The organism is Mycoplasma sp. 327 (assembly GCF_053851655.1).
On the sequence record NZ_JBSQBA010000007.1, the window covers coordinates 1 to 44,385 of the forward strand.

The 44,385-nt window shown below is 28.4% G+C and carries 44 protein-coding genes and 2 tRNA genes; 26 read left to right on the forward strand and 20 right to left on the reverse strand.

Features of this window, described 5'->3' with window-relative positions:
- From ACWXVS_RS02285 to ACWXVS_RS02300, 4 genes are all read left to right on the forward strand, one after another.
- Window positions 1-1,039: hypothetical protein (locus tag ACWXVS_RS02285; RefSeq protein ID WP_455994835.1), on the forward strand; the 1,039-nt coding region annotated here is incomplete at its 5' end.
- 231 nt (window positions 1,040-1,270) lie between these two features.
- Complete coding sequence (locus ACWXVS_RS02290; protein ID WP_455994838.1) at window positions 1,271-2,422, forward strand: hypothetical protein; 1,152 nt, start codon at window positions 1,271-1,273, stop codon at window positions 2,420-2,422.
- A gap of 64 nt (window positions 2,423-2,486) precedes the next feature.
- Window positions 2,487-3,737: an IdeS/Mac family cysteine endopeptidase gene (locus ACWXVS_RS02295; RefSeq protein WP_455994841.1), complete on the forward strand. Its 1,251-nt coding sequence runs from the start codon at window positions 2,487-2,489 to the stop codon at window positions 3,735-3,737.
- Between the two features lie 191 nt (window positions 3,738-3,928).
- Entirely contained in the window at window positions 3,929-5,401 is a 1,473-nt protein-coding gene (locus tag ACWXVS_RS02300; protein ID WP_438340556.1) for an IdeS/Mac family cysteine endopeptidase, read from the forward strand.
- A 145-nt stretch (window positions 5,402-5,546) separates the two neighbouring features.
- On the opposite strand, the gene ACWXVS_RS02305 is transcribed toward ACWXVS_RS02300, so the two are convergent.
- The 5 genes from ACWXVS_RS02305 to ACWXVS_RS02325 all read right to left on the reverse strand — a co-directional run bounded on the left by ACWXVS_RS02305 (window position 5,547) and on the right by ACWXVS_RS02325 (window position 12,001).
- On the reverse strand, window positions 5,547-6,923 hold the full coding sequence (locus ACWXVS_RS02305; protein WP_444704956.1) for a M17 family metallopeptidase: 1,377 nt from the start codon (window positions 6,921-6,923) through the stop codon (window positions 5,547-5,549).
- A gap of 17 nt (window positions 6,924-6,940) precedes the next feature.
- Window positions 6,941-8,320 carry a M17 family metallopeptidase gene (locus tag ACWXVS_RS02310; RefSeq protein ID WP_455994844.1) on the reverse strand — a complete coding sequence of 460 codons (1,380 nt, stop codon included), beginning with the start codon at window positions 8,318-8,320 and terminating at the stop codon, window positions 6,941-6,943.
- 77 nt (window positions 8,321-8,397) lie between these two features.
- On the reverse strand, window positions 8,398-9,066 hold the full coding sequence (locus tag ACWXVS_RS02315; RefSeq protein WP_444704958.1) for a uracil-DNA glycosylase: 669 nt from the start codon (window positions 9,064-9,066) through the stop codon (window positions 8,398-8,400).
- A complete protein-coding gene (locus ACWXVS_RS02320) occupies window positions 9,032-9,886 on the reverse strand; it encodes a formyltransferase family protein (RefSeq protein WP_438340560.1) in 855 nt (284 codons plus the stop codon). The genes ACWXVS_RS02315 and ACWXVS_RS02320 overlap by 35 nt, the downstream gene beginning before the upstream one ends.
- Window positions 9,887-9,940: 54 nt before the next feature.
- The gene (locus ACWXVS_RS02325; protein WP_455994847.1) at window positions 9,941-12,001 is read right to left on the reverse strand and encodes an MYPU_1760 family metalloprotease; all 2,061 of its coding nucleotides are present in this window, start codon (window positions 11,999-12,001) and stop codon (window positions 9,941-9,943) included.
- 96 nt (window positions 12,002-12,097) lie between these two features.
- On the opposite strand from ACWXVS_RS02325, the gene rsmD reads away from it, so the two are divergent.
- From rsmD to ACWXVS_RS02355, 6 genes are all read left to right on the forward strand, one after another.
- Complete coding sequence (gene rsmD, locus ACWXVS_RS02330) at window positions 12,098-12,646, forward strand: 16S rRNA (guanine(966)-N(2))-methyltransferase RsmD (RefSeq protein ID WP_438340562.1); 549 nt, start codon at window positions 12,098-12,100, stop codon at window positions 12,644-12,646.
- Window positions 12,647-12,733: 87 nt separating this feature from the next.
- Window positions 12,734-13,357, forward strand: a complete 624-nt coding sequence (gmk, locus tag ACWXVS_RS02335) for a guanylate kinase (RefSeq protein WP_438340563.1) — start codon at window positions 12,734-12,736, stop codon at window positions 13,355-13,357.
- Between the two features lie 13 nt (window positions 13,358-13,370).
- Window positions 13,371-14,123, forward strand: coding sequence for a PP2C family protein-serine/threonine phosphatase (locus ACWXVS_RS02340; RefSeq protein WP_455994850.1), 753 nt, complete (start codon window positions 13,371-13,373; stop codon window positions 14,121-14,123).
- A 2-nt stretch (window positions 14,124-14,125) separates the two neighbouring features.
- Window positions 14,126-15,130 (forward strand): protein kinase domain-containing protein, encoded by a 1,005-nt coding sequence (locus ACWXVS_RS02345; RefSeq protein ID WP_438340565.1) that lies wholly within the window; start codon window positions 14,126-14,128, stop codon window positions 15,128-15,130.
- Between the two features lie 15 nt (window positions 15,131-15,145).
- Window positions 15,146-15,994 carry a ribosome small subunit-dependent GTPase A gene (rsgA, locus tag ACWXVS_RS02350; protein ID WP_455994853.1) on the forward strand — a complete coding sequence of 283 codons (849 nt, stop codon included), beginning with the start codon at window positions 15,146-15,148 and terminating at the stop codon, window positions 15,992-15,994.
- Between the two features lie 11 nt (window positions 15,995-16,005).
- Entirely contained in the window at window positions 16,006-16,662 is a 657-nt protein-coding gene (locus ACWXVS_RS02355; protein ID WP_455994855.1) for a ribulose-phosphate 3-epimerase, read from the forward strand.
- A gap of 329 nt (window positions 16,663-16,991) precedes the next feature.
- Here the strand turns inward: ACWXVS_RS02355 and ACWXVS_RS02360 are convergent, their stop codons facing one another.
- Together ACWXVS_RS02360 and ACWXVS_RS02365 are read right to left on the reverse strand one after the other, a co-directional pair.
- Window positions 16,992-18,935 carry a S41 family peptidase gene (locus ACWXVS_RS02360; RefSeq protein WP_455994858.1) on the reverse strand — a complete coding sequence of 648 codons (1,944 nt, stop codon included), beginning with the start codon at window positions 18,933-18,935 and terminating at the stop codon, window positions 16,992-16,994.
- Window positions 18,936-19,011: 76 nt separating this feature from the next.
- The gene (locus tag ACWXVS_RS02365; RefSeq protein ID WP_455994861.1) at window positions 19,012-20,961 is read right to left on the reverse strand and encodes a S41 family peptidase; all 1,950 of its coding nucleotides are present in this window, start codon (window positions 20,959-20,961) and stop codon (window positions 19,012-19,014) included.
- Window positions 20,962-21,504: 543 nt separating this feature from the next.
- Here ACWXVS_RS02365 and infC point away from each other — a divergent pair.
- From infC to ACWXVS_RS02385, 4 genes are all read left to right on the forward strand, one after another.
- Window positions 21,505-22,119, forward strand: a complete 615-nt coding sequence (gene infC / locus ACWXVS_RS02370; RefSeq protein WP_438340916.1) for a translation initiation factor IF-3 — start codon at window positions 21,505-21,507, stop codon at window positions 22,117-22,119.
- A gap of 10 nt (window positions 22,120-22,129) precedes the next feature.
- Window positions 22,130-22,309 carry a 50S ribosomal protein L35 gene (rpmI, locus tag ACWXVS_RS02375; protein WP_438340570.1) on the forward strand — a complete coding sequence of 60 codons (180 nt, stop codon included), beginning with the start codon at window positions 22,130-22,132 and terminating at the stop codon, window positions 22,307-22,309.
- Between the two features lie 33 nt (window positions 22,310-22,342).
- Window positions 22,343-22,702 carry a 50S ribosomal protein L20 gene (gene rplT / locus ACWXVS_RS02380; RefSeq protein WP_438340571.1) on the forward strand — a complete coding sequence of 120 codons (360 nt, stop codon included), beginning with the start codon at window positions 22,343-22,345 and terminating at the stop codon, window positions 22,700-22,702.
- Between the two features lie 103 nt (window positions 22,703-22,805).
- Window positions 22,806-24,206, forward strand: coding sequence for a hypothetical protein (locus ACWXVS_RS02385; RefSeq protein WP_455994138.1), 1,401 nt, complete (start codon window positions 22,806-22,808; stop codon window positions 24,204-24,206).
- Window positions 24,207-24,384: 178 nt separating this feature from the next.
- Here ACWXVS_RS02385 and ACWXVS_RS02390 read toward each other — a convergent pair whose 3' ends face one another.
- The 4 genes from ACWXVS_RS02390 to ACWXVS_RS02405 form a co-directional block, all read right to left on the reverse strand.
- Window positions 24,385-25,647, reverse strand: coding sequence for a hypothetical protein (locus tag ACWXVS_RS02390; protein WP_455994864.1), 1,263 nt, complete (start codon window positions 25,645-25,647; stop codon window positions 24,385-24,387).
- Window positions 25,640-26,938, reverse strand: coding sequence for a hypothetical protein (locus ACWXVS_RS02395; RefSeq protein WP_455994867.1), 1,299 nt, complete (start codon window positions 26,936-26,938; stop codon window positions 25,640-25,642). Before ACWXVS_RS02395 ends, ACWXVS_RS02390 begins: the two co-directional genes overlap by 8 nt.
- A gap of 177 nt (window positions 26,939-27,115) precedes the next feature.
- Window positions 27,116-27,577, reverse strand: a complete 462-nt coding sequence (locus ACWXVS_RS02400; protein WP_438340575.1) for an RpiB/LacA/LacB family sugar-phosphate isomerase — start codon at window positions 27,575-27,577, stop codon at window positions 27,116-27,118.
- Between the two features lie 5 nt (window positions 27,578-27,582).
- The gene (locus ACWXVS_RS02405; protein ID WP_438340576.1) at window positions 27,583-28,050 is read right to left on the reverse strand and encodes a Sua5/YciO/YrdC/YwlC family protein; all 468 of its coding nucleotides are present in this window, start codon (window positions 28,048-28,050) and stop codon (window positions 27,583-27,585) included.
- Window positions 28,051-28,097: 47 nt separating this feature from the next.
- On the opposite strand from ACWXVS_RS02405, the gene mutM reads away from it, so the two are divergent.
- The 4 genes from mutM (at window position 28,098) to ACWXVS_RS02425 (ending at window position 31,387) form a co-directional block, all read left to right on the forward strand.
- The gene (gene mutM / locus ACWXVS_RS02410; protein ID WP_455994870.1) at window positions 28,098-28,922 is read left to right on the forward strand and encodes a DNA-formamidopyrimidine glycosylase; all 825 of its coding nucleotides are present in this window, start codon (window positions 28,098-28,100) and stop codon (window positions 28,920-28,922) included.
- A 3-nt stretch (window positions 28,923-28,925) separates the two neighbouring features.
- On the forward strand, window positions 28,926-29,168 hold the full coding sequence (locus ACWXVS_RS02415) for a Smr/MutS family protein (RefSeq protein ID WP_438340578.1): 243 nt from the start codon (window positions 28,926-28,928) through the stop codon (window positions 29,166-29,168).
- Between the two features lie 259 nt (window positions 29,169-29,427).
- The gene (locus tag ACWXVS_RS02420; RefSeq protein ID WP_438340579.1) at window positions 29,428-30,405 is read left to right on the forward strand and encodes a DHH family phosphoesterase; all 978 of its coding nucleotides are present in this window, start codon (window positions 29,428-29,430) and stop codon (window positions 30,403-30,405) included.
- Entirely contained in the window at window positions 30,392-31,387 is a 996-nt protein-coding gene (locus ACWXVS_RS02425; RefSeq protein ID WP_438340580.1) for a DHH family phosphoesterase, read from the forward strand. The genes ACWXVS_RS02420 and ACWXVS_RS02425 overlap by 14 nt, the downstream gene beginning before the upstream one ends.
- Before the next feature lie 144 nt (window positions 31,388-31,531).
- On the opposite strand, the gene ACWXVS_RS02430 is transcribed toward ACWXVS_RS02425, so the two are convergent.
- Complete coding sequence (locus ACWXVS_RS02430) at window positions 31,532-32,167, reverse strand: hypothetical protein (RefSeq protein WP_438340581.1); 636 nt, start codon at window positions 32,165-32,167, stop codon at window positions 31,532-31,534.
- The gene (locus tag ACWXVS_RS02435; RefSeq protein WP_438340582.1) at window positions 32,167-33,171 is read right to left on the reverse strand and encodes a nicotinate phosphoribosyltransferase; all 1,005 of its coding nucleotides are present in this window, start codon (window positions 33,169-33,171) and stop codon (window positions 32,167-32,169) included. Before ACWXVS_RS02435 ends, ACWXVS_RS02430 begins: the two co-directional genes overlap by 1 nt.
- 113 nt (window positions 33,172-33,284) lie before the next feature.
- Between ACWXVS_RS02435 and ACWXVS_RS02440 the strand changes: the two genes are divergently transcribed.
- The gene (locus ACWXVS_RS02440; protein ID WP_455994873.1) at window positions 33,285-33,695 is read left to right on the forward strand and encodes a hypothetical protein; all 411 of its coding nucleotides are present in this window, start codon (window positions 33,285-33,287) and stop codon (window positions 33,693-33,695) included.
- 53 nt (window positions 33,696-33,748) lie between these two features.
- Here ACWXVS_RS02440 and yidC read toward each other — a convergent pair whose 3' ends face one another.
- The 3 genes from yidC to rpmH are packed head-to-tail and all read right to left on the reverse strand — an operon-like array spanning window position 33,749 to window position 36,294.
- Window positions 33,749-35,788, reverse strand: coding sequence for a membrane protein insertase YidC (yidC, locus tag ACWXVS_RS02445; protein WP_455994875.1), 2,040 nt, complete (start codon window positions 35,786-35,788; stop codon window positions 33,749-33,751).
- Window positions 35,772-36,104 (reverse strand): ribonuclease P protein component, encoded by a 333-nt coding sequence (gene rnpA, locus ACWXVS_RS02450; RefSeq protein WP_438340585.1) that lies wholly within the window; start codon window positions 36,102-36,104, stop codon window positions 35,772-35,774. The genes yidC and rnpA overlap by 17 nt, the downstream gene beginning before the upstream one ends.
- A gap of 43 nt (window positions 36,105-36,147) precedes the next feature.
- Window positions 36,148-36,294 carry a 50S ribosomal protein L34 gene (rpmH, locus tag ACWXVS_RS02455; protein ID WP_002881399.1) on the reverse strand — a complete coding sequence of 49 codons (147 nt, stop codon included), beginning with the start codon at window positions 36,292-36,294 and terminating at the stop codon, window positions 36,148-36,150.
- 327 nt (window positions 36,295-36,621) lie between these two features.
- On the opposite strand from rpmH, the gene dnaA reads away from it, so the two are divergent.
- Genes dnaA through ACWXVS_RS02470 form a run of 3 tightly spaced genes read left to right on the forward strand, consistent with a single transcriptional unit; the run spans window position 36,622 to window position 39,320 of the window.
- Window positions 36,622-37,983, forward strand: a complete 1,362-nt coding sequence (dnaA, locus tag ACWXVS_RS02460; protein ID WP_455994878.1) for a chromosomal replication initiator protein DnaA — start codon at window positions 36,622-36,624, stop codon at window positions 37,981-37,983.
- Between the two features lie 21 nt (window positions 37,984-38,004).
- Window positions 38,005-39,102 (forward strand): DNA polymerase III subunit beta, encoded by a 1,098-nt coding sequence (dnaN, locus tag ACWXVS_RS02465; protein WP_438340587.1) that lies wholly within the window; start codon window positions 38,005-38,007, stop codon window positions 39,100-39,102.
- A complete protein-coding gene (locus ACWXVS_RS02470) occupies window positions 39,102-39,320 on the forward strand; it encodes an RNA-binding S4 domain-containing protein (RefSeq protein WP_438340588.1) in 219 nt (72 codons plus the stop codon). Before dnaN ends, ACWXVS_RS02470 begins: the two co-directional genes overlap by 1 nt.
- A 68-nt stretch (window positions 39,321-39,388) precedes the next feature.
- On the opposite strand, the gene ACWXVS_RS02475 is transcribed toward ACWXVS_RS02470, so the two are convergent.
- Window positions 39,389-40,162 (reverse strand): MAGa3780 family membrane protein, encoded by a 774-nt coding sequence (locus tag ACWXVS_RS02475; RefSeq protein ID WP_455994881.1) that lies wholly within the window; start codon window positions 40,160-40,162, stop codon window positions 39,389-39,391.
- A gap of 253 nt (window positions 40,163-40,415) precedes the next feature.
- Between ACWXVS_RS02475 and rpmB the strand changes: the two genes are divergently transcribed.
- The 4 genes from rpmB to rsmA all read left to right on the forward strand — a co-directional run bounded on the left by rpmB (window position 40,416) and on the right by rsmA (window position 42,930).
- A complete protein-coding gene (gene rpmB, locus ACWXVS_RS02480; RefSeq protein ID WP_438340590.1) occupies window positions 40,416-40,613 on the forward strand; it encodes a 50S ribosomal protein L28 in 198 nt (65 codons plus the stop codon).
- Window positions 40,614-40,686: 73 nt separating this feature from the next.
- Window positions 40,687-41,385 carry a 5'-methylthioadenosine/S-adenosylhomocysteine nucleosidase family protein gene (locus ACWXVS_RS02485; RefSeq protein ID WP_455966504.1) on the forward strand — a complete coding sequence of 233 codons (699 nt, stop codon included), beginning with the start codon at window positions 40,687-40,689 and terminating at the stop codon, window positions 41,383-41,385.
- A 6-nt stretch (window positions 41,386-41,391) separates the two neighbouring features.
- Window positions 41,392-42,156, forward strand: coding sequence for a TatD family hydrolase (locus ACWXVS_RS02490; protein WP_455994884.1), 765 nt, complete (start codon window positions 41,392-41,394; stop codon window positions 42,154-42,156).
- Between the two features lie 3 nt (window positions 42,157-42,159).
- On the forward strand, window positions 42,160-42,930 hold the full coding sequence (rsmA, locus tag ACWXVS_RS02495; RefSeq protein WP_455994887.1) for a 16S rRNA (adenine(1518)-N(6)/adenine(1519)-N(6))-dimethyltransferase RsmA: 771 nt from the start codon (window positions 42,160-42,162) through the stop codon (window positions 42,928-42,930).
- Between the two features lie 249 nt (window positions 42,931-43,179).
- Here rsmA and ACWXVS_RS02500 read toward each other — a convergent pair whose 3' ends face one another.
- From ACWXVS_RS02500 to ACWXVS_RS02510, 3 genes are all read right to left on the reverse strand, one after another.
- Entirely contained in the window at window positions 43,180-43,977 is a 798-nt protein-coding gene (locus ACWXVS_RS02500; protein WP_455994123.1) for a dimethylarginine dimethylaminohydrolase family protein, read from the reverse strand.
- A 119-nt stretch (window positions 43,978-44,096) separates the two neighbouring features.
- Window positions 44,097-44,173, reverse strand: a tRNA-Arg gene (locus tag ACWXVS_RS02505).
- 6 nt (window positions 44,174-44,179) lie between these two features.
- Window positions 44,180-44,254: transfer RNA gene (locus ACWXVS_RS02510), tRNA-Cys, on the reverse strand.
- Window positions 44,255-44,385 lie beyond the last annotated feature (131 nt).

Sequence of the window (44,385 nt, forward strand, 5' to 3'; positions counted from 1 at the left end):
AGAAGAAGGCAAAGAACAAGAAAAGAAACCAGAAGATCCTAAAAAGAAAGAAGAACAAGAAAAGAAACCAGAAATTAAACATTTAGGAAAAACACTTCCTGATGGCAAAATAGAAGAAGAGGACACTAAAGACACTGTTGTATCACCATCTCTTCCAGAAGTTACGCCTGACCCTAAAGAAGATGAATTGCTAAGCAACTTGACAGATGAAGAAATAGAAGAAATGTTTAAATTAGAATCATTACAAAAAAGTTTACAAGAGATTGAAACACAAATCAAAGAAAAGGATTTGACTGAACTTTTTAATTCTCTTAAAGATAAGGGTTTAATCAAAACACCTGATACTAAAAAAGATGATATAACACCAAAAATTAGTTCAGAAGCACAAAAAATACAAAATGAAATTAAGGTTAACGAAGATGAAATCGATAAAAAAATCGTTGAACTTGAAACTATTTCTAAATCAGAATTGGATGATTTAAAAACAGCTATTGAAGATGCGGATGAACAAATTGAGAATCTAACTCAAAGTAAGGTTGACGATCCTGATAATGCTCAGGAATACGAAGAATTAAAAAAAGAATATGAAGATTTAAAAATAGAGAGCCAACAAAGAAAGCAAAAAGTTGAAGAATTATTAAACTACAAGGCAGATAAATCTGAGTTTCCTAAACAAATAGCAGAATTAGAGCAAGAAAGAACTGATGTGATTGCTCAAATTGAACAAATTAAAATGGATTTGCAAGAAGAAATAATTGATAAAAAAAATGCGGAAGAATTAATTAAAATTTTCGAAGAAAATAAGAGCGAAATAAATAAGAGAATAGATTTGTATAAGAAACTATCGGTGTCTAATTTGATAATTGAGGATATTGATAACCAAATAGCAGAATTGATGAAAAAATCTGATCCTTTAGCTAAAGAAAAACTAGAAAAATTGAATAAAAAGAAGGACCTTTTGTATAAATTAAGAAAGGAAATTAAAGAATTAATTGATAAAATTTCTCAAGAACAATTACAACTTGAAAAATACTTATAATGATTACTGAATTTAATAAGATGATTTAATAATCATCTTATTTTATTTTTTAATATTACTAAGATCTAATAAAAATAGAGTTTTACATTTTAGAAATAAATGAATAGAAAATTAAATTTTAATATTTTTAAATAAATAACAATTTTAATAAAGTAGATACACTTTGCAAAAAAATAAAAAAACTATGGTATATATTATATTGAAAAGCACATTAATTAAAAAGGGGAAAATATGAAAAGATCTAGTAGAATCTTGTTGTCACTAGCTAGTTTGTCTGTCCCATTTTTCACAACAATAGTTGTAATGTCATGTAGTAAAGGCATAACTAATAAGCTAGAAAAAATGACTGATAAAAAAGACAAGCAAATTAGCGATGCGAAAGGTTTAGAAAAAAATACCGATAGCCCAAAACCTGAAACTCCTGAGGAAACAATGCCGAATATCGGGGGTAATAATTCAAGTGAAAATAGTCCCGAAACAAGCCCTGAAATAAAAAAACCAGATATACATGAAGATGAATCTAAAACGGATGAAAATGATGGTGATGATCCTAGCGATAAGGATTTTGATCCTAATAATCCCGATGCCAGTGATAGCGAAGAATCAGATGATTCTGGATCTAATCAAGATAATTCACAAGGCAATGATAATGAAGGCAATAATGAATCCAATAATGCAAATAAGGATGATGTGAAAGACATGATTAAGCCTAATCCTGAAGCAGAAAAATTAGAAAAGGAAATTAATGAAAATGAAAAAATAATTGATCAAAAGAGCCAAGAACTAAAAAATGTTATTAATCAGGAATTAGATGAATTAAATAACGAAATTAGTGAAGCGAATGAACAAATTAAAAATCTTAATGAAGAAAAAGAATTCGATAAGGAAAATGAATCTGTTTTTCAAGAGTTGATAAAAGAATTTGAGGAAATAAAAAAGAATGATGAAAAAAGAAAATTAGAAGTTATTAAACTTTTAACTTATGATCCAAATTTTTCTGAATCTCGTCAGGAAATAATGGAACTTGAAGATGAAAAAGAAAATATAAATACACAAATCATGCAACTTATGGAATTAAAGAAAGAGGAACAAAATAATTCCTTTGATATTGATAATTTAATTAAGACATTTGAAGAATATAAGAAACAAATAGATAAAAGAATAGCGCTTTTTAAGGATTTATCGCTTGCTATTTCTGTTATAATGAATATTGATGACCAATTAGAACAAATAATGAAAAAAAACAGTCAAAATAGCGAAGATATGGAGCTAAGTTTAGAATTAAATAATAGAAAAACTAAACTTACTACTTTAAGAGAACAAATAAAAGATTTACTTGCCAATATTTTTCAACAAGAAGAACAATTATCTTTAATTCAGTAAATAGCACTAATGGTAAAAATATAGTTCATAAGAAAATCATCATTTTCAAGGAGGTTTTTCCAAATTGAAGCATAAAAAATCAACATTATTTACTTTTGAGATTATATCAGTAATTTCTATACCAGCAATTGTTTTGTCATGTCAAAAAATAGATGACATAAAACCAAAACCTCAACCTGAACCAGAACCAGTACCAAAACCTACTCCTGTCCCACCTGATCTAAAGCCAACCCCGCCTCATAAACCGCAAAAAACATTGGGTAATGATAGGACACAGCAAATCAAAGGAACAGAACTGGGCAAATTTTTACACAACGAGGAGGTTGTGGAATCTCTGTTTTTAAAGGATGTAAGTCCTAACTTTGCAAAATTTATTCACTATGTTAATCAAAAAGATGATGTTGATAGCTGATGGTATGCTCATAATGATAATGAAGAAGGATGATTTGATATCAATAAGGAATTTACTCGTGGCGATAACTTTTTATGTGGTGCTATTGTAGTGGTTAATGCTTTACATTATTGAATTAAACAAAATAGGCAATATTTAGATAAATATTTACTAGATCCTAGAAAGGGAGTAATTTCATTTAAAAACTCATTGCAGGATATTACAATTGATTTTCGCAACTTGAATACCTTTGTTAATCATATGGGAAATGATGGAATTCGAACTACAAGAGAAAATAGCGTACTTTTTGAATGAATTAAAAAAGATTATGGTGGTAATGTTGATAAAAGAACTGGGAAGGGCTTTGTTACACCATTTAAATTATTTGATGAATTAATAAATGGTTATCCGTACTTTCGCATCGGACCGAAATCACAACAGTTAAATAATCCAAATAACTGGAGTCTTAAAGCTAACTGAAAAGGATTTTTTAAAGATGTGTTTGAAAGTAATATTTTATCAAATAGATGGTCATTTAGAAATGCGCATAGTGCAAAGAATCTAAGCGAAAGATTAAGAAATGAAATAATATCAAATAAGGCACTTGCTATCTCTCATACCTATGGTTCAGTTGTTGTTAATCATATTGTTAATGTTTGGGGAGCTGATTTTGATAAAGACGGGATAGTTAAGGCTCTTTATGTAACTGACTCGGATGATCAGGAAGCCTTCTTTGAACAAGACGGAATCAAAAAACGTCTTGGTATTAAGAGATACAAGGTGAATTTTGATACTCAAAAGGGGAAAGTTTTTATCGGTGCTAAAAAAGAAAATATAGCTGAGGCATTAGATATTTACACTTTTAGTTTAGGAACCACATATTGAGAGCAATACTTTAAGAATTTATCTAAAAATAAGCAATAAAAATTTGGGTTATTAATAAAAACCCGAATTTTTTTCTATGCTTCAAAATGCTTTTTGAGTAAATTTTTTTCAAAAGATGCAAAAAAAAAAAAAAAACTATGGTATAAATTATATTGAATGGAGCAACAAACATCGGCTCGTTTATTATGTTTTTTGCTTTGTTAAACTAATTTTAAATGAGGTATTCAATATTGAGCAAAAGAAAGTTGTTTTTATTAACTTTAGGCATTATTCCGACTTTATCTATGTCGTCTGTTGTTTTATCATGTCAAAATAGAAATGTTATGGAGCCATCCCCTAAACCGGATTCTGAACAACCACACAATAATACACATATGCATAATCCTAATGAAAATAATGTTGAGGAAAGAATCAATGATTCAAAACCTTTAACTCCTCCGCATAAAAAGAAAAAAGAAGAAAAAAATCCGCAAATTATCCCGGATCCAACTATTAAAAATAAAGGCAACAATACTAATGTTATTCCGCAAATTAAATTAGGTCCCTCTATAAAAAAGAATAAAGAAAATAATATAATTCCACAAATACCACTTGGACCATCAATTAATAATAAAGCAGATGAACCAAAGAAAATTCCGCAGTTAGAATTAATTCCTGCCCCAAAGTCAGAAGTCCCAAATTTACCAAAAATTCCTTCACCAAACGATAAAACACAACAACTATTGAATACTCCGTTAGGTGATTTTCTAAAAAGTGAAGGTGTAGTTGAAACTTTATTTTTAAAGGGTGTAAATCCTAATTTTAGTAAATTTTTCCATCATATTAACGCAAGCGACGATATCGATAGCTGATGATATGCTCATAATGATAATGAAGAAGGATGATTTGATATCAATAAAGATTTTGACCGTGGTGATAATTTACTTTGTGCTGCAGTAGTTGCAGCAAATGCTATTCACTATTGAAGCACACAAAACAAGGACTATATTAATAAGTATTTAAGTGATCCGCAAAAAGGAATAATAGGAAAAAATAATGAAATAGATTTTCGCGAAATTAATAAGTTTCTTGAGGCTAATAATGATAATATAAAAACAAAAACAGAACATAGTCAATTATTTGAAATTTTTAAGAAACTTTATGTCGGGCGCACTGTTTGGCCAGATAAAATTTTTGATACTTATATAAATGGTTATGGTTATTCTAATAGGCAACAACGCAACCAAGAAATTAATTATGAAAAAGGTAAATCTGGATTTCTTGGGTTCTTTAAGGACGTTTTTGGTAAACACTTATTAACGGACCGTTGACATTTTGGTTATGGCGCCTACGCAAAACCACTCTCAGATAGACTTAGACGAGAAATTGAAGCTAATAAGGCTATTGGTATATCTCATACATATGGTAGCGTTTCAATTAATCACATTATAAATGTTTGGGGAGCTGATTTTGATAAAGATGGGATAATAAAGGCTCTTTATGTAACTGATTCAGACGATCCGAGATTTGCATTTGAACAGGAAGGCGTTAGAAAACGTCTTGGTATTAAAAGATATAGAGTTGATTTTAACGCTGCCGATGGAAAGGTATATATTGGAGCAAGAAAAGAAAATATAACGCAAGCACTAGATATATATAGTTTTGGGTTAGGCGTTAACTATTGGGAAGATTATTTTAATAATCAATCTAAAAATAAGTCATAAAAAAATTCAGATTAAAAGGATCTGAATTTTTTTATTATTTTGGTATCGTAGATAATTTTGTGTAATTACTATTCTCAAATCACTTACTAAAAAGTAAGCCAGAGATTAATTTATACAAAATTTTTTTATAATACCCTTATTTATGTTATTTTGATACTAGTTCCGATATTGTTTTAACCATTGCAAACATTGGTTTTTCATTAATATCACATGTCCCTGCTATATCAAAGTGTATATATTCTATATCGTTGGTAAATTCTTTTAAAAACATCGCCGCTGAAGAAGAACCAGCATTTCCGGTAAAATCTGTATTTTTTAGATCCGCAACAATTGAACCTTTAATATATTCAGCATATTCATCATCAAGTGGCATTCTTCACACTAATTCATGTTGAATTTTTGCGGCATTTTTTGTATCTTCTCAACCCTTTTTAGTTGTTGATCATACCCCAGTGTATGTGTCACCTAAAGCCATAATCATTGCTCCAGTTAAGGTCGCAACATCAATTAATCTTGTAGCTTTTAGTTTTGTTGCACCATAGTATAAACCATCAGCCATAACTAAACGACCTTCAGCATCAGTGTTATTTACCTCAACAGTCTTTCCGCTCATTGAAGTTCAAACTGAATCAGGAAGAGAGGCGTCACCATTAACTCTATTATCGGTAATGCACATGATAGCTGCTACATTAGTTTTTGGTTTAGTTTGAGCAATTATTTTCATAACGGCAGCTACAACAGCAGACCCACCCATATCATATTTCATTCCATTCATATGGCGACCGGTTTTAATATTGTAACCACCCGAGTCGAATGTAATACCTTTACCAACCAAAACGGTTTTTTCTTTTGATAATTCATTACCATTATATTCTATAATAACAACACGTGGCTCGTAAATTGAACCTCTATTAACTGATAGTAGCAGACCCATGTTGAGATTTTCAATTTGTTTTTTGTTTAAAACTGTTATCTTTAGATTTTGATATTGGCTTAGTTCCTCTTGCGCAATTATTGCTAGTTGTTCAGAGTTTAGTTCATTAGGGGGTGTAACACCTAAATTTCTTGCTCAATTTAGTGCTTCAGATAGAATCACCGCCTTGTTAAAGTGGGCTATTAAATCGCTTGTAGGATTTTGCAAATATAGTGAAAGATTGTTATGATTTTCTTTTTTATAGATGGTTTTTTTATTATAAAGTTTGGCTGCTGAAAAATTTATTCCTTTTGTAAATGCATCAACAGTGTCATAGATACATATTTTGTTATCAACAGGAAATGTAGCGACATCGATTTGATAATTTCTTGCAGCATTTGTAGCTAATGATTTAGCAAAATCAAAAATATTATTATAATTGATTTTTTCTCTTTCTCCCATGTAAACATAAGCAACATTTTCGCTAAGAAATTCTGTAATTGTAAAATCCTTTTCGACAAGATTTTTTGGTAATTTATCACCCTTAAAGACTGCTTTTAACAATAGAAAATCATTACGTTTTTCATCAATTTTTTTAATTAGTTCCATAGTTTTAAATTACCTTTCTATTTTTGCTTTTCAGCTAGTTCAACTAATGTTGAAACTAGGATCCCCAAGCCCATATTTTTTGCATCAGCAGTTCCAGCAACATCACAGTGAATAAAATCAACTTTGTTTGCAAATTCATTTAAAAACATCGCAGCAGAATTGGAATCAGCCTTTGATGAATTATTGTAATTATTTAAATCAGCAATTAGTGATGACTTATTGGTTTTATGAAATTCTTCATGCATTGGAAGTCTTCAAACTTTTTCATGAGCTATCTCTGCTGCTTCCTCAAATTCTTCTCATCTTTTGTCACATGAAGAATAAATACCTGAGTATGTTTTTCCTAGTGCTCTTAACATTGCGCCAGTTAGAGTTGCTACATCAACAATCAAAGAAGCGTTTAGCTTTGTGGCACCATAGTAAATTCCGTCAGCTAAAACTAAGCGTCCTTCAGCATCTGTATCAGTAATTTCGACAGTCTTTCCACTCATTGATTTAATAACAGATTCAGGTAGAGTTCCATGGGTATCGATAGCATTATCGGTTAGCATCATGATTGCAGCTACATTTGCCTTTATTTTTAGCTGTGCAATTGATTTTAGTGCGTAGGCTACGATGGCAGAACCTGACATATCAAATTTCATCCCATCCATATGGTAACCCTTGGTGTTATATCCACCTGTATCAAAGGTTATGCCTTTACCAACATAGACAAATTTTTCTTTGCTATTTGGATTTCCGTTGTATTCGGCAATAACAACTCTTGGCTCATATGAAGAACCAGCATTAACAGCTAACATTAGACCCATTTCTAGTTCTTCAATTTCAGCCTTATTTAATACTTTAATCGATAATCCTTCAATTCCTTCGAAATCCTTTTTAACTTCATCAGCGATTCACTCACTTGTCGCTATGTTAGGTGGTGTGATTTGCAGATTACGTGTTTTTGAAACATTTTTGGAAATTATCGTTAATTTTTCAATATATTCAGCATAACTATTTTCTTCAAGAAAAAGTGTTAGTTTAATTTCGCTTTTTTCTTCTTCATTCTTATTTTCACATTTTTGTTTAGCAGAATATAATTTTGCTCCGTGAAATTCCATTCTTGTTATAAACGCTCTTAAAACTTCCTTAACAGTCAAAAAAGGAAGATTTGCAAATGATAAAACATCAATCTGATAACTTCTACGTTTTACATTGATAATATGATCAACCACTTTTATAAAACCGTAGTAATCCTTAATGTCTTTTGAAACATAAATATAAGCAATATTTTTATCAAAGTTTTCGCTAATAAACAAATGAGTTTTTGCTACGCAAGAACAAAATTCTTGTCCCTCATAAGCAACTTTTAATAACATATTTTCATTACGTTTTGTTTCGCAATTCGATATCATAAAGTCTCCTTATTAATAAAAAAATACTATTTACATAATAGTATTCTTAAATTATAATCATTTTTAGTTTAAATATATTATTTTGTACTTCAATCAATTTCATTCTTTCCTAGCGATATAAGTTTTTCATTTATTCTTTTAAATATATTACTATTAAAGAAACCCCGCCAACAAGATAGGGGCGAAGGATGTGCCGTTTTAAATATATATTCTTCCTTAATATTTAGAGTTTTAATAAAGTTTTGAGCATCGATTCCCATGGCTAGAAATAAAATCCCATCATAATATGAAAGAATTTCTCTTATAAGATTTAAGTTAAATATTTCTCAACCTTGATTTTTGTGAGCTTGTGTTTTGTTTTTGAGTGTTGTTAATATTGTATTTAATAATAAGACGCCTTGATTTTTTCAATTTGTAAGATCATTGCTATTAAATTTAATTTGAGGATAGGAATTTTTGATTTCTTTAAAAATATTTTTTAAGGACGCAGGCGTTATTTTATTTTTTGAAGAAAAACAAAGCCCGTCGGCATTATCATTTGTAGGATAAGGGTCCTGTCCTAAAATAATGAGTTTTATATTACTAAAATCAAAATTTGTAAAAGCGTTAAAAACATTATTTTTTGATGGTACTAGATCTTCATTTTTTAATATAATTTCAATCTTTTTTCAATATTCTTGTTCTTTTTGCTTAGCAAGAAAATTTTCAAAATTAAAATTCATGTTTAACTTTTTTCTTGCCTTCATATTGGTATTCAATTAGATATAAATAACCATCTGAAAACTTTATTTTTATCGGTGTTTGAATTTTGTTTTTTGTCGCGCGATAAATTTTTAACCTTTTATTATTAATAATTATGAAAGCGCCTGGCTGATCATTGAATGCCCTTATTTTATTTAGTGCTTCTTGGCAGGTTAATGTTTCAAAAATTTCAGCTTCCTCATTTTGAATTTTAGGAGCAAATGTTACTAGATTTTCATCTTGAATTTTTCTTGTGAAATCATTATTGTAAATTTGTTGCAACCAATTACCAATTACTTTTGAAGTTTCTAAGCCTAGTCTATCAAATAGTTCAATAGCGCTGTCTTGTTCTGATATTTCAATTTCTAATGTTTTTAAGATATCACCTGCATCCATTTTATCAATCATTTCAATCAAAGAGATTCCGGCCTTATTATCATTGTTTAAAAGCGTATATTGTATCGGCGAAGCTCCACGGTATTTCTCCAATAAACTGCCATGAACATTTAAGGGTAGTTTATTTGGTAATTTTAAAATGCTGTTTGGAATAAATTGCCCGAATGATGCTGTGATAAAAAAGTCAAAGTCAATTGCTTTTAGTTCTTCATAGATATCTTTGATTTTTTCTGGTTGGTAGAGTTTAATATTGAATTCATTAGCAAGTTGCGCAATTGGGGTTTGTAATACATTTTTGTTTCTATCGAATTTTTTGTTTGGTTGGCTAATTAGACAAGAGACTTCAAAACGTTCATCTTTTATTAATGACTTAAATATTGTTTTTGAAAATTCAGCGGTTCCAGCTAAAACTAATCTAATTTTTTTCATAAAAAAAATTATACTTGATATCTTAAATAAAAATAAAAGCTAACAAAAGTTAGCTTAATAGTTTTTAATTGTATAGTAATATTTTTTTGTTTCATTATTTTGGTTGATGCTAAAAAGTTCATATTGTAAATTGTTTATAAAATTTGATCTGTTATTTCGATATGTTGTGGTGCGGCGCTTATTATTTTTAAATCTAGCATAGAATTTTTTGCCGCTATTATTTCATACATTATCATTTAATAATGAAATAATTTCCTTATTATCCTTTTTATTCAGGTCATATGTGCCGTTGTTATCAAGGTCAACTCATAATTTAACATCAAACTTCTTATTTTTAAATTTCTTATTAAGAATATTCCTATCTATATTTTTAGCAAAATATGAAACATATTGATATTTGTCTTTAAATAACTTTGGATATACTCATGATTCATCATAGTAATCTTTTTGTTTGTTATCTTTGATATCAAAATAGTATATAGAATTTCAGACCTTTTTCGTTGTAAGATTATAATTTTGCAATTTATAATCAATTTCCAGAGTATTATTGTTATCATTTAGGTCTACAAAAATTAGTTTAGATTTGATACGATTATTTTTCTTTTGTTCAATAATTTTTTGTGGTAATTCAAAATACCCGCCTAGATTAATATTCTTTGAATCGTTATTTTGAATATTATAATTTGCAAAACTTATAAGTTCTCCTCAGCCCATTAGGTCAACATAAGCTTTGAACAAACCTTTATGGTGCGAGTTACCAACATTTGCAAATGGACGTTCATATTCATTTGTTCTAATATTATAAATACTTGAACGGAAGTTTTCTAGTTGGTCTTTAAAAACTCAATTGGATGCAAATGTAGCTAATTCATTTGAATTTGAAAAATTGCCTTTTCTCAAGATAGCGATATTTTTTAGGATATCATCACCAGCAGCATTAAAAATTAATTCACCAGTTCGATTGTTTTTTCGAAAATAAAAATAGTTTTCAAATTGGCTTCGATTAGAGTTATAAAACCAAGCATTTGGCCCTAGCGAAAGCTTAATTATTTCTCTTGGTACAAGTTCAGTAAATGAGAAAAGATATCTTATTGATTGCAAATTAGTTGGTTCAATAAAAGAAACATTTTGATATTTATTATTATTGAAATAAAACCTTCTAGAATCAAGAGGTTCATATTTTTTAGCCTCAAGAGGTGTTATTTTAACGTTTGCTATCCTAAAAAGTTCATTGGCACTATAAAACTTGTAAACTGGTAATTGGTCTTGGTCATGCAGGAAATCTTGACTATTTCTTAATAAAAGTTTATTATCTCTTGTGTTATCATAGTTTAAATTTTTACGAAATTCATTCAAAAATTTAGCATTATTTGTTTCTATATGATAATAGTTGTGATCACCCTCATATTCAATAAGATCACTATTTGCAAGTTCATCACCCCTTTTTATTGATTTATTATACATATTATCAATATGATGAGTGTATTCATGCATTAGAGTACCAAAAATAATTTCAATTCTTTTTTCTACTGGTTGATTCAAAAGTTTTAGATTGTTTTCAACTATTTTATTTACAAAGATGTACATTTCGCGATTTGCAGGAAAATAAGCCCCGTTAGTTCGATCTTCTTGCAATTCATCATTTGGCACATTTATATTGATTCTTTTAATTGCGTTTATTTCTGGACCATAAAGTGCCCTTTGTTTAAACATTTTATTTAGTAAAAGCATTCCTTCTTTTCCTAGATAATAGACAGGTTCTCCGTTTGGTGTTCTAGCAATTGGTCTTTCGACAAAACTTAAATTTCCCACTTTAAAATTTGGATTAAGTTCTCTTGATGAATTACTTGTTTTTCTATTAAAAATAAGAGCATCATCGCTTGTTCTTATTTCGAAAGGGATATTATCTTCGTTTAATGATGTTTTGCTTAAATCATTTTCTGAATTTCGCAACGGAACAATCCCCTCATCAATAGCGCCACCATCTAATTTCTCAAAAACTGCTTTATAACCAAAATAACCAGCCGTGGCAATAAAACCTGCTGATATAGCAAAAATTGATAAACCTAGTAGAAATTTTTTTCCACTAGGTTTTTTCTTTTTTTCTTCTAACATAAGCCTCCAGTTTTTGAATATTATATTTTTTTAAGGCATTTAATAAATCAATATTAAATATTTTACTCTTATTTTAAAGTTATTATAATTATTAGTATGTTAAGAATTATAGCCGGAAAATACCGTTCAAGATTATTAAAACAACCTTCCTCTAAAACAACAAGGCCAACAACTGATAGAGCAAAAGAGGGCATTTTTTCTTCAATTCAATTTAATATTGAAGGTCGAGAGTTTCTAGATTTGTTTTCTGGATCTGGTTCATTTTGTCTTGAAGCCTTATCTCGTGGAGCAAAAAATGCCACATGTGTCGAAAAAGACTACGAAGCATATAAAATAATTATTGAGAATAAAAATAGTCTTAAAGAAAGCAATTTGTTAATTATTAATACTGATGCATTATCTTTTTTGTCCAAAAATAAGGATAAAAAATATGACTTTGTTTATTTGGACCCACCCTTTAGGGAAAAAGAATTGCTTGTTAAATGCATTGATATATTAACTTTAAATAATATGATAAATTCTAATGGAAAGATTATTATTGAAACTGATTGGAATAATTTCACATATAAAAATAATCATTATGAGGTAGTAAAACAAAAGAAGTATGGAAAAATTTTTATTTACTTTATTGAAAACATAAAGTAAATATTTTTTATATAATTAATTATTAATATAATTAATATTCTAATAGTACTTTAAATATTCTAAAATAAAAAAGATGAAGGAGAAAGCATGGAGAAAAAATTAATTATTTTTACCGGACCTTCTGGTGTTGGGAAGGGCACAATTGAAAAATATTTGTTTGATAATAAGGACTTAAAATTAAAATTATCGGTTTCAATTACTACCCGCGAGCCAAGAGAAGGCGAAGTTGATGGTATTCATTATTATTTTGTTCCAATTGATACATTTGAAACATTTATTAAGGAAGATAAGGTTTTAGAATATTCAAAGCATTTTGATAATTATTATGGAACACTAAATTCAGAAGTGGCAAATATTTGTGCCTCAGGAAAAATCCCATTTTTAGAAATCGAAACTAATGGTGCCTTGCAAATTATTAATAAGTATCGTAAAGAAGGTAGAGAAGGTGAAATATGTTCAATATTCTTAATGCCTCCATCATTAACAGAATTGGAAAGAAGAATTGAAAATAGAAATACCGAAACATATGACCTTATTTTAAAAAGATTAGATAAAGCAAGAGAAGAAATAATTCTTTCTTCGATTTTTCAGCATGTTGTTATTAATAATTCAATTGAAGAAACCGCTAATAAAGTTAAGGAAATTATCAAACAAAATTTTTCTCACATTATTGATGTAAAACAAAAAGCAGAACCTGGTAGAAAGGCTTAAAAAAAGTAGAAAAATGAAATATGTTATTAAAACTGATAAAGGAAAATATCGTAACGAGAACCAGGATTGTGCATCAATCAGTTTTTTAAATAATTGAACATTAGCTATATTATGCGATGGGATGGGGGGTCATTTTGGTGGTGCCTTGTGCTCACAAAAAACAGTGGAATTACTAGTTAGCTATTTTCAAGAAAGTTTTAACGATAATATTCAATTTAATGATAGAAAAAATATAAATAAATGATTTAATACCACACTAAGCTATATTAAAAAATCACTTAAAGATATAGTTAATAGTAAAAATATTGCAAATTATCAAGATATGGGCACAACTTTAACGGCTGCCCTAGTTTTTAATTTAAACAAACAAACTTATGTATTTAATATTGGCGATTCTCGTACATATGCATATAATGGCTTATTACATCAAATAACTATTGATCAAAACGTTTTACATGAACTTGCAGAAATCAAAAAAATAGATATGGATATTGTTAAATTATTACCTGATGCCAATAAGTTAGTTAGTTGTTTGGGACCTAATAAGAATATGAAATGTGATAGTTTTTTATTGAAGAGCAGTGAAGAAATTAAATATATTTTATTGACATCGGACGGAATACATGATTTTGTTGATAAACCAACAATTGAGCAAATCCTTTTAGATAAAAAACTTAACCTTGATAAAAAAGCTCAAAAATTAATTGATATTGCGAAGAAAAATCAATCAAGAGATAATTTAACAGCATTGATATTGGAGCTTTAATTATGTTGAAGAGATTGGATAGATACGAAAATGTAAATAAACACTTTGAGGACTTTGTCTTAATAGGAAAAGGGGGGTATGGTGAGGTTTATTCTGCTTGTTATAAGAAGACACAAAAGAGAATGGCAGTTAAAATACTCACTGTTCCAGATATAACAAAAAAACAAGTTAATCAAATCCGCTTTCAGAACGAGTGCAACGTTTTGAAAACAATTAAATCGCCGAATGTAATCAAGATGATTGGCTACTATGTAAGCGCAGACGAATCTTATTATGCAATGGAATTAATCAAAGGAACCAATCTCAAGGCATTAATTGCAAAACACAAAAAAATACCTGTTGATGAAGCAATAAGAATTGCGAGAGAGATATGCAGGGGATTGTATGATATCCATTCATCCAATGTTATCCACCGAGACTTAAAACCAAGCAATATAATTATTGAAAATGATACCAATAGAGTTAAATTAATTGATTTTGGGATATCAATTAACGAGGATAGTTTGCGAGTTACAGCTGATAATAAAACAGTTGGCTCAGTTCAATATTTAGCTCCTGAGATTCCCTTGAAAAGTCAACCAGCCTCAATTCAAAGCGATATTTATGCTTTTGGTATGATTTTGTATGAAATGCTTTCAGGACATCCTGTTTATCAAGGGATTGATGCCCAATCTATTTTACTGCTTCAAATAAACGGTACAATACCACCTTTAGAAGGTGTTGGGAAAACTATTCCGCAAGCTGTTGAAAATATTATAATAAAATGTACAGCTAAAAATCCTCAAAATCGCTATTTAAATTGCTTAGACATAATTAGTGATCTAGATCATTGTTTAACACCGCAAGCAAGCATGGAAAAGCGGCTTGATCTTGAAAATCATGAGCAAAAGAAAAAAAAGAAATCACACAAGGTACTAAACATTGTTTTGATAACACTGGGTTCCTCAATAATTTTTGGATTATTAATTTATTTAATTGTATATTTAGTTGAATATTATAAAAAGTAGAAGTGAAGGTGTTAAATGGAAAAAGGGAAAATTATTAAGTCGTTAGCAGGTTTTTATGATGTTAAGTCGTTCGGGGATAAACAAATTTATAGAGTGAGAGGTTCAGGAAAACTTAGATTGCTTGATATGAAACCTATCGTCGGCGATAATGTTGAATTTGAAAAAGAAGGATTGATTCATCATATTTTAGGAAGAAGAAATTTCTTTATTAGGCCTAAAATTGCTAATGTTGACCAAGCAATTGTCGTTATGTCATTAGTTGAACCAGAATTTAGTTCTCAATTAGTTGATAAGTTCCTTATTATTATTGAAAGCAAGAATGTAGAACCAATAATTGTTTTAACCAAGAAAGATCTAACATCTGCTTCAAGGATAGATTTTTACAAGGAACAAGGTTATAAGGTATTTGAAATAAATTATGAAAATGAAGCTAGTTTTGAAGGCTTGCGAGAAATTTTTAAACATAAGACTAGTTTTTTTGTGGGCCAAACCGGTGTCGGAAAAACGACGCTAATAAATTATTTAGCTAGCACAAATTTTGAAACACAAGCCATTTCAAAGGCGCTAAACCGTGGTAAACATACAACAAGAGAAGTAAGTTTAATTAACTTTAATGGCGGCGAGATTATTGATACTCCTGGGTTTTCATCTATTGAGTTTGATTTAACAATTGATGAAATGCCTGTTGCTTTTAATTCTTTTAGAGAAGCATCCCCCTTTTGCAAATTTAGAAGTTGTAGACACTACCATGAAAGAATTGAGGATTGTGAAGTTAAAAGACGTGTTCAGCGTGGAACTATTAAAGAAGAAAGATATGAAAATTATAAAAGCTTTATGAAGCGTATGTTAGAACCAATATATTAAGGTGGAAAAAAATGGATAATAGACAAATAAGCCCTTCGATATTAGATGTAAAAAGTGATCAACTAATTTCCTATGTTAATTCATTGATTAAATGAGGTGTTAGTAATGTTCATTACGATGTTATGGATGCCCAATTTGTACCCAATACGGCCTTAACATATGAAGAAATTAAAAAAATATTTGATAAGTGTCCAAAGCATCATATGGATATTCACTTAATGGTTAAAGATGTTTTTTCTTATTATCATAAATTTAAGGAATTTGGAGCTATTTTAACATTTCATTATGAAGCTTTTGAAAATGAAATAGAGCTCAAAAAACTTATTAAATTAGCAAAAAAGGAAGACATAAAACTCGGCTTAGCCTTTAATCCTGATACAGATGTAAGCAGAGTTATGCCATTTCTCAAGGATTTAGATTTAATATTAGCCATGAGTGTCTATCCTGGCAAGGGTGGGCAGAGTTTTATTGAATCTACTTATGCAAAGGTAAGACAACTTAGAAAATATATTGATCAAAAAAATTTGAAAATAATAATTGAAATTGATGGTGGTATTAAGGACTTTAATATTAAAAAATGTTTTGAGAGTGGCGTTGACTTAGCGGTTGTTGGCTCTTATTTAGTAAAAAATTTTTCAAAGGAAACAATTAAATTGTTATTGAGTTAATTGCTATTTTTAAATCACTTACTAAAAAAAAGGCAAGCCAGAGATTAATTTACACAAAATTATCTACAGTTTCTGTTTATAATCAATCCAATTGCAAATAATTTTCGAAGAAGAGTAATAATAATTTAAAATAACCAAATAACATTCAGAAGATTAAATTCTCTGATTTTGTTATGTTATTTGGTTATTTTTGTCTAATAAATTTAGATTTGTGTGATTACTATTCCCAAATCTCTTACTCAAAAAGTAAGCGGGAAATAAATTTACACAAAATTTACTACATTACCATCAGCATTAATTGCTGATGTTTTTTAACAATGAAAGGATGATTATTGTTTATTTTCGTCTTGTTTTTGATTTTGAGCGCTTAACATTTTATCGATTTTAACGTAGTTATAGAAATCCTTATAATCTAATTTAATGTCTGGTTGAACACCACTTTCAATTTCTTTGTTATCTTTACCAAATGTAGCATTATTTGGACCACTTATTGTAATAGTTGTTCCATCGCTTAGAGCTAGAGGCATAATGGCTGACATACCGCCACCAGTTTTTTGACCAATAATTTTAGCAATACCCATTTCTTTAACAATACTTGTCAATTGGTTAGCAGCACTAAATGTATTTATACCAACTAGGATGTTTCAATTGTATTGTGTATATGCATCCCCTTCGTATTTATCGTCACCATTAGTATCAACTAAGCCTTTACTTAAACTACCTACTCTATTTAAAATATCGAATTCACGATTTAGAATTGGTTTGTCAGTCATAAAACCTAGTGTTTTAACCATTGATCCAACGCTACCACCACCATTAATAGCAATGTTTAGAACAATGTTTTTTATATCTTTCTTTTCTTTAACTTGTTCCATTAAACTGCGCATTAAGTAATATGTATCATGTTTTCAAGCTTCTGGCGATTTGTTTTGTTCTTTAGTTCCATCTTCAAAATGCAATAGGGTAACAAAAGCAGTATTACCAACAAATTTTACATAGTCTTCTGGTTTGAAGTCTGCAATTTTCTTTTTGAAATATGCTTCAAAGCCTTTAACCAATTCTGCTCTTTGTTTATTGAAATCAATTCTATATTGACCATAGTCTTCAATTTGTAATTGTAGAGGTTTAAGATAATTAGTTGCTTCATAGTATGAGAATGAGTTCATTCTTGTATGTAATTCATTTAATTGCTTATGGAAAATACTGATGTATGCTTCATTTCATTTTTTAGGATCAGTCGATAGAAGTTTTTCTTTATCTTCTTTTTTGATATAGTCTGCAAAAGATTTAATTTGTTTATATTCTCTTAAGCCATAAAAGTAGTCCATTGTAAATGATAAATGGTTAAAGTTTGCTTCTCTTTCTTCCTTGGTTGGTTTGCTGCCATGGAGATTGTTATCTTTTCTAATTCTTTTTCTTGCTTCTTCTTCAGTTCTACCAAATGAGTCAAGTCCAGCAAAAACATTAGTGAATGTTCTTCCATTGTAGTAGATATTGTTAAATGTTCAGCTCATAAATAGAGTGTTAAATACTGAAAATGGCACTAGAACTTTATCATCTTTGTAAAGGATATCCATATGATATTTACCTAGATCGAAAGTAACGCCTTTATCACTTTCTGGAATTCTTTCATATTCATATTTAGCGAATTCTCCACCATCTGTTAATTCTTGTGGTCTTAATATTTCATAAAAGAAGTCCGTTGTAGTTACAAAAATTGTATTTTTATTTCAATCAATTACCAACTTGTTTGAAATAGTTCCATCAGGATTGCTTGTGTAATAAGTTTTTCTATTCTTTTGCTTATCAACATATGAACTAAATTGTTCTGGGCCAATCAAGCCAGTTAGAGCACTTAAAAATTGATCAATATCAACATAAGCTGTCTTTGATTTATCATCCTTAATTTCATAAACATTAACATTTGAATCGCTAACTGTATATTCAGGATTATAGTTTTTGAAACTGTGAGAGGTAGAACTAATGTTAACCTTGTCATCGTTTTGAGGCTTGATATTGTTTTCTCTTTCAATATCATTTATTATTTCGTTTTTCTCATTTAGTTGATCTTTGATTTTGTTTAATTCATCGTTAGTATTATTTTTTTCTTTTTGTAATTCTTGAATTTTTTGTTCTTTTTCTTGAATTTCTTTATTTAATTTATCGATTTGTCCAGATTGACAGCTTGCAGTTAGTATAGCAATTGGTGCTAGACCAATAGCTGATAATGGAAGTAAGCTTGCTAAAAGTTTAGCTTTTCCTGATTTTTTCATATTTTTTCCTTCTTTACAATAATTTCTTCATTTTAAGAAAACACCGGAATTTTTTGGCCGATGTTATTAATTATTATTAATTTTGTTTTGAGTTAGCGCTTGTTAAAGCCTTGTCAATTGCCTCATCATTATAGAAGTCTTTGTATTCGATTGCAATGTCGGTTGGAACACCACTTTCTATTTCTTTGTTTTCTATTCCAAAAACAGCATTGTTTGGTCCACTCATAGTAATAGTTGTACCATCTGGCATTACGTTTGACATAATAGCTGACATACCACCACCAGATTTTTGACCAATAATTTTAGCAATACCCATTTCCTTAACAATACTTGCTAGTTGGTTTGCGGCACTAAATGTAGTTACACCAACTAACAAGTTTCAATTGTATTTATCATAAGCATCATTTTCGTATTTACCATCACCATCGGTGTCAACTTCTGATTTGCTTAAACTATTTGTTCTATTTAGAATATCTTGTTCGCGGTTTAAAATAGGTTTATCGGTCATAAAGCCTAAAGTTCTAACCATAGCAGAAACGCTACCGCCACCATTTAAAGATAGATCTAATACAATATTTTTAATTTTTGGATTCTTTTTAACTTCTTCAATTAGATGTCTCATTAGGAAGTATGTATCATATTTTCATGCATTGTTCTCATCTTTTATTTCATCCTTTGTTCCATCTTTGAATTCAAGAAGGGTTACAATAGCTGTATTGCCGTGGTATCTAATTAAATCCTTAGTTTCAACTTCGCTAACCTTCTTACCAAATTTTTTCTTAAATAGCCCACTTAACTCGGTTGCTACTTTTTGCTCATTCAACAATTTTTGTCCAAAGTCCTTTTCTGTTAATGAGTCAAAAATATCGGCATTTCATTCTTTTTCACGATATGAAAAAGTATTTAGGTTTGTGTGTAAATCATTTAATTGTTTATGGAAGATATTTATATATGCTTTGTTATATATTTTTGGGTCAGTTGATAATAATTTTTCTTTGTCTTCTTTTGAAATATAGTCTGCAAAAGATTTAATTTGTTTATATTCTCTTAGGCCATAAAAGTAGTCCATTGTAAATGATAAATGGTTGAAGTTTGCTTCTCTTTCTTCTTTTGTAGCCTTATTACCATTTAGATCATCATTCTTTCTTATTCTTTCTCTTAGCTCATTGCTTGCAGTTTCAAATGCATCAAGTCCATCACTTACATTTGTAAATGTTTTACCATTAAAGTAAATATTGTTTGATGTTGTACTCATGAATAAGGTATTGAATATTGAAAATGGAAGTAATACTTTATCATTACTATATAAGATATCCATATTGTATTTGCCCAGGTCAAAGTTAATAAGTTTGCCTTCATCACCTTTGATGCGCGATAATTCATATTCGGTTTTTAGGAATTGCTCACCATCGGTTAATTGTTGTGGTTTAAAAATTTCATAAAAGAAATTAGTGCTTGTTAATTGAATGGTGTTTTTGGCTCAATCAATAATTAATTTATTTGATATTGTTCCATCTGGATTTTTTGTAAAATAGGTTTTTGTATTTTTATCTTTTTCAACATATGAACTTAATTGATTTTGGTCAAATAAACCATCTAAAATCGATATAAACTGATCTAAGTCAATATAAGGTGTCTTAGACTTGTCATCTTTAATAAAAAATGCTTCAGCTTCATTTGTTTCTTTTACTGTGTATTCAGCATTATAGTTTTTAAAGTTATATTTTTTAGTCTCGAAAACTTTTTTATCATCATTTTGCGGAGTTACTTTTTCTAATTCACCCTTTAATTTTTTTATTTCTAAATCTTTTTTTGGAAGTTGTTCTTTAGCTCAATTTAGTTGATTGGTAGCTTTATCTTTTTCAACTTGTTCCTTTGAAAGTTGCTGTTCTTTTTTTATAAGTTCTTGGGTTAGTTTATCTTGTTCCCCCGATTGACAGCTTACTGATAGTATAGCAATAGGTGCTATGCCAACTATAGATAATGGTAAACTTGCTAGAAGTTTATATTTTCCTTGTTTTTTCATATTTTCCTTTCAATGTTGTATCTTTTTATCTAGTTTTATACTATCTAAAAACAATTTTATTACTTTTGGCTAAAAGCACAAAATTTATACTAAAAAACATAGAAAAGTTTTGGGTTCAAATAATTAATAATATAGATAGTGCTTTATAGTTGCTGTTTTAAATGTTAAAAAATGATAAAATTTAGCAATTACCTTAAAGAAAAAAACTAGATTGTATTTTTGTTTTGAGTTTTAATTTGAAATTAACATTTTTTTGTGAAATTAGAAACTTTTATTAAATCTTACAAAGAGAATTACCATCCGTTTTTGCTTATTTGATTAATAAAAACATAGAAATAATTTATTTTGTAAGATATTTTGAAAATGTTATTAATCTTAAAATGATTTTATGTTAAAATTATTGTGCTTTTAATAGCAATAAGTAGATTCATTTCTCACCTAAGTGATTTTTTGCTGGGTCGCTACAGATAAAGATTATTTAATATTTTTGTAGTTAATGAGAAGTGGTCTAAACCCACTTTTTATTTATTTAAGGAGGAAGTTATATATCAAGATAACTCAAACTTTGCAAATAGTCAAAGTAAAAAACCGAAATCAGAACACGTTGTAAATAATGACATACCTTATAAAAAAGTTTTTGTTTTAGGCCCTGATAATGAAAAAATAGGAGTTTTAACTAAAGAGGATGCTTTAGAAAAAGCTTCTGAATATAAAATGGATTTGGTTCTTATCTCAATTGAAAATAACAAACCTATTACTAGAATTATGGACTATGGTAAGTTTAAATATGATAAGAAGAAAAAACAAAAAGCAATTAAGGAAAAACAGTCAGTAACTATTAACCGCGAAATAAGATTAACCCCTTTAATTGGACAACATGACCTTGAAACAAAGGCACGCAAAGTGCGTGAATTTATTTTGGAGGGAAATCGTGTAAAAGTGTCGGTTAAATTTAGGGGTCGTGAGCGTAGCAGAACTGATTTGGGGCACGAAATTTTAGATAAGTTTTATGCGCTTGTCGAGGACATTGCAAAAGTATCAAAAGAGCCAACTTTAGTAAATGAACGTTTTTTAGATATGTATATCGAAAAAGATAAAAAGAAAGTTGAAGCCTTTAACAAAAAAAATAACGAACCTTCACAACCACAAGGAGAATAACATGCCAAAAATGAAAACCAAGAGCGGTTTAAAGAAGAGAATTAAAATAACTGCAACAGGTAAAGTTAAACGTGGAAATGCATATCGTTCACACTTAGCACAAAATAAAACAACTAAGCAAAAACGTCAATCTCGTAAATCATCAACCTTATCAGCATCAGATTTTAAGAGATATAAAGAATTAATTTAATTTTTTAATAAATTATTTGGAAAGGAAAATATTATGCGTACAAGAGGCGGAGTAGTAACAAGAAGAAGACGTGTTAAATGATTAAAACTTGCTAAGGGATACTGAGGACACAAATCTATTGGTTATAAAGTTGCTAAGCAAGCTGTTGTTAAATCATGAACATATGCATTTAGAGATAGAAAACAAGTTAAACGTGAATTCAGAAAATTATGAATTGCTCGTATTAACGCAGCAGCAAGAACAAATGGTATTACATATTCAAGACTAATCGAAGGATTAAATAAAGCAAATATAAATATTAATAGAAAAATGCTTTCAGAATTAGCAATTAACTATCCTGAATCATTTACTTCGATAGTGGAAACAGCCAAAAAAGCTCTATCATCAAAATAATTTTTAACAGCTTTAGTTAGCTGTTTTATTTTTTATGTATATTAATACATAATCATTTTATTTTTTAAAAAAGTGTTATTATTTTCTATTATATTGAGGACATATGAAAAAGACGTGCAAAATTAATAACCTAAGTCCAGAACAAAAGAATATAGATTTAGCTAAACAAAAACAACTTAAATCAGAAGAATATATAGCATTATCCAATGAGGAAAAAAAGCGAAAAAGTAAAAAGAATCCTTCAAAATTACCTTATGAAATAAATCCTTATGGAGTTAATTTTTTTAATGTATGAAAAAAGTTTCCTAAGAAAATGTTCTTTGTTTTTTGTTCAGCTATCCTATACAATATAGCTATCGCAACATTTTTAGCTAAGGCAGCAACGGTTGCAACCGGGGTTTCGGCTATAGTTCAAGCAATTACATTTACAGTTTCATCAACTGCACCATATTTTGCTTTTATTTATTTCTTTATGAATTTACCCTTAATAATTGCTTTTTGAAAGAAAAATTCACGATTATTTATGATTTTAACGACATACTGATTATTATGGCAAGTTGCGTTTCAATCGATATTATTAATTGGGCCAATTGGACATTTCTTTAATAAAATTTCGATTTATTATATTAATTGAATTTCTCCAGTTGATTCCCGTTTTACAAATGAATTTAAATCATTAATTCCTTGGGAATCATATGGAACTTATCAAAATTCATATCGTCATTTGTTCCAATGAATTAATACAAATCCAACATCTCAAGATGGTCTATATTTATTAAGCATTAATAATTCTTTAGAGGCAGGCGTAATCAAAGAGTTAGGATATATACATCAAATTACCCAGTCTCAATTTAATCAATTAAATCATTTTAAAAACATTATTGAAAATGGCTACGCCAATCCAACATGGCCAATTATTGTTTATGCCGTTATTGGTGCTTGTATGGCTGGATCAGCAAGTGGTATTTCATGAAAAAATTCAGCTTCTACTGCTGGCGGAGATTTTATAATTTATTATATTTCTAGAGTTAAACAAAAATCAGTGGGTCATATTTCAACAATTGTTGCCTTGATTTTTGGAGCATTCTCAATTGTGACAATTAGCATTGTTGAGTTATTAGGAGTATCATCAGATAGACCATTTAATATTGCAGCACTAATTTTAAGAATTTTAAGTTTTTTTGCATATGTTTTTATTTACATTTCATTTATTGATCTCATTTTTCCTAAATATCGTAAGATTAGAATTGAAATATATACAAAAAACCCAGACAAGATTATTGACCGTCTTAAAATTATTAATTATTGACACGGTTATAATATAGATAAGCTTACTGCCGGTTATACAAATACTGAAACTGTTAGAATTGAGACTTTTGCACTTTATTTAGAGCAAAATATTATTAAAAATGAAATCTTGTTAGCAGACCCTGCAGCATGGATGACTGTATCCAGAGTCCATAATATTATTGGAAAATTTGACACTTCAAGAGTTGAATCTTAATAATATCAAGAAGGTGATATAATCCCAAGTTTGGATAAAAAACGATAAAACACATTCCGAAAGGAGTGTGTTTTATTTGGGTTTTTCAGTTTTAAGATTAAAAAATCATAAATCCATTTTAAATTAAGATATATTTATGATTTTTCTTTAATTTTTTAACTATATTTTTATATGTATTTTATTTGTTTGCTTGTTGCTTTTTAATTAACATTTCCTTCTTTTTGTGTTTAGATAAAAATATTTCCGAAACTGCAATTACAATACTTGTAACTAGTATTAATGCTGCAAACACGGTAAACGTAACAAAATAATTGATTTGATATGTTATTAGAGTTAATAATAAAATAATTAAAGACGATGAAATAACTTTAAAAATTAATGTTCATATTGTATTTTTTTTAAATTTGTCTTCTTTAAAAAGTAAATATGTATTTGTGTAAAAAATGGCAATAAATAGTGAGAAAAATAGTTGTTGCATACCTATTATTACTAAATAAATTATGTTTTTAATGTAATTACTAATTGATATAAATAAAATAGGAATAACTACTAGAATTACAATATTCATAGCTAATAAAATTCATCTTAGTTTGATATCTTTATTTCTTATCACTAAAGAAATTAAGCTTCCAATCAGGCCAAAAGATCCGAATATAATATTTAATATAAATGATCATTCTTCTGCATTAAATGAAATAGCTTTAAAAAATTGAGACATTCCTGCTGTTCGTGGAAAAAGAAATATTCCAACAATTAGACTACATGCAATAGTATAAACTCATTTTCATATGTTGTAATTTTTGTTGTGTTCAAGTTGTAAATTGTCTACATTATTTTTGATAGTTGGTGTTGTTTGCAATGGCTCCTTATTTAACTTTAATATGAAGTATAAAATCCCCGATGCTAAATAAGTTATCATATTCATAACAATTAATGACCAGAAAGGCAATTTAGTAAATAATACAAATGAAAACATTGATGCCAATAGAAAAGCTAGCGCAGTAACGATAGTCGTTAAAACGTTGTAAGTTTTTATATCTTTATTGTTATTTGATAAATAATATAAAACTGACTTAAGGGCTATGAATCTAAATGAGTGTATGATATTTAATATAATGTTAGTTATTAATAAAAATATTGAAAAAGCCTGGAGTGAATTATTTTTTATGAAGAAAAAAGAGCTAATTAATATGACCATTAGCACACCTACGCTAATAAAGTCAGTTGCTATAAGTATATTTTTTAGTTTTAATTTTGAAGCAATTTTTTTATTTAGTAGATATGAAATAAAGACCGGTATTTGAATTAGTAAATATAAAAGAGAAACAAGCCAAAAACTACTTGTGAACTTATAGATATAAATTGCTGTCCCAAGTTTAAAGGCCTCAGATCCAATCATTGAAATAATTAAAGAACTGGCATATTTTGTTTTATTAATCATTGTTTAGTTCCTTACATAAAACATAAATTATTTGAATCATATGAACAATGTTTATGATGTTAATTTTAACATTTATATCAGTTTCTAAATCCCCTGGAATGCTAATGATAAAATCAACGATTTCATTTTCTTGCTTGCAGGTTGCGGCTCATTCTTTACTTAAGGAAATTTTATAGGGAATGCTATATTTGCTAAGTATAGACAAAATCTTTTTAGTTTTAATGTTATTTTGGTTATCTGAATTTACTAAAATCCCTTGATTTTCTCACTTGCTATCATTAGAGATTTTTAAATTAAAAATATATTCATTATTTACCTTTTTATTATTTTTAATTTGGTAATTGTTAATAAACCAGTTTAGTATAAAAGAATTAATTTTACTATTTTGATTTTGTTCGACAAAATTAAAGTTATTTATTGAGTAAGAACTTCTATTGCTATCTTGGCAAGAGTAATCTGTCTTAAAAATTATATTTGTGCTTTTTAATTTGCTAAAATCCTTTGTTGCGTCAAATTCTTGGTATTCAGTAAAAAAATTTAAATAAAAGCTTTCTATTATTTTGCTATTGAAGTTTATATAGTCACTAATTTCTTTATCATTATTTATTTGTTTGAATATATGCTTTATCTTATTAAAAGTTTGCAACAAGTCGGGATCTTGAATTTCGAAGACTTCATATTCATTTTTCCATCATAAAAATTCCTTATATTTATAGTAGATAAAAATAAGAGTTGAATTATTGATAAGGTTCATGATTAGGGTTTTATAATTGTTTAATTTGAAGTTATCTAGAAATGAGGTTAGATTATCAAGGTGATTTAAATCGCTTATTGTTGCAATGATTTTTTCCATCTTATCATTGTGTGGATAATATGATGACATAACATATGTAAGCATTAAGATTTTTCCAATAATCATAAAATCAGAATTTACAAAGTAAAGGTTGTTATCAATTTTGTTTAATCAATCAACATGAAGATATTCAAAAAGAATAAATTCAACCTTTCCAAATTCAAAATTTTCAATTGTTATAAGGTTATCATCTTCTCTTAGCAGCTTGAAGTCTCCAATTTTTGTAATATATCTAATAAATGCTCTTTTTGTTTCTAAATTTTCATTGTTAAAAAAACAAATATCAATGTCATTGGGATTGCGTTTAATAAGTTCATTTAACTTTAAAACAGCAGACCCTTTGATAATAATTTTTATATCTGTACTATGCAATTCATTGAAATCATCAACATATTTAGAAATATAATTTATTTTTTCTTTAAGTTCTATTTTTTTCATTCTTAAACCCCATTTAAATTTTGATGAATTAAATCATTGTAATACTTTTTTTAGTATGCGTTTTATTTTTTTAAAAAAAATTAATATTTTTTGTTAGTTTATGTTGCCTGGTCGATAAAATAAGATTAAAAATCAGGGCTATTTTTAGTCCTGATTTGTGCATTTTATACATTTAAATTATTCATCCTGGCCAAGTTCGCCTAGTTTACTAATTCTAATAAGATGTCTTCCGCCTTCAAATTCTGCATTTTCTCATGCATGAAACATGTTTAGAATTTCGTTATCTTTTAATAATCTTCCTCCCATACACAAGATATTTGAATTATTATGGGCTTTTGATAATCTCGCTTCTTCCTCATTTGTAACTCTAGCACATCTAATATCTTTAAACCGATTTAAAGCCATAGATATTCCAATTCCTGAGCCGCAAAAAGCAATAAGTTTTGTATTCTCCTTATTAAGATCTCTTTTTGTTTCCTTTGCAAATTCTATTCCAACATCGGTATACGAGACTGGCAATAATGAACTTGTTGAACCAAAAAGTTCTACTTTGTATCCTTCTTTTTTTAACTCGCTAGCAAGCTTAATCTTTGCTTCATGTCCAGCGTGATCACTAGTTATCTTTACAATTTTGTCCATAAAATTTACTCCCTTAAAATTAAACCGTCTTCAACTCTAATTATTTGGCTAGGCTTTTGACTCATTTCTCCAAAGTTATAAACATTTGTTATTTCAGGAAAAAGAATTTTTGCATTTTCGATATTTTTGCATACTGGCCCATTTGATATATTGCAACTCGACATATATACTGGCCCATTTTTTTCAAGATATTCAAGTAGCAAGGGATGGTTTGGCATTCTAAAACCTTGGTCATTAACAATTAACGTTGTTGCGCCTGGTCAATATTTTTTAGCATATTGCTCAGCTTGCGGATTTCATTGTTTAAACATTCGTGCCTGGTGGATAGAGGATACTAAAATAATTAGTTTTTTATTTCTATCTCTGCCTTTTATTTCATAAATTAAATCTTTAGTTTCATCGTTAACAGCGCCGCCGATCCCTAAAACGGTATCAGTTGTTGATATAAATAATTTTTTATATTTGTTTGTCATACTTTTATTATATTACATTATGTTATCTAAAAGTATATAATAGTAATATGCCTGAATTACCAGAAGTAAAAGTGGTTGTTAAAAACCTAAATGAGGTCATTTTGTATAAAAAAATTAAGGACCTAGAAATTATTAAACCGCATCTTTTTAAGGAGTATTCGCCTTCAACATATAAGAATAATTTACGGGGGCATGAAATAACTCAAGTCAAAAATAAGGGTAAGCATATTATTTTTCAATTCGAAACCAACTTAATTTTGTTATCTCATTTAAGAATGGAAGGAAAATATCGTTATTATCAAAAACCACATGAGAACCATAAACATTTAGTTGCTAAATTTGTATTTGAAGATAATAGCGAGCTCCATTATCTTGATAGCCGAATGTTTGGTACATTTTATTTGCGCGATAGTGAAACTTATGAAAAAAAATTACCTTTATCAAAAGTGGCACTCGAACCTAAAGATACTAACATCGAGGAACTTTTTGAGAAATTGAAGGGTAGTGAAAGCTCTATTAAAACTAAGTTGCTGGATCAATCATATGTTGCAGGTTTTGGGAACATTTATATTGATGAGGCTTTGTTTGCGTGTGCTATACACCCGTTGAGTAAATCAAAAAATATCCCATTAGCTAAACTTAAAGAGATATTAGAAAAAGGCCAGGTTATTATGGATAATAGCTACAAATTAGGGGGGACAACTATTCATACCTATGAAAGTTTTAATAACGAAATAGGTTCTTATCAAGATTATTTAATGATTCACAGCGATAGAATAAAGTCATGTCTAAAATGCCAAAATAAAACTATAAAAATTAAGGTCAACGGGCGTGGAACTTACCTTTGTCCAAATTGTCAAAAGGAGTATTAAAATATGAATCTATATTCATTAGAGATTGATTTACACGGTTTGACTAGTGATGAAGCATCTATTAATGTTTTGAACGCTTTATTTACTTTAGACCAAAATGAATTTATGGAATATGTAGATATTATTGTTGGTAATGGCACCAAAACCCTTCAATTTGCTATTTCAAATCTATTAGAAGATGAAAAATATGACTATGAATTTTTGAATTCTAATCATTCAGTTATTAGGGCATATAAAAAGAATTAATTTTATAAAATAGTATGAATAAATGTTGACTAAAAAGATATTAGATTTAAATAGCAATATTAGAATTTAGATTTTTTTACGCTTTAAATTTATTTATTTTTTTATCAACATGGCAACCTAGTTGAATTAGGCTAAACCTTGATAATTGTTTAGTTATCATAAAATGGTTGATTATTTTTATTATGTTTTATAATTTAATAATAAATAAAATAATCAATTAAATTTTTAAATAATTAATTTTTAATTACTAGGAGAAAAAATGGCAAAGAATACTTGAGAAATTGCTAAACAAGCAATTGAATCTCATGATAATATTTTTATATTTCATCATATAAGACCTGACGGTGATTGTTTGGGTTCACAGTTTGGTTTGAGAGAATTGATAAAAACTAATTACCCAGAAAAAAAAGTGTTTGTTTTTGGTGATAATATTGGTGCATTTCCATTCTTTGAATGAGATTTTGATAAATTTGAGGATGTACCAAAAGAAAATTTCAAAAACTCATTAGGAATTGTTGTTGATGCTAACTCATCAAATAGGATTCAATTTGCGCAATACATTCTTGATAAAAACTTTACTCATTTATTAAGAATTGACCATCATCCTGTTAATCCAGATATTGAATATGACTATACGTGAGAAGATCCAACATTTGCAGCAGCAGCTGAGCAAGTTGCTTATATTGCGATGATGTCCAACTGAAAAGTTACTGATAAGGCAGCAAAATATACTTATTTAGGTATTAATACAGATTCTGGAAGATTTCAATATGAATATGTTCAAAAAAGAACATTTGATGTTATGTCTTATTTACATGAGGGCAATAATTTTAGAGTATGGGATGTTAATTTTGATCTTGCTAAAAGGGATGAAAGAAAAGTTAGATTTTCTGCATATGTTTTATTAAATTATAAGAGTGATGGAAAGGTTTTATATTTTCATGTAACTAAGAAGATTCAGGAAAAATTTAATTTAAATGATAATGAAGCTAATGATGTTGGCATTTTAGCAAACATCGGAGATTGCAAAATTTGAGTATTATTTATCGATCTTCCCGACGGCAATATTAGAGCTAGAGTTAGATCAAACGGTATATGAATTAATCACATTTGTGAAAAATATCAACCTGGCGGTGGCCATGAAGTTGCTGCTGGAGCAACATGTCATTCTAGACGCGAAATGAAATCTCTAATTGAGGACTTAAAGGCTGAGGTTTTAAAAAATGATCAAAATTAGTTCTGAAAGATTAGAAATATTTAAAAAAATTGAAGATAAAATTAAAAAATACCAAAATATTGTAATCTTTCATCATATAAGACCTGACGGTGATTGTTTAGGTTCCCAATTTGGTATGAAGCATTTAATTCAAGAAAATTTTCCTAATAAAAATGTTTATACTATCGGTGATTCCAAAGGAATTTATTCATACCTTGATTTTTCAATGGATAAATTGGAATTTAAGAAACTTGAAAATTCGTTAGCTATTATTGTTGATGCTAATTTTAAAGAAAGATTAGAGTGCCGTGAATATTTAGATAATAATCTGTTTGATGATGTTATTAGAATTGATCATCATCCTAATGATGACGACTTAAATGCTTCGTTGGTTTGAGTTGATAAGTACTCTCCTGCAGCGGCACAACAGGTGGCTGAAATTGCATATGGATTAAATTGAAAAGTTAATGCACAAGCAGCAACATATTTATATTTAGGAATTTATACAGATTCAGTTAGACTTACAACTAACTTAACTGATGATAAGACAATGTTTTTAGTTGCTTGATTATGATCTCATAACGCTAATAAAGATTTACTACATGAAAATATGGCCAAAAAAACATTGGAGGATATTAAAATAAACGCTTTTGTTCAACAAAATATGAATATAAAAAATGGCGTTGTATCATTCTACTTTACCTTAAAGGATCAGAAGAAACTTGGGATTTATGACCCATTAAAAGCAAATCGCCCTTTTTTGCTTTCCTCAATTGATGATAACAAGGCATGAGTATTTTTTACGCAAGAAAAGGAAAATCAAATTAGATGTGAATTTAGATCGAATGGTGCCTGCGTAAGAAACGTAGCTGTTAAGTGGGGTGGTGGTGGTCATCATCGCGCGTCGGGTGCTCAAATTAGCGACGCATCATTAATCCCCCAAATAGTAGCCGATTTGGAACATGAAATAACCATTTCTGAAAATTATGATAAAAATAATTAACCAATAATTTACTTTATTTTACAAAAAAAGCCAAGGCTCAAATCGTTATATATGATTCGGGTCTTTTTTGTTTTAACATAGCATTAATTATAAAAAAACTGACCAATTATAATGGTCAGTAATGTTGTTTATAAATTTTTAATTTTATTTAATAAAATATTTGTTATAAATGTAATCATCGGCAATGTGATATATTTTTCTTATATATTCAAAGTAGATTTTATACTTTTTATGGTCGCCTTTTCAAATAAATTTTTTATTAATTGTCTTTGAAAACTCAATTACAAGATATAGGTCAAAAAAACCATATTTTTTTATACCATCAATAATCATTTGTTCAATAAGCATTCTTACTTTTGGATGATTTATATCAATGTCTTTTTTATAATGTTTTTGTTCAATTAAAACAAAGGCACCAAAGTAGATGTTTAGACTTGATATTTCTTTATGATATTCTTCTAAGAATAAGTTGTGGGTGTTTTTTTCTTCTTCATCTAGCTCTACGCCTTCAAATATTTTATTGACATCAATTGCGTTTTTTGCGTATTTGTTTTCTGAAGCAATAATTAGAAATATTTTTATTATTATTAGGATAAATAAAATAAGCGAAATTGAGCCAAAGATATATGATGCTATAGTTCCTCCCCTGCCTATAGAACCAAAAACATGAGATGCAACTAAAAACAAAATAATTCCTATTGCTAAAAAAAGAAAAATAACTAAGTAGCCAATAAAATTAAAGATATTATCTTTTATTTTTTTCTTGTGATTTTCTTCCATTAAATAATTTCCCCTCTATAAGTTTTAAGTTTGTTATTTTTTAGATATCCTCTTCCCTCTTTTGCGATATATTTATCATTTAATTTAGTTGCGTCGGCACTAAAATTTATTCATACTTTCAATAATGATGCTCCAACGCCGTATGTATCTACCGGTGTATTTTCATCCTCAAATTCTTTAATTCTTTTAGCATTAAATCCTGATGAAACAGTTATTTTAACATGTTTTCCATTGTTATTATCTAGAGCTTCTCTTAATCTCTTTACTTGATTTTGGGTAACACCATATTCTGCTTCTCCCTCAATAAACATTTTGTCAATTAATGCTTTCGAGGTGTCAATTCTTACTGCCTTGAGTTTTTTGCCAAATTCTTTTAAGCAGGCAAGTGAGTCTGAAATAACATCATTATGAAAATCAACAAGAGCATAAAGGTCATCGTTTGGAAATGTTTTATGGTAAGCCTTAATTGCCTTAACAATATCTCCTTCAAACATTTGAATTAAGGCATGCGGCATACTGCCAAACGTATGCTTTAGGTCGTAATTAGATGATGCAAGAGTAGAATGGTTATATATTCCACCAACTTTAAGAGCATATGCATCATTTAGCTGGTTTATATAATGATCTGATCTATCAGCCATGCTTACAACATTTTTTCCATTAGCTGCCTTAATAACATTGTGTGCATTTGTGGCAATTGAAGTTTGCCGGGCAAGAATGCCATCTATAATGCCTTCTCAAATGCCAAAATCATAGTAATGTCCTTCTAGTTCAAGTACGACTTCTCTATTATGTATTATTGACCCTTCTTCAAGATATCTTATTGTGTATTTAGACGTATCAGTGTTTTTACACAACAATTTAATGACCTCATTTATCCCACATAATTTTACATTATTGTGACGTTGAAAAAACTGTAGTGTTACTGTCTCATTTTTGCGGTATTTCTGTGAAATTTTTTTGGTCTTAAGAAAATATATCGAGATATAGTCTTTTAGTTTCATTATACCTTCTTTATTTATAAAATGAATTACATTTTTTGATTAGCAAAATAAAAATTAATATTAAAATTATATATTATATTGTGATTAGGTAGAATAACTTTAGGAGTTATGTTATGGAACAAATTGATAAATCTGAGAATAATTATGTTGGCAAATTGTATAAGATGCAGTCATGAGCTAGCATTTGTTTTATTGTTTTTTTGTGTGCATTTATTAGCATTTTATTGGCTATATACCTGAATGGCAATGAAAATAATTATGGAAAATGAACGTCTAATCCGGTTTATATTGTAATAACAATTTTATTTATTTTTAGTATAGTTTTCGTTATTAGTTCATCTATTTTAGGATTGAAATATGCTAAAAAAAACAATAATGCAAGACTACGTATTTATTTCTTATTATCTGCAATATTTATTATCCCCTTTTTGTCGTTATATTGTATGATAGTTTCTGCTATTAAAATGTATGATTTGCATCAAAAAATAAAAAAAGAAAAGCATGGAAACAAATTAAAAAAATAGACTATAAAAATAACGAGCTTTCTTAAAAAAAGCTCGTTATTTTTATATTTAAATTATTTGAATAGGAAAGGTTGCAATTTATTTTTATATCATCTTGTTTTTTGAATGTAATGAACAGCAACGTGTTGAAGAATTGTAAATATACCACCTATTATTCAGTATATTTGCAAACCAGCACTAAAAAATATCCCTATAAAAGCAAATATAATCGGAATTAGAAATGCCTTTTTATTTGATTTTTTTATTGCAGCCCGTTGATAGGCGTCAGCTTGAAGTGATTTCTTCTTCTTTAGTTTAAGAATTTTAGGCATAAATTGAGCTATTAATTGAACTGCAATTGACAGAACAACAATTGGTAGATATTGGAGCTCACCAATTTTAAATATTCTATAAATTGAAGTAGCTGAAAGCTGTATTGTATATAATGTGGATTGTTTAATTTCTGGAGAAGTTGAAATTATTCTAAATACAACAATTAATATTGGGAGGGTTATAAATGATGAGACAAGTTGTGAGAGCGGTGAAATTTTTTCTTTTTTGTATAATTCACTAATTTCCATTTGCTTACGTTGGTTCATTTGTTTATCGCCCTTGTAAGCATCATATTTAGCTTCAATCTTTGCTTTCTTTTGGTTTAATTCTTCCATCTTACTTGCGCTAAATATTGTTTTAGTTGTAAGGAAGAAAGTGATAATTCTAACAAAAATAACTGTGATAACCAACGCCAGTACCACGCTTCATCCAGTAGTTCCTAACGGTCTAATTATGGAGTTCATAAACTGAGCAACTGGATATACAAAGAAGCCATAAAAAGGACCTTGTTCCCAGTGTTCTTTATAGGTAGTTATTGGCTTGTTGGGTACAAATGCATCTGAGGCCATTAATTTAAATTTTCAGGCATCAGGAGCATAATTTCCTGCATCATTGATTGAGGAAAAGTTAAATACGCTGATTTCCCTACCGATTTTTTTATCATTTACCTTAAATAATGATTCATTTAGAGAGGTTAATGAAGCATAGTTTTTCATAACAGATGAAACCGAAAGAAAGATTTTATTTAATTCTTTACCTTCTTCTTCGCTAATTCCCTTTGCGGGACCTATTGAATTTTTATAACTAAGAATGAAATCGTTCCATTCGCTAATTAAACTATATTTATCTAACGCTCTTAATTGAGAAATGCTTTTTCCTGATTTTTTAGAGATTGCCTTGGCGAAATCAGATCTATTATTATCTTGGTCTACTCAAATCTTAAATGTTTCTGCTAATAATGTTGTGTATATATCCGCTAGAAAAACGTTATAAACATTTGAACCATTTACACCAGTTAATTCAACTCTTGAGAGGTTTAAATCTTTAACGTGTGAATAGTCAGTGACAAATTCTGTTCTTGTTTCATTTGAACCGGGAACCTTAACTTTTTTCTCATATGTTTCAAAAACAATTGAGTTAGGTAGGTAAATATCGGTTAATTTACTTACAGGGGTATATGCTTTTGTTTTTCCTTCACCTTTACTATTACCAAAATTAAGATAAATGTTGTTTAAACCATTACCATAGATAACACCTCTATGCCCATCTTCGTTTTTTATTTCGATGTTAGAGATATTTTGTCAATCATCTGGCTTGTTTGATAAAGCGGCATTGTCATTTTTTGGCTTTTGTAATTGTAATGCAAATGATGTACCACCATATATACCATATTGTCCACCGGTTTGAGCATCTTGTTTTCTTAACTGATTAATCTGTTTGTGATCTTCTAGGCCAAGATAAGTATTTGCCACTATACCGGTTTCTGTATTGATGTTTGGAACATAGAATTCATTGCGATCTTTATTCCATCTTAGTGTTGCGATGTTTGGTGAAACATAGTCGTTCTTTGTATATATTTCTTGTCCTGAACCAACTTTAGTTCCCGATTTTGTTGCAATTGATTGCACGCAACCTACTAGGCCGATAGAAATAATGATGAATATTAGAACAACCCTAATTCATTTTCAAACTTTTTTTCAGACAGCCTTTGGTTGCTTATCAATAGGAGATTGGTTAATCCGAAAAGAATCATAGTGCTTAGAACTACTTCTTTTTGCCATCGGTTATCCTTTCATAGATTTTGTGAATAGCTTTGTTTTTTTCCTCTCAATTGAGATGGAGAAAATTTTTTCTTGCTATTATAACGGTGTCGTAATTAATTTGACTTATGTCCATTTTTCTTAGAATCGATCTGATCTGATTGCGGTAGTGATTTCTTTCAACAGCATTAGCAAACTGCTTTGGAATTGAAATTCCGCATCTGAAAAATTGCGACTTAGTAAAATAAACAATTAAATTTCGTGAAATGACTTGATTATGTCCATTAAGAATTTTTTGAAATTCTCAATTTTTTTTAACAGTATTTTTTTTATTCATAATGCAAAATTATTAATTTAAAGTTAAAACAAAAAGCATCAAATTATTTTTCATCTGATACAGTTAATTTATGTCTTCCCTTTGCACGTCTTGCTGCAAGAACTTTACGGCCATTTTTTGTTTGCATTCTAGCCATAAAACCATGCACCTTAATATGTTTACGTTTTTTAGGTTGGTATGTTCTTTTCATTTTTCTCTCCTTTTCAAAAATATTTATTATGTAAAAATACTTATATTATTTTACCAAAAAAGCAAAAATCCCCCTTGCATTTTATTAATTATTAATTAATAATTTACATTAGTGTTATTTTATGCCTTTTAGCTAACTTCTAATAAAAGTTTTTAACAAAATACTCATTTAAGTATCTTTATTTGTTGATAATTTATTTTATTATTTTTTTCAACTTAATTTAAGAAAGAAAAATAATAATAGAATTGTTAATAAAATGTATGTAAATATATTATGTTTAATTAAAAAAATAGTTTTGCATCAATTTAAAATATAATTTATATTTATATGAAATACCAAGAAGCTCAATTGAATCTAAATGTAGAGAATAAAATACTTCAAAATGAACTTAAAAATAACTCTAGCGATGAAATGGTTTATGAAACTTTTTTTTCTCGTCTTCAACTAATTAGTACCGATGAAAATAATGCTTATATTTTAGCACCGACATATATTATTGATTATGTTAAACAAACATATCTTCAAACTATTCAACGAGTAGTAATTAATACACTAGAAAAAAAATTAGTAGTTGTTTTGATTTCATCTATAAATGAAATAAAAAAGATCATTGATAATGAGGAAGCTCATAAGTTCATTAATTCTGAAAAGATAACTAATGTTAAAAATGATTTAACGTTTAGCAATTATTTTATTGGCAACTTTAACAAGATAACTTTTAAGGCGGTTAAACAAATTTGTAATGAATATAACGATAGTTTTAATCCCTTATTTATTTATTCGAGTAGTGGGTTAGGCAAGACACATTTATTACATGCTATTGGCAATGAATTTAAGAAGAAAAATAAAACATGTTTATACATCAATCCGGACAATCTAACCCGAAAGTTAGTGGAACAACTTAAATCAAGAAATCAAGAGCAAATTAATAAAATTGTTGACGAACTGACTTCTTATGATTGTTTGATGTTTGATGATGTCCAACAATACGGTAATAAAGAAAGCACCTTAAATGTTTTATTTAATATTATTAACACAATGAAGACACAAAAAAATCAAATTATTTTCTGTGCTGATAAGCAACCGAACCAACTTGGCGGCTTTGAGCAAAGATTCCTGACAAGATTTGAGGGTGGGCTAATAACTGAAATTAATGATTTAAGTGTTGAGGATGTTATTAGCATTTTAAAATTTAAACTTAAAGAGAATGATGTAAACCCTGATTTATGAGAAGAGGAATCATTTAGATATATAGCAAGAAACTTTTCTTCATCAATTAGAGCACTTGAAGGAGCAATAAGTCGCATAAAATTATTTGCTGATGGTGATGATTTCTTTACATATGATTTAAGGACAATTCAAAATATATTTAAAAATGTCACAAAAGCCGCTGAAACAATAACCCCTGAAAAAATTATTGAAACAGTAAGCAAATACTATGGCATTGATAAAAAGAAAATATCTAGCCCAACAAGAGTTAAAGAAGTTGTGATGCCTCGAAAAATAGTTATTTATTTATTGAAACATAATTTTGATTTTACTTTGAAGGAAATAGGTAAGATTGTCGGGGATCAAGCACACTCTACTGTTATTGCTTCTTTGAACTGAGTTGATGCTAATTTACAAAGTAATTCTGCTATAAAAACTGCTATTGAAAAAATTCAAAATACATTAAAAAAAGTAATATAACAATTTAAGGAGTAAGATTTCATGGAATTAAAGATTAATAAACTTTTATTAGATGCTGCTATCGAAAGGGTGGCAAAAGCAATAGATGCCAACCCTTTTATGCCAGAATTAAAAGGCATATTACTTAGTGCTGAAGGAAATAAAATTACATTAATTGGATCAAACGGATCAATCAGCATTAAACACGACATAAATGTATCGCTTGATGCTGAAATTATTCTTCCTGGCAAAATTCTTGTTGATCTTTCATTATTTAGAAACATAGTCAAAAAATTAGATAACGATATTATTTTGAAATCAAAGGAAAATACTCTTGAATTAATCACTGAAAACGAACGTTTTTCAATCAATTTATATAATCTTTTTGAATATCCAGTTATTGATTTTTCTGTTTATGGTGACCAAGTTAAAATTAGTTGACAAAAACTTAAAAATATGGTAAAAAATGTTTCTGTTTCAGCTTCGACACTTGAAACAAATATTATTTTATGTTGTATCAATATATCTGCTCAAAATAACCAGTTTAAATTAGTTGCAACCGACAAATACCGTTATGCCGAAGAAATTGCTGAGATTGCTGATGATGTTAATTTTAATATATCAATACTTGCTAAGAATTTAAAAGATGTTTTGAATTTTGATTATAGTGGTGATGTTATTTTGAATATTTCAGATCAAAAAATATTATTTGAGTTAGACGGAACAGTGATCGAATCAAAAGTCGTTGACCAAGTTTATATTGACGTATCTAGAATTATTCCGAAATCATTCGCTTATGAATTGATCATTACTAAAAAGGAGCTAAATAGTTTATTAAACAAGGCATCGGTTATTATTTCAGAAAATTATAATAAAATTAGATTACATATTAATGACAATATTTTAACAATATCATCCACACGTGATGAGATAGCTAATGCCGAGATTAAAACACAAAAATTTAGCTATAATGATAGCGAGCTTAAATTGGCGTTGAATTCAAAATTTTTAAAAGATGCTATTCAAAGTTTTGATGATGAGATAAAGTTATCATTCACTGCTGATAAGATGCGAATTGTTATAACATCACAATCAAATCCTAAACTTTATCATTTAATTACACCGCAAAGAGGTTTTTAATGAAAATTGAAATTTACGGAAGTGAAATTAAATTAGGTCAATTTCTCAAAAAAATAAACCTTTGTCGCACCGGCGGAATGGCTAAAATATTTTTGTCATTTCACAAGGTGAAAATAAACGATAGAATCCCTAAAGGCCGGAATGCTACTATTAGAGTAGGCGACACAGTTTGAATTGATGATCAAATCTATTTAATAAGAGAAGCGATTAATGAATAACATCCTAACAAGTATCCAAAATTAAAAACCAACGGAAGTTGGTTTTTAAAAATTTAATTAAATAATTTCTACTTATTTTCAGAAATATTTATGCATTTTGATTGTTGAAGATTTTTATTTTTGCGGCTTATGTATTTAATTCTATATACTGCCTTTCAAAAAGCACATAGGGCAATTGGAATAACAAATCCTAAAGCGAAAATTAATATATCTAAAACAATAATTATTCCTTTATTATTTCCTTTATAAAAGAAAGGATTTTTAAAATCTAGAAATGTATAAATAATAACACCATGATTTTCCTTAATTTTATTAAATGTTGCAAAGTACAAAATAAATGCAAACATGAAGTATCCAAACAAAATTAGTATTGCTGTTAAAATTGTTTTAAAAGTTATTTTTATTTGTTTTTTAATTAGAAATAAACCAATAAAACCAAGGGTAGGATTAATTGCATGAGTTGTTAGGGATTTGATTGCATTAACTCAGTTTTCCCATGTTTCCCTTCGATATGAGATTAAGGTTCAATAAATTAAAAAAGTAACTGTAATTAATACAACAGAGATAAAAAACATTTGTTTTGCTTTTTCATTTTCTGGTTTTAGCGCTACTGAAATCAGGGTTGCAGCTAATAAAAAGTTTGATAAATAGGTAAAATAAAATAATGATGAAAAACGTTTAAAAACTAAATATAAAGTTGGTATTTCATTGTCAAAATTGTCCTTTTCTTTGTATGAAAGAATATTAAGGATCAAAAAACCTAGTGATGTTAATCCCACAAAAATGCCAAAAATTAAGTTAATAGTATTGTTTTTGCTAAGTTTATTTTTTGCTTCTAGCATATAATATACCTCCATAATTAACTGTGTAAAATTATAATAAAATAAAATTTTCATATTACTTAAAAAAATAATTATTAACTTTAAAGTGCTATTAAAGTAATATTGCAAAATAAGTGTCTCTAAAAATGGCAAAAACAGGTAATTTAGTTTATTTAATTTATTTTCTAAATGTGAATATGGACAAAAATTAAAAAAAAAATTAATTTAATATAAAATATTAAAGATACTGTTTTACAAAATTAAGGAGATAATAATGCCAGGAAGAGATCAATTAACAGGTCAAAAACCATTGAGTGGAAACAAGAGATCACATGCTTTGAATACCTCAAAAAGAACATTTGACCTTAACTTGCAAAAAGTAACTGTTTTAACTGAAAATGGCACAAAGAAAACTGTTAGAGTAACAGCAAAAAATGCTAGAACTTTAAAAAAATACGGTTTAGTAGCTTAATTCATATGTATAATAAGTTCTTGGAATTCCCAAGAATTTTTTATTATAAATTATTATATTATAAGGAAATAAAATGAAAAAAATTAGCCTATTTGTTGTAGCTGAAAAAGGTGAGATAGATATTCTAAATAATATTTTCTTTTTAGAAGATAATTTATTTGAAAATGAGAATACAAGCTTACATTTGTGCTTATCAAATTATTCAAAAAAAGAATTTGCATTATTGTATTGCGGTGTTGGTAAGGTTAATTCCTCATTTGGCTTAACACAAAGCATTGCTAAGTTAAAAGAAAAAGATTATCAGGTTGAAAAGATTGTTAATATTGGGCCGGCGGGTTGCATTTTAGATGTTAATGTTGGCGATGCCTTTATCATTGAAAATTCATATTATTTTGATGTTGATCTGACTAAATTACCGAATTACAAGCTAGGACAATTACCTAATAATCAATACAAGTTTATGACAAATTCCATTTTATCTAAGGAAGTTAATAGCATTTTAGGTCTAAAAAACACTGATTTATTGTCTGCTGATAAGTTTTTTTCTAAAAATGATATTGAAAAAATTAAGGATAATTTTGAAAATATTGGGATCTTAGATATGGAGGCTTGTGCTTTAATACATTGCGCTAATTTATTAGGAATAAGAATTGCTGTTATAAAGGTAGTGTCAGACTTCTTGCATAAAAATGAAAATTTTTATATTACTAAAAAAAGTGTATGAAAAGAGAAAATATTTTTAATTTTTAAACAATTATTGGAGGAGTTATAAAATAAAATGAAATACGTAGACGTCCATACCCATCCTTTTAAGGAATATTATGATGAACCATATAGTGTTATTTTAGATTGAAAGAAGCAAGATATGGAAAAGCTTTTTATTGTAGGCACTTCGAAAAATGATTCAGTTGAAGTTATTAATTTATGCAAAAAAGATAAAGAATTTTTACACCCGATTATCGGGATTCATCCTACTGAAGCAGTTGGAAGTAGCGATGGCAATTTTATTGAGTCTATCATCAATGATGATGTTATTGCTATTGGTGAAATTGGACTTGATTATCATTATGATAATTCTCCAAGTAAAGAAATTCAGAAGGAAAGTTTTATTTCACAATTAAATGTAGCTAGAAAACACGGCATTTCTGCAATGCTTCATGTTCGTGAAGCCTTAGACGATGCTTTTGAAATAATTAAGAATTCTGAATTTAATGATATAAATATTATTTTTCATTCCTTTAGTGGGGATCTTGATTTTGTTAAGAAAACATTGCCTTATAAAAATATATATTATTCAATTTCTGGCGTAGTAACATTTAAAAATGCAAGAGCTTTACAAGAAGCTGTTATTAATATTCCTATTGATAGAATTTTGTGTGAAACAGATACACCATATTTAGCGCCAACACCGATGCGCGGTAAACCAAATATTAGTCCATATGTCAAATATACATACCAATTTATTGCCAATCTTAAGGGCATAGATGAGGAGTTACTTGTAAAGCAGGTAAGACTAAACATTAGAAAGGTTTTTGGTATATAGAAAATGCAAATAAGGGCTAAAAAAAGTTTTGGGCAAAACTTTTTAATTAATAAAAAAATTCAACAAAAAATCGTTGAATCAGCTGACGTGGAAAATGAAAACGTTATTGAAATTGGGCCCGGTTTTGGGGCGATTACAAACTTGTTGATTGCTAAGGTAAAAAGTCTTGAAGCATATGAATTAGATAAAGATTTATATGATATATGAATTAACAAGGAAGTACCAAAAAATATTAAGTTTTTAAATAAAGATTTTTTAGATGCTGATTTGGTTTCAAAATTTAAAAAAGTCGTTGTCGGTAATATTCCTTATAATATTACATCTCCCATTATATTTAAATTAATTGATAATTATAAATATGTTAAACATGCTGTTATAATGGTGCAAAAAGAAGTGGGGGATAGATTAATTGCAAAGCCTAATTCAAAAACCTATTCTAAATTAAGTGTTGCGCTTCAAAGTATTGCTAATGTTTCAAAGGTTATTGTTGCAAAACCTTCTGATTTTAATCCCAGCCCAAAGGTTGATTCGATGGTTGTAAGAATTGATTTTGCTGATAATATAGATTTTGAATTATCGCCCTTTTTAGATTTTTTAAAATTATGTTTTCAATTCAAGAGGAAAACATTAGTTAATAATTTGATATTAAAATATAATAAAAGCACTGTTTTATTAATATTAAAGAGATTGAATATTCATCCAATGTCTAGACCTGAAAATATTGGTGTAAATGACTATAAAAAGCTCTTTTTTGAGTTTTTAAATTGTTTTTAATCAAAGTTATTAATAAAAAAAATATATGCTTTATAATTAAATTATATTTCATAAAAAAAATATATTAGCATGCAACCCACAAGCATGCTTTTATTTTTTATTTTAATACATTTTGATCACTTTATTTAATATAAAGAAGTACCTATTAAACATATAAATTATGTTTTGATATATATGTAGCAATAATTTTTATTGCTTTATTTTATATTTAAAACATTAAGAAACTGGGTTTGAACCCAGTTTAGTGTTTTAAAATCTTAACGATAAGCAGCTTAGTCCGCCATCTAATTTTTTATATTCAGATGTATCACAAGTAATAACCCTGTAAATTCCTAAATCCTGAATTGCTTTTAGAGTATGTGGATATCCTTCTGGTACAATCACTGTCTCATTAACTCAAATGCAATTAGCAGCATATGCTTCGCTTTTATCAACAATAATTTGATTAAATTCTTTAAATGTTGGGTAGTGTATAAATTCCCCAGAAATTAACAGATTATTATGTTCTAGATAATTAACGCCAGTCTTTAGATGTAGCATTTCTGTCATAGGAACTGGAATGCATTTTTTTCCTACACTAGCTAAAATATTATGAAATTGTCGAATGCCTTCGCGGTTTGTTCTATCAGACATACCAACGTAATAAGTATCCTTAACCATCATAACATCACCACCGTCAAGCGTTCCAGGGGCTTCGATTTTAAAAATGTGGTCTTTGTCAAAGAATTTTTCTAGATATGTCAGCATTTCATGTTTTTCGCCATTACGTGATGCTGCACCAGGATTAGATAATATTGCAATTTCTCCTGTAACAATTACAGCTGTATCTTCAACAAAACATGAGTCAGGAAAATCTTCATTTTTTGGACAAATGGTAACATTTACGCCGCAGCTTTTTAAAGCATCAATATATTTTTCGTGTTGAATTAGAGCTAGACTATAAATTGGCTTCCCTAATTCAGGAGCCGATGTTATTCCCATTGTCATTGAAGAAGCTGGTGTCTTAACTATAACATTTTTAAATTTATCTTTCATTTGATCTTTCATTTTTAAGTACTCCTAAAATTAAGTAGTTGTGAATTAATTGTATTTTATTCACAATTTAATTTTATCTAATGAAATAAATAAAAAAACGCATTCGCGTTTTTTTGGTCATTTTATTGAAATGGCGCGCCCGGCAGGAGTCGAACCCGCAACCTCTTGGGCCGTAACCAAACACTCTATCCAATTGAGCTACGGGCGCATTAAATGGAGCCACCAACCGGATTCGAACCGGTAATCAAGGTGTTGCAGACCTATGCCTTGGCCATTTGGCTATGGTGGCAACACTATATATTGCTTTATAATTATAAACTTTTTATTATTTTTTTTAACAATATTTGTAAATTCATTAATTAGCATGAAAAATGAGCCACCGATATTTTGAATTTGTTTAATTATACATTTTGCATAATT